52 protein-coding genes, 1 tRNA gene and 1 pseudogene are annotated in these 45,307 nt (G+C 66.2%); 39 read left to right on the top strand and 15 right to left on the bottom strand.

The window, feature by feature from the left end; all coding sequences use genetic code 11:
- The first annotated feature begins 30 nt into the window (after positions 1-30).
- A tRNA-Ser gene (locus FJ311_05040) sits at positions 31-120 on the top strand.
- Between the two features lie 440 nt (positions 121-560).
- Here FJ311_05040 and FJ311_05035 read toward each other — a convergent pair.
- From FJ311_05035 to FJ311_04980, 12 genes are all read right to left on the bottom strand, one after another.
- Positions 561-2,714 (bottom strand): hypothetical protein, encoded by a 2,154-nt coding sequence (locus tag FJ311_05035; GenBank protein ID MBM3950800.1) that lies wholly within the window; start codon positions 2,712-2,714, stop codon positions 561-563.
- A gap of 17 nt (positions 2,715-2,731) precedes the next feature.
- Positions 2,732-4,396 carry a hypothetical protein gene (locus tag FJ311_05030; GenBank protein MBM3950799.1) on the bottom strand — a complete coding sequence of 555 codons (1,665 nt, stop codon included), beginning with the start codon at positions 4,394-4,396 and terminating at the stop codon, positions 2,732-2,734.
- A complete protein-coding gene (locus tag FJ311_05025) occupies positions 4,393-4,983 on the bottom strand; it encodes a hypothetical protein (protein ID MBM3950798.1) in 591 nt (196 codons plus the stop codon). The genes FJ311_05030 and FJ311_05025 overlap by 4 nt, the downstream gene beginning before the upstream one ends.
- Positions 4,984-5,008: 25 nt before the next feature.
- Positions 5,009-5,611: a hypothetical protein gene (locus tag FJ311_05020; GenBank protein MBM3950797.1), complete on the bottom strand. Its 603-nt coding sequence runs from the start codon at positions 5,609-5,611 to the stop codon at positions 5,009-5,011.
- Between the two features lie 108 nt (positions 5,612-5,719).
- Complete coding sequence (locus FJ311_05015; GenBank protein MBM3950796.1) at positions 5,720-6,529, bottom strand: endonuclease; 810 nt, start codon at positions 6,527-6,529, stop codon at positions 5,720-5,722.
- Positions 6,510-7,763 (bottom strand): DNA cytosine methyltransferase, encoded by a 1,254-nt coding sequence (locus FJ311_05010; GenBank protein ID MBM3950795.1) that lies wholly within the window; start codon positions 7,761-7,763, stop codon positions 6,510-6,512. Before FJ311_05010 ends, FJ311_05015 begins: the two co-directional genes overlap by 20 nt.
- A gap of 57 nt (positions 7,764-7,820) precedes the next feature.
- Complete coding sequence (gene vsr / locus FJ311_05005) at positions 7,821-8,222, bottom strand: DNA mismatch endonuclease Vsr (protein ID MBM3950794.1); 402 nt, start codon at positions 8,220-8,222, stop codon at positions 7,821-7,823.
- Between the two features lie 143 nt (positions 8,223-8,365).
- The gene (locus FJ311_05000; protein ID MBM3950793.1) at positions 8,366-8,758 is read right to left on the bottom strand and encodes an Rrf2 family transcriptional regulator; all 393 of its coding nucleotides are present in this window, start codon (positions 8,756-8,758) and stop codon (positions 8,366-8,368) included.
- Positions 8,758-10,089, bottom strand: a complete 1,332-nt coding sequence (locus FJ311_04995; protein MBM3950792.1) for a recombinase family protein — start codon at positions 10,087-10,089, stop codon at positions 8,758-8,760. Before FJ311_04995 ends, FJ311_05000 begins: the two co-directional genes overlap by 1 nt.
- Complete coding sequence (locus FJ311_04990) at positions 10,086-10,532, bottom strand: DUF2924 domain-containing protein (GenBank protein ID MBM3950791.1); 447 nt, start codon at positions 10,530-10,532, stop codon at positions 10,086-10,088. The genes FJ311_04995 and FJ311_04990 overlap by 4 nt, the downstream gene beginning before the upstream one ends.
- A 396-nt stretch (positions 10,533-10,928) precedes the next feature.
- Positions 10,929-11,189, bottom strand: a complete 261-nt coding sequence (locus FJ311_04985; protein MBM3950790.1) for a hypothetical protein — start codon at positions 11,187-11,189, stop codon at positions 10,929-10,931.
- Between the two features lie 3 nt (positions 11,190-11,192).
- Entirely contained in the window at positions 11,193-11,867 is a 675-nt protein-coding gene (locus FJ311_04980; GenBank protein MBM3950789.1) for a helix-turn-helix transcriptional regulator, read from the bottom strand.
- Positions 11,868-11,988: 121 nt separating this feature from the next.
- Between FJ311_04980 and FJ311_04975 the strand changes: the two genes are divergently transcribed.
- The 10 genes from FJ311_04975 (at position 11,989) to FJ311_04930 (ending at position 19,274) form a co-directional block, all read left to right on the top strand.
- Positions 11,989-12,678 (top strand): hypothetical protein, encoded by a 690-nt coding sequence (locus FJ311_04975; protein MBM3950788.1) that lies wholly within the window; start codon positions 11,989-11,991, stop codon positions 12,676-12,678.
- A 191-nt stretch (positions 12,679-12,869) separates the two neighbouring features.
- On the top strand, positions 12,870-13,088 hold the full coding sequence (locus tag FJ311_04970) for a helix-turn-helix domain-containing protein (GenBank protein MBM3950787.1): 219 nt from the start codon (positions 12,870-12,872) through the stop codon (positions 13,086-13,088).
- Positions 13,085-13,450, top strand: coding sequence for a hypothetical protein (locus FJ311_04965; protein ID MBM3950786.1), 366 nt, complete (start codon positions 13,085-13,087; stop codon positions 13,448-13,450). The genes FJ311_04970 and FJ311_04965 overlap by 4 nt, the downstream gene beginning before the upstream one ends.
- The gene (locus tag FJ311_04960) at positions 13,450-14,244 is read left to right on the top strand and encodes a PD-(D/E)XK nuclease family protein (protein ID MBM3950785.1); all 795 of its coding nucleotides are present in this window, start codon (positions 13,450-13,452) and stop codon (positions 14,242-14,244) included. Before FJ311_04965 ends, FJ311_04960 begins: the two co-directional genes overlap by 1 nt.
- Before the next feature lie 45 nt (positions 14,245-14,289).
- Positions 14,290-14,928: a hypothetical protein gene (locus FJ311_04955; GenBank protein MBM3950784.1), complete on the top strand. Its 639-nt coding sequence runs from the start codon at positions 14,290-14,292 to the stop codon at positions 14,926-14,928.
- Entirely contained in the window at positions 14,822-17,275 is a 2,454-nt protein-coding gene (locus tag FJ311_04950; GenBank protein MBM3950783.1) for a hypothetical protein, read from the top strand. Before FJ311_04955 ends, FJ311_04950 begins: the two co-directional genes overlap by 107 nt.
- 235 nt (positions 17,276-17,510) lie before the next feature.
- Entirely contained in the window at positions 17,511-18,074 is a 564-nt protein-coding gene (locus FJ311_04945; GenBank protein MBM3950782.1) for a hypothetical protein, read from the top strand.
- A gap of 78 nt (positions 18,075-18,152) precedes the next feature.
- Entirely contained in the window at positions 18,153-18,644 is a 492-nt protein-coding gene (locus FJ311_04940) for a crossover junction endodeoxyribonuclease RuvC (protein ID MBM3950781.1), read from the top strand.
- Entirely contained in the window at positions 18,641-18,838 is a 198-nt protein-coding gene (locus FJ311_04935; GenBank protein ID MBM3950780.1) for a hypothetical protein, read from the top strand. Before FJ311_04940 ends, FJ311_04935 begins: the two co-directional genes overlap by 4 nt.
- Positions 18,831-19,274: a hypothetical protein gene (locus tag FJ311_04930; protein MBM3950779.1), complete on the top strand. Its 444-nt coding sequence runs from the start codon at positions 18,831-18,833 to the stop codon at positions 19,272-19,274. The genes FJ311_04935 and FJ311_04930 overlap by 8 nt, the downstream gene beginning before the upstream one ends.
- 113 nt (positions 19,275-19,387) lie before the next feature.
- Here the strand turns inward: FJ311_04930 and FJ311_04925 are convergent, their stop codons facing one another.
- The gene (locus FJ311_04925) at positions 19,388-20,449 is read right to left on the bottom strand and encodes a Fic family protein (protein ID MBM3950778.1); all 1,062 of its coding nucleotides are present in this window, start codon (positions 20,447-20,449) and stop codon (positions 19,388-19,390) included.
- Between the two features lie 327 nt (positions 20,450-20,776).
- Here FJ311_04925 and FJ311_04920 point away from each other — a divergent pair, with 327 nt between their 5' ends.
- The 20 genes and pseudogenes from FJ311_04920 (at position 20,777) to FJ311_04825 (ending at position 36,896) form a co-directional block, all read left to right on the top strand.
- Positions 20,777-22,021: a site-specific DNA-methyltransferase gene (locus FJ311_04920; protein ID MBM3950777.1), complete on the top strand. Its 1,245-nt coding sequence runs from the start codon at positions 20,777-20,779 to the stop codon at positions 22,019-22,021.
- Between the two features lie 5 nt (positions 22,022-22,026).
- Positions 22,027-22,285, top strand: a pseudogene (locus FJ311_04915) (DNA cytosine methyltransferase).
- 146 nt (positions 22,286-22,431) lie between these two features.
- Complete coding sequence (locus FJ311_04910; protein ID MBM3950776.1) at positions 22,432-22,668, top strand: hypothetical protein; 237 nt, start codon at positions 22,432-22,434, stop codon at positions 22,666-22,668.
- A 101-nt stretch (positions 22,669-22,769) separates the two neighbouring features.
- Positions 22,770-22,991 (top strand): hypothetical protein, encoded by a 222-nt coding sequence (locus tag FJ311_04905; protein MBM3950775.1) that lies wholly within the window; start codon positions 22,770-22,772, stop codon positions 22,989-22,991.
- A gap of 101 nt (positions 22,992-23,092) precedes the next feature.
- The gene (locus FJ311_04900; GenBank protein MBM3950774.1) at positions 23,093-23,581 is read left to right on the top strand and encodes a DUF3489 domain-containing protein; all 489 of its coding nucleotides are present in this window, start codon (positions 23,093-23,095) and stop codon (positions 23,579-23,581) included.
- Between the two features lie 7 nt (positions 23,582-23,588).
- Positions 23,589-23,825, top strand: coding sequence for a hypothetical protein (locus tag FJ311_04895; GenBank protein ID MBM3950773.1), 237 nt, complete (start codon positions 23,589-23,591; stop codon positions 23,823-23,825).
- 100 nt (positions 23,826-23,925) lie between these two features.
- A complete protein-coding gene (locus FJ311_04890; GenBank protein MBM3950772.1) occupies positions 23,926-24,483 on the top strand; it encodes an elements of external origin in 558 nt (185 codons plus the stop codon).
- Complete coding sequence (locus FJ311_04885; protein ID MBM3950771.1) at positions 24,431-26,458, top strand: phage terminase large subunit family protein; 2,028 nt, start codon at positions 24,431-24,433, stop codon at positions 26,456-26,458. Before FJ311_04890 ends, FJ311_04885 begins: the two co-directional genes overlap by 53 nt.
- A gap of 6 nt (positions 26,459-26,464) precedes the next feature.
- On the top strand, positions 26,465-26,674 hold the full coding sequence (locus FJ311_04880) for a hypothetical protein (protein ID MBM3950770.1): 210 nt from the start codon (positions 26,465-26,467) through the stop codon (positions 26,672-26,674).
- Positions 26,675-26,676: 2 nt separating this feature from the next.
- The gene (locus FJ311_04875) at positions 26,677-28,155 is read left to right on the top strand and encodes a phage portal protein (GenBank protein ID MBM3950769.1); all 1,479 of its coding nucleotides are present in this window, start codon (positions 26,677-26,679) and stop codon (positions 28,153-28,155) included.
- A 13-nt stretch (positions 28,156-28,168) separates the two neighbouring features.
- Positions 28,169-29,434 (top strand): S49 family peptidase, encoded by a 1,266-nt coding sequence (locus FJ311_04870; GenBank protein MBM3950768.1) that lies wholly within the window; start codon positions 28,169-28,171, stop codon positions 29,432-29,434.
- A 46-nt stretch (positions 29,435-29,480) separates the two neighbouring features.
- Positions 29,481-29,870: a head decoration protein gene (locus FJ311_04865; protein MBM3950767.1), complete on the top strand. Its 390-nt coding sequence runs from the start codon at positions 29,481-29,483 to the stop codon at positions 29,868-29,870.
- 124 nt (positions 29,871-29,994) lie between these two features.
- On the top strand, positions 29,995-31,017 hold the full coding sequence (locus FJ311_04860; protein MBM3950766.1) for a major capsid protein: 1,023 nt from the start codon (positions 29,995-29,997) through the stop codon (positions 31,015-31,017).
- Between the two features lie 20 nt (positions 31,018-31,037).
- Positions 31,038-31,364, top strand: coding sequence for a hypothetical protein (locus tag FJ311_04855; GenBank protein ID MBM3950765.1), 327 nt, complete (start codon positions 31,038-31,040; stop codon positions 31,362-31,364).
- The gene (locus FJ311_04850; GenBank protein ID MBM3950764.1) at positions 31,361-32,014 is read left to right on the top strand and encodes a hypothetical protein; all 654 of its coding nucleotides are present in this window, start codon (positions 31,361-31,363) and stop codon (positions 32,012-32,014) included. Before FJ311_04855 ends, FJ311_04850 begins: the two co-directional genes overlap by 4 nt.
- A 3-nt stretch (positions 32,015-32,017) precedes the next feature.
- Complete coding sequence (locus FJ311_04845; protein ID MBM3950763.1) at positions 32,018-32,449, top strand: acyl-CoA transferase; 432 nt, start codon at positions 32,018-32,020, stop codon at positions 32,447-32,449.
- Positions 32,450-32,553: 104 nt separating this feature from the next.
- Positions 32,554-33,501, top strand: a complete 948-nt coding sequence (locus tag FJ311_04840) for a hypothetical protein (protein MBM3950762.1) — start codon at positions 32,554-32,556, stop codon at positions 33,499-33,501.
- The gene (locus tag FJ311_04835) at positions 33,498-33,986 is read left to right on the top strand and encodes a hypothetical protein (protein ID MBM3950761.1); all 489 of its coding nucleotides are present in this window, start codon (positions 33,498-33,500) and stop codon (positions 33,984-33,986) included. The genes FJ311_04840 and FJ311_04835 overlap by 4 nt, the downstream gene beginning before the upstream one ends.
- Positions 33,987-34,012: 26 nt before the next feature.
- On the top strand, positions 34,013-34,204 hold the full coding sequence (locus tag FJ311_04830) for a hypothetical protein (GenBank protein ID MBM3950760.1): 192 nt from the start codon (positions 34,013-34,015) through the stop codon (positions 34,202-34,204).
- Positions 34,205-34,316: 112 nt separating this feature from the next.
- The gene (locus FJ311_04825) at positions 34,317-36,896 is read left to right on the top strand and encodes a hypothetical protein (GenBank protein MBM3950759.1); all 2,580 of its coding nucleotides are present in this window, start codon (positions 34,317-34,319) and stop codon (positions 36,894-36,896) included.
- A 13-nt stretch (positions 36,897-36,909) separates the two neighbouring features.
- Here FJ311_04825 and FJ311_04820 read toward each other — a convergent pair whose 3' ends face one another.
- Entirely contained in the window at positions 36,910-37,191 is a 282-nt protein-coding gene (locus FJ311_04820; protein ID MBM3950758.1) for a type II toxin-antitoxin system YafQ family toxin, read from the bottom strand.
- A complete protein-coding gene (locus FJ311_04815) occupies positions 37,178-37,435 on the bottom strand; it encodes a type II toxin-antitoxin system RelB/DinJ family antitoxin (GenBank protein ID MBM3950757.1) in 258 nt (85 codons plus the stop codon). The genes FJ311_04820 and FJ311_04815 overlap by 14 nt, the downstream gene beginning before the upstream one ends.
- Positions 37,436-37,522: 87 nt before the next feature.
- Between FJ311_04815 and FJ311_04810 the strand changes: the two genes are divergently transcribed.
- From FJ311_04810 to FJ311_04775, 8 genes are all read left to right on the top strand, one after another.
- Positions 37,523-38,008, top strand: a complete 486-nt coding sequence (locus FJ311_04810) for a hypothetical protein (protein MBM3950756.1) — start codon at positions 37,523-37,525, stop codon at positions 38,006-38,008.
- A 35-nt stretch (positions 38,009-38,043) separates the two neighbouring features.
- On the top strand, positions 38,044-39,117 hold the full coding sequence (locus FJ311_04805) for a hypothetical protein (GenBank protein MBM3950755.1): 1,074 nt from the start codon (positions 38,044-38,046) through the stop codon (positions 39,115-39,117).
- A gap of 14 nt (positions 39,118-39,131) precedes the next feature.
- Entirely contained in the window at positions 39,132-40,007 is an 876-nt protein-coding gene (locus FJ311_04800; GenBank protein MBM3950754.1) for a hypothetical protein, read from the top strand.
- The gene (locus FJ311_04795) at positions 40,004-41,041 is read left to right on the top strand and encodes an SPASM domain-containing protein (GenBank protein ID MBM3950753.1); all 1,038 of its coding nucleotides are present in this window, start codon (positions 40,004-40,006) and stop codon (positions 41,039-41,041) included. The genes FJ311_04800 and FJ311_04795 overlap by 4 nt, the downstream gene beginning before the upstream one ends.
- Positions 41,042-41,044: 3 nt before the next feature.
- Positions 41,045-42,421 (top strand): radical SAM protein, encoded by a 1,377-nt coding sequence (locus FJ311_04790; protein MBM3950752.1) that lies wholly within the window; start codon positions 41,045-41,047, stop codon positions 42,419-42,421.
- 6 nt (positions 42,422-42,427) lie between these two features.
- The gene (locus tag FJ311_04785; protein MBM3950751.1) at positions 42,428-43,051 is read left to right on the top strand and encodes a DUF1833 domain-containing protein; all 624 of its coding nucleotides are present in this window, start codon (positions 42,428-42,430) and stop codon (positions 43,049-43,051) included.
- On the top strand, positions 43,048-43,497 hold the full coding sequence (locus FJ311_04780) for a hypothetical protein (GenBank protein ID MBM3950750.1): 450 nt from the start codon (positions 43,048-43,050) through the stop codon (positions 43,495-43,497). The genes FJ311_04785 and FJ311_04780 overlap by 4 nt, the downstream gene beginning before the upstream one ends.
- Positions 43,494-45,307: phage tail protein (locus FJ311_04775; protein MBM3950749.1), on the top strand; the 1,814-nt coding region annotated here is incomplete at its 3' end. The genes FJ311_04780 and FJ311_04775, both read left to right, overlap by 4 nt.

Raw genomic sequence — 45,307 nt, 5'->3', positions numbered from 1 at the left:
CGGGGGGCCCTTGTCGCTCGACAAACGACCGGAGGGATGGCCGAGTGGCTTAAGGCGCACGCTTGGAAAGCGTGTATACGGGAAACCGTATCGTGGGTTCGAATCCCACTCCCTCCGCCAATTTCTATCACAACAACGCTCTCCGCCTCCGAGCGGCGCCGACGAAAACCCCAGTATCCGCGCGGTTCACGCATCAAAGCTATTGACCGAGTGAACCGCGCCGGAGCAGAAATTCGTCTCTCTCCGGCCCTTATTCTCCAAAGCTCCTGACTTCGCCAAAACAGTACGGATTTTTAAGCGTCTGATTTGCCAGCGTTATTCGGCATGGAAAATCCGTAGCTTTCGTATCCCTCTCGGGGCGCGAGAGGAACGGCGTCGAAACGCGGCACCGAAATCGCAGCGGATTTCGATTCTCTCGGTGTGTCGCCAGTTCTTCCCGCCACGCCACAGGGCGGATAGCCGGAGGTCCCCCAACGCGATTTCCCGACAAATTCGATTACTTCAATCCAACGGTTTCAGACTCTCGATCAATGGGTTTGGAATTCTTCACGGACGACCTCTCAAGTATTTGTAGTTTCGGATGGGTCGTCTTCGTATTCAGGGGCTTCGGAGTCGAGGACCGCAGAGGCTGCGGCGTCTATATCCCCGCTTTCCCAAAGATCGATCAATTCTTCCCCGCCCACCGTTATTCGGACTTTTCGGGTGGAGCGCTCGAATTCCAGAACGCAAACATCGCCCGGTTCGGCTCCCGCGTTCACCAGAGGACGCTTGAGACCCCACAAGAAGTTGTCGCGACACTTCACGGTGGCGTCGAGTTCGCGGCATGCGATTTCCGGTTGCCACTGGCCCTCGGCATAGTCGGCCACGAATCTTGGGATCGAAACCGAGCCTTGCGATAAGCAAACCCGGTTGAGATGGATTGCACACCAAAGTGCACCTTTTGTGCTCCATCCCCACTCCGCCGGCTTGCGCGAAGCGCTCAGCTGTTCGCCGATTTCCTCGACAACGCCCGGCGCCACATCTGCACCGACGAGTCCGTACACGCCACGGGCTAACCTCGAAACGACCGGAGAGTTCGAAGAGTAAATGCCGACGGTAACAGGATTCATGCCGGCCGAAACGCAAAGCTCCTGGAATTTTTCAATAGAAACCGCAGGTCCGTTCGCTTTCAAAACTTCGATAATGGTTTCTTCGGCGCCGCCCGGTTCGATAGCATTCGGGAAAGTCGAAAGGGCTATTACCTTGCTCCCCTCGACGCGCGCCAGACCTATCTTTTCTAGAAACCTCGCGAGAACGGAAAGCGGAGGCACGGAAGCGAGGCGATGCGATTTGGATACGGCGCGCCGGAGCTCCGATAGATTCACCTTAGGCGCAACGTGCAATACTTTCGCAGCCAGATTGGAAAGTCGATTTCTGCTCAATCCGGTGGCCATAAGCCAACTGCGGTTTTCGTCTAACCACACGCAAAAGTCGTTGATTTCGACGATGCGCCGATAGGTGTCGCGTTTCTCCTCCGGAATTCCCGCTTCCGAACAGACGGAGTCGAAGTTCGCGCACCCGTTGCTAGCAGTGAGGCGCTTGCAAAGACGTAAAAGTTCGCGCGCGTTCCCCTCGAGTTTCTTTTCTTCGTAAACGACCTCCTGTCCGATCATCGTCCGAACGAATCCGGGCTTCTTGTCGAACATCTCGCACGCGGTTAGAAGGCCCGTCGGGTCGAATTTCGCACGCGAGACGCCCTCCGCCCGCAGCTTCTTCGCGATATCTTTGGGCATCGCGGGACAAGCATTTCTCGCAACGTTCAAAGCTTTATCCAGCCAGGGCGTCTCGAAGCCGCCTCTGATTTTCGGGATCGCACGTGCGGCGATTTGGCGAATCCGTTCTCTCGTAACCCCGTATTCCTGACCCACCGATTCCAAGGTGCGCTGACCGGCACCGGTCCAGCCGAACAGATTCGCTGTGGCGTCGAAATTACGATCCTTAACCGCTGTCCCGAGAATTCCGAGTAGTTCGTCCTCCAGACATTCGGCCTTCGGCAACGTCGAGAAAACGTTTCTTGCCTCGACAAGCGCTGCCTTCTGCTGACGCTCCTCCGCTTCGCGTTCCGTTTCCGCGATTTGCGGATCCCAATCTGAGACGACGGTTCCGAGCGATAATCCAAGCTTTCCGAGTTTTTCAGATATCTCGGCTACTGTCGTCCGTCCGCAACCGTTCGTGCGCAATAGATCGATTTCTCTACGTTGAACGAGATCGCCCACGTATTGCATGTCCTGTCGACCGAATATGTTGGAAGCACGGCGCGAAAAGTCGAGTTCCGAAAGCCTAATCCGAAGACGCGCGCGAGTTTGCGGATCATAGTCCCCAAGACGCTTGGCGCTCAGCGCCGTTTTATCAAGGCTCGGTACGTCGGCGGGAGAAGGAATTTCCGGTGCCGTCCAGCCGACAACGTCGGTTCCGAACTTTAAGCCGAAGGCGTCGAGAATGTCCTGGAGCTCGGTCACGGTTTTCGCGCCGCAATTTTGCAACGATGCGACGGTCGCCTTGTTGAGAGGAACCAGCTCGCCCATGAATCGTATTCCCGCTAACTGAAGTACGTTTTTCGTTCTCGCCGACAAAAACAATTCATTTAAATCGATTCCGAGTACGGATCGCACCTCTGGCGATGCCGTGGCGAAATCAATTTTCTGCGTTGCGCAATCGCTCGATCCCTCCACCATATCGCCGCTCCCGGCTCCTATGCCTTCGAATACAATGCGGCACCCGAACGCGAGAGGCGATTAATGGTATCGCGGATTTCGACAATAGGTTCGGTTACGTCGATGTAGTAATTGCCGCTGGCAATCTCCGACGCCAGTCCGATCGCGTACTCCGAAAAGGCAACCTCGTAGGACAGTCGACGAAACGCCACATCGTTGATTCCTCCGATAGCGAGCGCGGCTGTAATTTGAGGATGCTCGAGATTGATATAGATCGTTCTCTCGTCGCGTTCGTATTTGGCGCGTGGGGCGTCCGCACCAATCTCGCGGAAATCGACGCGGAAGCCGCCCGAACTACCGGTCTTTTTACGGTTTTTTGGCTTGGCCTTCGTCTCGGAATTTTCGTGGCCGCGCTCCATCGCCGGTCCTGGCTCGTCGGGTATCGGCGACGGCTCTGGACCGGGCGGGTTGGGATCAGGGTTCGATTCGTATTCGGCGTCTTTGGTGCCGTCGTCGCCTACGATAATGGCGGGAAGATCGTCGCCGGAAACCAGCGTTTCGCCGATTTCGTCCACCGCTGCAGCCTTTTCCAACTTGTCGGAACCGCCCGCCACTTTTGCGAGCGTCTTCTGAACTTGACCGCGCCACGCGTCGAAGTCCTTATTGATGATCTTCGCGATGGCGTCGGCTTCTTCTTGCAGGCGCTGCGCGTCGCGTGCTTTCTTGCGCTCCCGCTCGTCCTTCTCCAACTCGCGCCGAACGCCCTCTATTTTGGAGCCCACGAACGCGTATATGTTGGCGACGACCTCGTTTTTCGGATTGAGCCGCATCGAACGGCTCATATCGAACGCGGAAATTGGGGATTTGTCCTCGGCCAAGCGGGCGACGTCGAACTCTCCGAAAATGTAGTTCGAGAAGGCCTTATTCTCGCAACCGGCGAGCGTGAGCGTGTGCCATACGCCCTTGGACATGATCGCAATACCCTGCCATTCTGGCGGGAGAGTCGCCTTCGCAATCTTCACGACGAGTTGGGCTTCTCCCAATACGGATTCGAAATTGGTACCCTTTGTCGAAAATGTGATCTCGCGGGAATAAGCCGGCTCCTCGACTTTGCACGCCTGCCGATTCACGAAAACTTCGGCATTGGGCCAGTGGGCGATGTGACGCTCGATGTGTCGAATAATCGAAGGTACGTCCATCTTCTTAAGATGAATGCCTTCGATTTCGACCAAGGTGCCGTTCTTCTCGTGCGTGGGTTTCTCGTGCTCCAGAACTTGGAGCGGAATTTCGTCGCCGTCCCCGGCGGCCTGGATGTCTTTGCGTTCGAGCAGAACTATCGAAAGCTTGCCGTTCTTAACCGTCGTAAGGCGGAGCAGATCGGCAATGCCGAAGGCCGCCGATTTGCCGGTTCCGAACATCCCGCGGCCGGCCTTCCCCCTTTTCCGGTCTATGTTCTCGCCGTGCATCTTGAAGTATTGCTTCAAGTCTTCGCCGTCCATTCCGCGTCCGTTATCGCGAACGGATATCTTGCGTCCGCGTGCATCGACCGTAACGTCGACAAAGGGCTGCGCTCCGGGATCGATATATTCGAGTCCGTTCGACACGTATTCCCAGACGACAGTCTGTTCGTGCTGAAAGAGAGCAGCGCTTTGCAGCAGGTCGCGGCCAACATGCGTCGTGACTTTAATTGCCGTAGCGCTCATTTCTTGCTCCTTACCAGTGCGGCCGCGATCACCAGAACTGGGCCGAGATCAGGATCATCGTTGAATGCGTTTTCGGCTTGTCGAACTTTTCGTTCGCGCGCCTCGCCCATGACGTAGTCGTCGAGACGGAAGAATTTCTCGGCATCGGCTAGCGTGATTTCGGCCTTGTGACCTTCGGCGAATTTCGCGTAAGCCAATTCGTTTACCATCCGAACGCGTTCGCGTCCCACCCAAGGTTCTTCTTTTTTCTTCTTAACCGCAGGCGAAACACCCTTGAGCTTGGCGACGGCTTTCCGCGCAAAATTCGTTCCGGCGAGGGTGAGCATCCAGCCGTCGTTTTTCGCTCCGACGACCAACTCTCCCTCTTTTTCGGCTTTGGTCATGTCCCAAAGATGCTTGTAGATCAGCTCGCGGTCGATTTGGGTTTTGTACTTTTTCCAAGTGAACGTCCCCGGCGCTAGCTCGTGCGCTTTTACGGCAATGTCTTCGGTATCGATGCGCTTGCTATCCGCGCCGAGTAGATACGCTGCGATCACGACGACGTCGCTCTGGGGGAGAGTGGGCACGCTTTTAGCGGATTTAGTCATTCGGCTCTCCCTCTGCGGTTTCCCGTCACCCTTCGAAGTTGATCGTAATTTTCACGGCTTCGACGGGCACGCCCGCCGCTTGTGCGATACGGCGACGCGCGTCTTCGACTTCAGATTTTATGTTCGTTCGACGGCCGGGTGCGGCGGGGGGCAATGCCTCGGAAGCATTGATCGTCACGGCGAGTCGATATCGAGACCATTTGGTCGCGTAGTCGTTGGCCTTCGCCGGCGCGTCCTTCTTGAACCAAAGATTCCAAGTCCTATTGTCGCCTTTGGTATTTGGATTTCCTTGCAACCATTCTTTGTGCGTGCGCCGCGCTTCTGCTTCGACCTCTTTGGCGGGGAGCAAATACGAAACGGTCTTGCCGGGCGTTCTTTCGATCTCCGGCATTACCAAAAGGAGCCAGTCAGTCCCCTCGACGTTCAGTTTGGCGTCCGGCGCGGGTGAATCTCCGACGACTATGAGTACATGGTCGTTGCACGTCCGAACCCTGACGGTTTCGCCGTCCGGCAACCCGTAAATCATCGAACGGCCCTTGCTCCGCAGACGCACGAGAGGCTTTCCCACGCCCTTCATTGCAGCCAAGCCGGCCTCTATCAGGACTTCGCTTTCGATGCGTTCAGCCATTACTCACCTAATTTCTATATAGGCGAGTATATAATAGTATATAATATAATTTCAAGCCATATATAGAACAGTATTTACCTAAAAAGATTCAATCACTTAGGTAGGAGGTTACGCGTTTCGATAGGCACGGACTGCTTTCTCGTCAAGCTCGTCGGCAGGGACCAGCTTGTAATGACGTTCCGCTACCACGCGCACTTCGTCGTCTTCGACCGTCAGCTCGAACAGTGCAACAACGGAGTCTTCCATGAACTGCACTGATATGGCGCGGCATTTAATGCCAGGAAATTTCTCGGCGCACATGGCGATGTCTTGTTCGGTTTGCACGATAGAAATTTGGTCGCTACCGCCTTTCGCCTGAACCGGAATGACGTAGTGGCAGCCGTTCGTGTCGATGCCGACATACAATTCGTCGATCTCGACTTGGCCGAAGCCTTGAGCGGTGGTTCGAAGGTGGTTCTGCAACGAATATGTCGTGAGGCCCAAGAATATGTCGATCAATCTGTTGTAGCGGACGATCGCAAGCAGCGCCTGCTCGTCGTCGAGCGCGTATGACGCGATCAGCTCGGGCGTCGCATCGGGGACCTTGATTGTGATCAACTCGGCACGGGGTGCGATTCTGTTCTCTTTAGCCAGCCGAAAGCGATAGCGCGACCTCCCGGCGAGGCGGATATGCCATTGCAGCCCCTTCGCTTCCGTTGCGCGTATGGAATCCGGAAGCGATTTACGCATGCGAAAACTGTAAAGAACGTCGCCCACGTTGTCGGGAACCGCGATCTTCAATTTGTCGGCCCAGGCTTTAATTTCCGTGCGTTCGAACTCGAACTCCTTCATCCCCGCCTTCCAATGCGCGAAGAAGATTTTTTCGATGATGTCGTTGTAGCGGCTGGAACGCTTTTTCTTAGGCGGCACGGCGTTCATCGGCCTCCTCTTTATCCGTCTGGCGGATGCGGCGAGCGATGACCGTGCTCGGAACACCGTAATATGCGGCCGCTTCCGCCAATGTCATCTTCAGAAGCTTTTCGTCGCCCAACTGGACGATTTCGCGCGGCGGCGACGGCCGAAGCCGCATAGCTTTGACAATCTCTCCTGCGACCGCCCGCGCGAGAAGCGGCGGCACGGAATTGCCGATTTGGCGAAACCCGTGCCATTTGGTGACGTGAAACCGGAACCAGTCGGGATACGAGTGCAAGCGAGCCGCTTCGCGTACGGTAATACACCTCGCGTACAAATAGTGAATTGGACGCGGCGAGGTAAACGCACCCCGGTCCGTATTCGTGCCTGCACGCAGCGTGTTGCAAACGCCATGAGGATCGAGCTTGTGAAATCGGCTGGTCGGCTCCGTTCCACCCTGTTCGGTCGCGGCAAATCGTTGTCGGGAAAGCTTCGTGTGGTTCGCGCGCATGCTGGACGTCAACACGTTAGGATCGTATCGGCGGCGATACCCGAAATGGCTCGACTTGTTACCGAGTTCGCGCAAGACGCGCGCATAGGCCGAAGGCGTCCGAAGGTCGGCCCGAACGTCGTCTTCGTAGATCAATTTCGGAAACTGTTCGGCATCGGGAATATCGGCGAGGGCCTCGGCCACGGTCACTCGTTTCGAAGGCTCCGGGTAGCCCGGAAGTCGAAGTCCCTTTCGAGCACCGACTAGAAAGAGGCGTCGGCGGTCTTGCGGGACGCCGTAATCGGCGGCGTTCAAGACGCGATAAGGTAACAGTACGCTGTAATCTTTCGAGAGGTGCTTTACCAACTCATCGAGAAATTGGCGGTGGCGACCGAGCGTGAGCCCCCTCACGTTCTCGAATACGAAATATTTTGGTTCGAGTTCGCGCACGATGCGCACATAGTGACGCACGAGCGAATTGCGCGGATCGTCGAACGCGCGCTGCCCGATCATCGAAAAGCCTTGACAGGGCGCTCCGCCGAACACGATATCGACCTCGCGTTTGCCGATGTCGGCACGCTTGAGGATTTCGCGGCCCGATAGCTTGCTAACGTCCCTACAAAGGGTGGCGCAGTTCGGGAAATTGAATGCGTGGGTCGCGCAATGAACCGGATCGATTTCGACGGCGGCGGCGATATCGAAGCCCGCCTGTTCGAAACCCAGGCTCAGACCTCCGGCTCCCGCAAATAGGTCTATGCCGATCGGACGCATTTAGAACGCCTCCCCTTGTAAGAACAAAATTAGAACGACCGATCGAGAATCGATCGGTTAGCGGAGAAAGTCAAGGGTTCGCCGACAGACCGCCGACGGGTCTTTCAGTTCGCATTGCCATATCACCAGAACTTTCCACCCGAAGGCATTGAGAGACCGGAGGTGTTTCCGGTCCCGTTTCCGGTTCGCAACGATTTTCGTTCGCCAGAATTCGTCGTTGGATTTTGGCAACCGTCCCTTCCGGCATCGGTGGCCGTGCCAGAAGCACCCGTGGACGAATATGACCTTCTTTCGGAGACCGAAGACGATATCGGGTTTTCCCGGCAAATCCCTTCGATGAAGCCGAAAACGATAGCCCATTTTGTGGATCATGCTGCGCACGATTAGTTCCGGCGTCGTATTGCGTCCCTTGACCCGCGACATCAGCCAGGAGCGACGTTCCGGAGTGAGCCTATCCATGAGCATCACTATTTCACGACAGATGTCGGTTCGTCCTCGCCAAAAATCACTTCGACCGCTCACGAATGCATATCCGGGTATTCCGTGAACGACTATCCCGCTTTACTCGGACCAGCGATAACATGGTCATCGGCGTTGAGCGGCTATGTCCGGCAGAATCCCGCCTCGACCTGCTCCCGCCACCCTACCGGGAACGGTTTCATCAACACCGCCAGCGTCATCTCCGCCGGCTGTCGCCCATCCAGAATCGACTCGACGATGGCCGGCGCTAACAGGGTCATCCGGAGCACTCGGCTGACATAGGACGGGTTGATCTTCTCGGCCTTGGCAATCTCCTCGACCGTGCCGTAGATCCCGGTCTCCAGCAGCTTGCGCCACCTGAACCCGCGCGCTATGGCCTTGATCATGGTGCTGTCGATCCGGGCGCGCGGGGAACCCCAGGGCGATGCGCCGTCAGGGGTGATGACCTGCTTGCGTCCGCCCCGTTTGCGGATGGTGAACGGGACATCGATAGTGACAGTCTGAACCGACTCCATTACGCCGCCCTCCGGGGAGCGGCCGCGATCCCCGCCAGGTCTCGGACCATGCGGGCGAGACCCTGCACCCTCAGGCGGACCTTGAGCCCGGCAACGCCGACCTCGACGCGCTCGACGAGAAGCTGGACGATGCGCGCCTGCTCGGCCGGGAACAGTTCATCCCAAAGCGAGTCGAGGCCTTCCAAGGCTTCCCTGACTTCGGCCTCGGACAGGCCGTCGATCTCGGGCCGCGCCGACCGCCATGTGCCGACGATCACCTCCGGCGCGCGAAGCAGGCCGCGCAGCTGGTCGACCACCGCGCCCTCGATCTCGGCGGCGGGCACGCGCCCGACCGGGCAAGTCTTAGGTCCACGCTTCAGAACTGACTGGCTGGCATAATAGCGATAGAGCTTGTCACCCTTGCGGGTGTGCGTCGGCGAGAACGCCGCGCCGCCCGGACCGAACAGCAGCCCCTTGAGCAGTGCAGGGGTTGAGGCCCGCGTACGCGCGGCGCGCGACCTCGGGCTCACACCGAGTATCTCATGGACCTTGTCCCATAGGGCGCGGCCGACGATGGCGTCGTGCTCGCCGGGATAGGCCGTGCCCTTGTGAACCGCCTCGCCGATGTAGACCGGGTTGCTAAGTAGCCTGTAGAGGAAGCCCTTGTCGATCGACAACCCCTTCCTCTTGGTGATGCCTTCTTCGGTAAGCGTGCGCGCCAGAATGGTAGCGGAACCAATCTTGACGAACCGTTCGAAAATCGCGCGCACGGTAGCTGCCTCGGTCTCATTTACGACAAGCTTACGATCTTTCACTTCGTACCCGAGCGGTGGGTGACCTCCCATCCACATGCCCTTCCTGCGGCTGGCCGCGAACTTGTCACGGATTCGTTCGCCGATCACCTCGCGCTCGAATTGGGCAAAGGAAAGCAGGATATTGAGCGTGAGCCGCCCCATGGACGTCGTCGTATTGAAGGACTGCGTGACGCTGACGAAGGTCACGCCCCGCCGGTCGAACACCTCGACCAGCTTGGAGAAATCCATGAGCGAGCGGCTGAGCCGGTCGATCTTGTAGACGACGACCACATCGACCAAGCCCTCCTCGATGTCGGCCAGTAGGCGTTTCAGCGCGGGACGCTCCAGCGTGCCGCCGGAGAACCCTCCGTCATCGTACCGATCCGCCAACCGCACCCAGCCTTCGGGCTTCTGGCTCGCGATATAGGCCTCGCAGGCCTCGCGCTGGGCGTCGAGACTGTTGAACTCCATCTCCAACCCTTCCTCGGTCGACTTCCGCGTATAGACCGCGCAACGAAGCTTCCGGACGGTTTTCGGTGGGTCGAGTGGCTTTTTCATGGACGTTTCCGAGTGTTTTTGAGGCCGAAGAACACCCAACCATTCCACCGCGTCCCAGTGATGGCCCGAGCGATGGATGAGATCGACTTATAGGGCCGCCCCTGCCATTCGTAGCCTTCCTGCATGACCGTGACGGTGTGCTCGACGCCTTGCCATTCCCGAATCAATCGCGTGCCAGCAATCGGCTTGTTGTCCGTGCGAATCCGACACTGCACGGTTTTGCCCTCGTTGAGCTGCTCGGCCAGCGCGTCGAGACGTTCGATTGTCTCGGGCTTCAGCCCACCGTAGGCGAGTTCCTGGATGCGGTAGGCGAGCCGGCTTTCAAGGAAACGGCGGTTGTAGGGCGGCGGCTCCGTCTCGAAAAGATCGCGCCACTGCTTCTTGAGATCCGTCGTCGGCGTCGTCTTCAGGGCCGCGATTCGGGCGATGATGGTTTCGGTCATGGCGTGGCTTCGTCCGTCGGATTGGCGACGGTTGCATGACTGCTCTGACGGGCGGGGAAGTCGAGACAACTCTCTCCGCAGTGGCCGGTTACTTGCCTTGACTGTCGGCGGGCTTTGAGCCGGACGAGGCCGCGCCCGAGAATTCCGCAGAGTTCCCCAATTCGCTCGGCGGATGACATCCGCGCCGGGGCAATGGCATTGGGTCCGAAGAGATGATGGGGCATGGCGGCCGTCCGGGATCGATGCGTTCGCACGGACGGTAGGCGCCGCGGCGGGGCAACGGAAGTAAAGGCCAGTCCTTGTCGCGATTGCGCGTAAACAAAAGTGCCAGAGCGAAATGCATCGCATCTTGTCGGAGACAGAGAGCGCCTGGCGGTGTTCTCCGCGAGCCGCTCCTCAGGTCCCCAACCACCTGTAGATGCCGAGCACGTTGATCGCCGTGAACGCGCCCTGCAGCACGACGAGGCTGGACTCCCGCTGCGCGAATCCGGCCGCGCACCACAGCAGCGACGAGACCAGGAACAGCATGAACCCGTATCCCGTGACGCCCATGTTGAGCGCGACCAGAACGGCGCCCGTGACGCCGGCACCGGTGCCGATCCATTTGGCCGGCTGCAGCCAGGGCATCTCCCGATGGAGCCGCGCCATGCTGCGCATGGTTCAGATTTCCCGGGCAAACCAGCGGATGCGGCCGACGATATTGATCTCGTCGGCCATCCGCTCGTAGGCGGTGTAGAGGGGATTGTCGGAGACGATCCGCACCCGTGGCGGATCGCCGACGGGGACGAACTCGAGCCTTTTGGCCACCAGTCCCATGCCGTCGAACAGCACGAACACTCCGGGCGGCGTCGGCGACGCGCGGGACAGGTCGACCAGGATGATGTCGCCATCCTGAAGGGTGGGCAGCATGCTGTCCCCCTCGACGTGCATGATGCGGAGCTGGGCAGGATCGGCCTTCAGCTCGTCGCGGATCCAGGCTCTCTGGAAGTGGTACGGCTTGCCGTTCTCGGGCGAGTCCTCGACCAGCCGACCGCCGCCCATGGCGGCGACGACGCGGACGGAGGGGATGGCGACGAACATCTCCTCGGGCGCGATGTTGTCGATGATCGGGGATTCGCCCTCGACGGAGCCCAGGCCGTGCAGCAGCCAGTCGCGATCCGCCTTGAGGGCGGCCGCGACCTTTTCCAGATTGCCCAGGTTCGGGCTCTCCGATTTGCCGCGCATCATGTCGTAGACGAAGGAGCGGTTGACGCCCGCGATCTCGGCCACCTGGCGGGCGTTGAGCCCGAGCTGCCGAGACCGGGCGCGGAGTCGGTCGGCGAGGGAGTGGCGCATGGCGGCAAGTCCTGCCTGTGGATTTAGTGGATAACGTGGAATATGTGGATTAAAAAGGATTGATTCGTCCACGTCAAGTCCGTAAGGATTAGGGGCTTTGCCTCGGGCGCGGAGCGGAACCATGGGCTTGACGGAGAAGGCTTATTTTGGGCTGGAGGAGATCGAGGAGCGCTGGGGCCTGCCCCGGCGCGATCTCGTTTATCTGATCGAAAACGGGATTCTCAAGGTTTCCGTCCGCGTCTGGAGCCTCCCGGTCGAGCGGGGCTGCTACGAGGATGCGGCCGAGGGGCCCTTCCCCATGCCGCTGGAGCGGCGGCCGATCTCCGGCCTTCTCGATCTGACCCCGGTCGTTGCCCATCGCCTGCTCCGGGACGGCCACGGAACGGTCGAGAACTTCGCTGCCCCCGAGGGGGAATATCTCTGGATCATGGAGCCGGTTAATACCATCCGCGTCCGCGTCGAGGATCTGGTGGTCCGGCGGGAGGAGCGGGACCGCGTGGAGCGGGAGCACCCCATCGGCACGCGCGCCGGGGCCGGGGGGAAGCCCGCCTTCGAGCATCGGGACGACTACTCGGAGGTTCACATCCAGGACCGTACGTTCCACCTCGGCGCCTGTCAGGCCAAGGTGGTTCGCGCGCTCCACGAGGCCGCCAAGAGCCGAATCCCCTGGCGGCACGGCAAGGAGGTGCTGGGCGAGGCCGGCTCCTCCTGCTCGCGCATGGCCGACCTGTTCAAGACCCAGAAGAACTGGCGATCGCTGATCCTCTCCGATCGCAAGGGACGCTATCGCCTCAATCTGCCGATGCCCTGAGACGGGTCCGCCGCTTCGATCCGCGGTCCCGCTTATTCATCGTCATCTTCTTCGTCCCCCTGGCGATCCCCCGCCTCGTCCCCCGATGAGCGGGTTCCATCCCCCGATCATCCCCTTGTGATCCCCACGACGTCCGAATCCGGCCTTGGCATCCTCTCCGGCGAAACATCGACCGCAGGGAACCGACCGTCATGCCGTCTCCTTTTCTCAACCAGTTCGAACTCGCCCAGCGCTGGCACCTCTCGCATCGGACGCTGGAGCGCTGGCGCTGGCAGGGCCGGGGGCCCCGCTATCTCAAGGTCGGCGGCCGGGTGCTCTACCGCGCCGAGGACATCGACGCCTACGAGGCCGGCCGGCTTCGTCTGAACGCGGGCGGCGAGCCTGTGCCCACCGCGGAGGCCGTCCGATGATCGCGGCCGGCTCTCTTCATTTCATTCCGCGCGGACGTTCCCGGTCGCCCGCGGACGAACCGGCGGCGCCGGAACTTCTCGCCGGCGAGTCCGCCCTTCTGACCTGGCTCGAAGTGGCCCGGCCGGGCGAGCGGCTCGCCTATCACGCGGGTCATCTCGCGCTCGACCGCGCTCGCGGCTGGTCTTCGCTCGGGCCGGCGGTCCGCGAGGAGCTCGGCCGGGTCGCCGACCGGGCGATGAAGCTCGCCGACCGGGGCCGGCTTCTGCTGGCCCAGCGCCGCCTCGACGACGGCCGCATCGCCTACCTGGCGATCAAGCCGGCGCCGCGATTCCGTTTTGCCGCCCTGTCCCCGAACCGCTGATGGAGCCCTTCATGTCTCACGATCCCTTCGAACGCCACGGCATCGAGCACCTCTCGCCGTCCTCCCTCAATCTCTGGGCCGCCGAACCGGCGCTGTGGGTCATGGAACGGCTCCTGGGCCGCCGTTCGCCCACCAGCGCCAACGCGGCCCGCGGCAAGGCCGTCGAGCACGGCATCCACTTAGGACTCCTGGAGCCGACCCTGCCGGTGGCCGAATGCGTCATGGCGGCCGAGGCCGCCTTCGATCGCGAGATGGCCCTCAATCCCGACGAGCGCCGCGAGTCCGAGCGCAAGAACCTTCCCGGCTATGTCGAGCACGGCCTCAAGGAGCTCCGCCAGTACGGCGTTCCCACCGCCTACCAGGAGAAGGTCTCGGTCGCCCTCGACGGCGTGCCCGTTCCCATCATCGGCTACATCGACTGGCGCTTCGACCAGCACGGGCTGGTGGTCGATCTCAAGACCGCCGAGCGCCTGCCGTCGGCCATCTCGGATTCCCACGGCCGCCAGGGCGCCGTCTACGCCAGCGCGCATGGCAACTACGGCATGCGCTTCGCCTACGTGAAGCCAACGGTGGGTAAAGCGGATGGCCGGGCGGTCGCCGTCTACGAGATGTCGGGCGACGACGTCCGCCGCCATCTCGACGCCCTCCGACAGATCGCCATCCGGCTCGGGCGTTTCCTCGCTTTGTCTTCCGATCCTCAAGAACTCGCCGGCCTGCTCGTCCCCAACTACGACGCCTTCTACTGGAGCAACGCCACCACGCGGGCCAATGGCGTCCAGGTCTTCGGTTTCTGATTTTCCAACCTTCGTCAACCACGGCAACAGCAAGGAGAAACGACCATGCCTCTTCACATCGGCGGCACCGGCACCGGCAAACCCTACGTCAAGTACAACGCCAAGGCGGACAAGTGGTTCGTCCGCGGCGAGGACGGCGAGGACCTGGAGATCGCGCGCCCCATTTTCGCCATCGACTTCGCCAACATCGCCACCGGCTGGCTCATGTTCCGCGAGGGCCAGGCGCCCGAACGCCGCATCGACCCCAGCCTGGAGCGGGCCGCGCCCTCGCCCGGCGAGGGCTTCAAGCGCGGCTTCGTGGTGATGGCCTTCAGCCCGAAGTTCTTCGGCGGCGCGGCGGAGTTCTCCAGCGCCTCGATCCACCTCTCCAACGCCATCAAGGATGTCTATGCCCAGTGGGAAAGCCAGAAGAGCCGGCATCCGGGCCTGCTGCCGGTGGTCGCCTGCACCGGCGCCGAGTCCATGAAGGACAAGTACGGCACCAACTACCGGCCGAAGTTCGAGATCGTGAAGTGGATCGAGCGCCCGGCGGCTTTGCCCGACGCAAGCCCAGCCGAGGCCGGGGACGTCTGGAAGGATGCCGCTCCCGCGACGGCCAAGCCCCAGGCCGGCCACGTGCCGCCGCCTCCGGCCGTCCCGGCTCCGGCCCCCGCCGGCGATCCCATGCTGGAGACGGAGTTCTGATCTCCGCCTCCCCGCTCGCGGCCCCGGACGATCTCCGGGGCCGCCCTTTTCCCGATCACCGCACTGGTTCCGGACCGTGTCCGCCGACGACCCTCGCCTCATGATCGAACCCGATCCGGAACAAATGCTCCGCCACCTGGAGCATCTGTACGGCGGATTCCTGGACGGCTGCCAGGAGGGCCGGATCGAACTCGCCTGGACCGACGGGAGAGACGGGAAGCTCCGGCATGCCGCCATATTCGGCACCGACGAGTTTGATCTCCTTGCCGAGCGCGCCGCCGCCGAGAACCGCAAATCCGGCCAGAACGTCTACATCGGCGCGGCGCTGAGGAAGCCCGACATCCCGCCCTTCGGCCGCTGCGGGGATGAGGATTTCCTGGCGCTCACCGCCTTCTACGCCGATCTCGACGACGAGGGCGCCGCCGCGAAGGCCAAGACCCTCTATCGGGGATGCCCGCCCACCGCCGTGGTGGTGACCGGCCGGCACCCTCACGTCCGCGCCCAGCTGCTGTGGCGACAAGAGACGCCCGAGCGCGATCCCGACGTCTGCCGCCGCCAGAACATTGCCATCGCCGAAGCGCTCGGCGGCGATCGCACCGTGGTCAACCCGAGCCGCGTTCTCCGCCTCGGCGGCTCCATCGCCTGGCCGGCAAAGCCCGGGCGCATCGTCGAGCGCACCGAGTTCATCGCCTTCGACGACGGCCGACCCCGGATGTATATGCCGGGACAGATCGCCAGGACGTTTCCGCCGGCGCAATCCTCGCTCGCGCCCGCGTCACCATCGCCGGGCCAATCGCCGACGCCGGCTTCCCCCGCGCCATCGACGGCCATCCTCAACATCGGCTCCGAATTCGATGGCGTCTCGGTCGAGGCCTGTCTCGCCCGCGTTCGCGCCGGCGACCACTGGCACGACAATCTGGTCCGCTTGACCGGCCACTGGATCGCGCGCGGCTGGTCCGACGCCGAGATCCTCGCCGCCGCCTCGTCCCTCACGCTGCCCGGCTGGACCGTCGAGCAGACCGTCCGCGAGGTAACGGCCATGATCGCCGGCGGACGGACGAAGTGGAACGTTCCCAGCCCAGCGCATCGGGTGGAAGACGTCTCCGCTGTTGTGCCCCTGCAGCCCGCCTTCCTCGACAGCCTCAACCTCGCCATGCTGCCGAGGCGCCGCTGGCTGCTCGGCCGCTCGCTGCTTCGCGGGCAGCTCACCTTGCTGGTGGCCCCGCCCGGCGTCGGCAAGTCCACCCACGGCATTGCCCGCGCGGTCGCCGTCGCCACGGGCCGCAACCTCACCGGCGAGACGGTCCACGAGCAGGTCCGGGCCTGGATCTACAACACCGAGGACGACGCCGACGAGCTGAAGCGCCGCCTGGGCGCGGTCCTGCTGCACGGGTCGATTCCCTTCGCGGAAGTCAAAGATCGCGTCGCGCTCAACTCCGGCGCGGACCGGCCGCTGCTGTTCGCCAGGGCCGACCGCAACGGCACGGTCGTCCGCCTGCCCGATGTCGACGCCTGCATCGCCCGGATCCGCGAACACGGCATCGGCCTCTTCGTCGTCGACCCCTTCATCGAGACCCACGAGCTCGACGAGAACTCCAACGAGCAGATCAAGGCCGTCGCGGTCATGTTCCGCGAGGTGGCGCGCGCCGCCGACTGTGCCGTGCTGCTGGTCCACCACACCGCCAAGCCGCCGCAGGGATCGAGCGACGGCCACGCCGGCAACATGAACACCGCGCGGGGCGCCAGCGCGCTGGTCGGCGTCGCCCGCGTGGTCCAGACCCTGTTCGCCATGAGCGAGAAGGATGCCGAGCGCCACGGCGTCGCCAAGGAGGACCGCCATCGCTACCTCCGCCTCGACGACGCCAAGGCCAACCTTGGCCTGACCAGCCCCGAGGCAAGGTGGTTCCGGAAAGCGGGCGTCGCGCTTCCCAACGGCGACGAGGTCGGCGTGCTGGTGCCCGAGGACCTCCAGCGGTCCGCCGGCGAAGACGGACCCGAGGCCTCGGACCTCCATCACACCATCGTCGCCGTGCTGCTGGCCCGCACCGCCGCGGCGGAAATCACCGTCAACGCCGCCGCCCGCCTGCTCGCCTGGTCCGACGACGAGCGCTTCCATCGCTACCGCTACACCGACGAGCAGGGGCACCAGCGCGTCAAACGCTTCCTGCGCGATGCCGTCAAGGCGGCCGCCCAGGCCGGCATCGCCGTGATCTCCGGCGGGAAGTCGCATGGCTTTACCTGCGACGCTTCCACTACCCCGCCGCTCCTGCGCCGCTTCGAAACCCCCGTCGCCCCGGCCGATCTGGCCGCCCAGAAACCCGACTTCACCGAGGAGGACGACCTATGAGCCCCAATCCGTGTGCCCCGTGTGCCCCTTTCGTGTGCCCCCAGGGAACACGTTGTTTTCATTGGATGTGTCCGTGTGCCCCTGGAACGCGGGGCACACGAAATTCTAAGTCATTGATTTCATTGCGTGTGTCCGTGTGCCCCGTGTGCCCCCCCTATAGGGGGGAGGCGCGGCGGGGCACAGCCGCCGCCACCTCCCTCCCTGGGGGCGCGATCGCCATCGCCGGGGGCACGCCATGAGCCCGTCGCCCGTTCGCCGGATCGGCGCGGTCGATCCCGCCAACGATCCGATGGCGCCCCCCGAGTACGTCGTCCAGGCCATCGTCGACGGCCTCGACCACGCGGCGCACGCCATGGAGCGGAAGTGGGGTGTCGGCCGCCTGCGCCTGCTGGTCTCGGATCTCCTGCGCGCCAAGTTCGACGCCCAGAAGGACAAGCTCGACGCCGCCATCGAGAGCGGCAGCGTCATCTACGTCCGCGCCCACGCCGAGGGCATGAAGCGGGCCTGGGCCGTCCTCGACGAGGCCGCGACGGAGGCCGGCCACAAACCGCTCTCGCCCGAGGTCTGGGAATGCGTCCTGCCCGAGAGCGGCGAGGTGGTGGCCATCGTCCGCGACATCCCCGAAGCCCATCGCGTCTGCCGCGAGGTCCGCGTGTTCACGCTGGCCGAGATCGCGCGGCTGATCGAGGCCCTCGGCCATGCCGCGCTCGAGGTCAAGCGCGTCTTCCCCGGCGCCGAGATCGCCCGCGTCGACAGGCCCGAGATCGACTGGGGCAAGGGCGACCCCATCCCCTTCTGAAACCATCCACCCGAGAGGAGACAACCCATGTCCACGATCCAGGCGGCCATCCAGGTCACGCCCCCGACCGCCGGGGCGATGCACGCAGTGGCGAACGACAGGCCGACGGCGATCCTCGCCCTCGATCTCGGCACCACCACCGGCTGGGCCATGCGCCTCGTCGACGGCGCTATCGTCTCCGGCACCATGGCGTTCCGCTCCGGCCGCTACGAAGGGGGCGGCATGCGATTCTTGCGCTTCCGCTCCTGGCTCGACGAGCTGCTGCGGAACAACCCGAGCCTCGGGCCGGTGCATTTCGAGGAGGTGCGCCGGCACGCCGGCACCGACGCCGCCCACATCTACGGCGGCTTCCTCGCCCACCTCGCCGCCTGGTGCGAGCAGAGGCGCATCCCCTACCAGGGCGTGCCGGTCGCCACCATCAAGCGCTTTGTGGCCGGCAAGGGCAACGCCGACAAGCAGGCCGTGATCGCGGCGGTCAAGGCGCGCGGTTTCGCCCCCGTCGACGACAACGAGGCCGACGCCATCGCCATCCTGCTCTGGGCCGTGGACACCGCGGGAGGGGTGCGATGAGGTGGCATCCGAAAGGCTACGGCGGCGAGCGCCGCGACCCCGAGCAGATCAAGCGCGAGGGCTGGAAGGAACAGGGCGTTCTGGTGATAGCCGAGGACGACCGGCGCCTCACCTGGCCCGAGCGCGAACTGATCAGGCAGCTGGGATCGAAGCTCTACGGGAAGCGATCCGGAAAGGAGGTGGGCCATGGCTGACATCCGCTGGACGGCGTCGTTGATCGAGGAGCGCATGGTGGAAGCGGCGGATACGCTGAAGCGCCTGCCCGAAGAGCGCATACGCGGCTACTTCAGCACCTGGCCGCCGGTGATCCGCGATTACTGGGAGGCGTTCGGTCGGGAAGACGTGCGTCTTCGGCGCGGCCCACCCTCGCCCGCCGCCATCGACCGCATGGACGAGGCGCTCGCCTGGCTGGCTTGGCTCGGGCCCGCGGAAGCGAAAATCGTTTGGCTGCGCGCATCGGGGGAACGGTGGAAGACCGTGTGCTGGAAAGTCGGCATGGCTCGTTCCGCCGCGCATGAGTACTGGCTCTACGCCCTTTGCGTGATCGCCTGGCGCCTCAACGGGCGGGTTGTCCGGTCCCGATGGTCGCGCCGGCAGCTCGTCGCGATGACGCGCGCCGCGCAATCCTGAGCAGGCGAGCGAAAAGTGTCCGCGAACACTTTTCGCGCGGACAGATCCGGGCCGGGAAGGCTATGTTTTCACCATCCTCGCGAGAGGCGCGCGCGGAGGCCATCTTCGATGGATCATGGCAACGAATACCACGTCGAGCGGCCGCCGCCATGTTTGACCAGATGACCCTTCTCGACCAGTTGCCGGAAATGCTCTTTCAGCGTATTGCGGCTGGCGCCCGTGAGCTTGATCATCTCGCCGATGCCGACCCTCCCGTGTTCGCGGGCATGGTCCACAATGCGCAGCGAAAGCTCCGGCAGGCTTGAAAGCACCAGCTTCTCGCGCTCGATCTTTTTTGCCAATCGCTTCATCTGCTGCTGCAAAGCGCGCAGGAAGAACAGCAGCCACGGCTGCCAATCCGGCGCGTCGGTGCGGATCGTCGCTTGCGTTTGCCTGAGCGCAAGGTAGTAACCCTCCTTGCTGTGTTCGATGACGCTTTCGAGCGAACTGTACGGCACATAGGCATACCCCGCCTGCAGGAGCAGCAGGGTGGTGAGGATGCGGCTCAGCCGCCCGTTGCCGTCCTGAAACGGATGAATCTCGAGGAACACGACGGTGAAAACGCCGATGATGAGCAGCGGGTGCAGCCGACTCTGCTCGCGGGCTTGGGCGAGCGAACTCATGAGTTCGGACATCAGGCGCGGCGTATCGAAGGGTGTCGCCGTCTCGAAGATGATCCCGATCTGCCGGCCGGTCGCATCGAAGGCGGCGACGCTGTTGGAGGAGGTCTTGTACTCGCCGCGATGGCGAGCGTCCTTCTCGCTGTGGACGAGGAGATCGCGGTGTAGCTGCTTGATGTGGTTCTCGGTGATGGCGATGTCTTCCCAGGACCGGAAGACCAGTTCCATCGCCTCGGCGTAGCCGGCCACTTCCTGCTCGTCGCGGGTGGCGAAGGATTTGATCTGCAGGTTGGCGAGCAGCCGCTCGACCTCGCGGTCGGTGAGTTTGCTCCCCTCGATGCGCGTCGAGGAGCCGATGCTTTCGATCGTCGCCACACGCCGAAGCGCCGACAGACGTTCGGGCGCCAACGTACCGAGCGCGCGCCATGCTCCCTTGAACTCGTCGATCTCGGCGATCAGCGTCAGAATCTCGGGCGTGATCCGGAGGGTGTTGATCTTAATCGCATGCTCTACCATGTCCAAATATACACCCAATTACACCCAAATAGGCAAGCCAAATATACACCCAAATACACCCGATTTCAGCCAATGCATTGATATAAAACGGGTCCTCCCTGGCGCAAATCGTATGCTGGCGGCAACGGCCCGGGACTTCGCCACCGACAGCCCTAAAATCTGAGTTACCAGTTACCGGTTACCACCCCGGCCGAGGCCCAAGAGAGCCCGGTAATCCGCCGCTTTCGACGCTGCCGGGAGTGGTAACCACCCCGGTAACCGGCCCGGTACGGTTACCACCCAGGTTACCACCCGGCGGCCGGTCAGCGCCCACAACACGAGAACAAGATGACGCTGTCGTTTCCCGACACGGTCGAGCGCTGGCCGCTCGCCCGGCTGATCCCCCATGCGCGCAACGCCCGGACCCATTCCGAGGACCAGGTGGCGCAGATCGCGGGGTCGATCGCCGAGTTCGGCTTCGTGAACCCGGTGCTGGTCGGCGACGACGGGGTGATCGTGGCGGGCCACGGCCGCGTCCTGGCCGCGCGCAAGCTCGGCCTTGCCGATGCGCCGGTGATCGTTCTCTCGCACCTCACGCCGACGCAGCGCCGCGCGCTGATGATCGCGGACAATCGCATCGCCGAAAACGCCGGCTGGGATGACGAGATGCTCGGCGCCGAACTCGCCGCGTTGCGCGACGAGGACGTCGATCTGGCATTGCTCGGCTTCGACGATACCGATATCGACCGGCTGCTCGCCGGCACACTGGACGAGGCCAACGACCCCGATGAAGCGCCGGAGCCTCCGGTCGATCCCGTCAGCCGCCCGGGCGACATCTGGATCTGCGGCGAGCACCGCGTGCTGTGCGGCGACGCCACCGTGCTGAGCGATGTCGAGACGCTGCTCGGCGGCGAGCTCGCCGACATGTGTTTCACCGACCCGCCTTACAACGTCAATTACGCCAACTCGGCCAAGGACAAGCTGCGCGGCAAGAACCGCGCGATCCTGAACGATGCGCTCGGCGAAAGCTTCGGTGCGTTCCTCCACGACGCCAGCGTCAACATCCTCACCGTCACCAAGGGGTCGATCTACATCTGCATGTCATCGTCGGAACTCGACACGCTGCAAAAGGCGTTCCGCGAGGCGGGCGGGAAGTGGTCGACCTTCGTGATCTGGGCCAAGAACACCTTCACCCTCGGCCGCGCCGACTACCAGCGCCAGTACGAGCCGATCCTCTACGGCTGGAAGGAAGGCGCCGACCATTATTGGTGCGGGGCGCGCGATCAGGGCGATGTCTGGTTCTTCGACAAGCCGCACAAGAGCGATCTGCACCCGACCATGAAGCCGGTGGCTCTGGTCGAGCGCGCGATCCGCAATTCGTCGAAGAGCCGGGACATCGTGCTCGACCCGTTCGGCGGATCCGGAACTACCCTCATTGCCGCCGAGCGCGCCGGCCGGCGCGCGCGGCTGATCGAACTCGATCCCAAGTATGTCGATGTGATCGTCGATCGCTGGCAGGCGCTCGCGGGCGGCGAAGCCGTGCACGCCGGCGACGGCCGCCGCTTTCGCGACATAGCGGCGCCTCCGCGCTGACCCTCGTGCATGGTCTGGCTCCACATCCCGCCACGGATCCTGGCGGCCGGGGAGGACGGCCCCTGTTCGGGCTCTCGCTCTGCGCCGGCGCCGGAGGACTCGACCTCGGCCGTCCTCGTGGCCCGGATGGAAGAAGCGGCCCTGGATCCGGCGCCTGTCTGGGACGACCTTGCGACCTTCGACGGCCGCCCGTGGCGTGGCGCGGTGGACATCGTCCTTGCGGGCTATCCGTGCCAGCCGTTCTCGGTCGCCGGACGGCGGCGCGCCCCGACGCTGAACCCGCTGTTCGTCGAGGCGCTGATGGGCTGGCCCATCGGGTGGACCGGCTTCGCCTCTGCGGCAACGGCGTGGTCCCCCTGGCTGCGGCGCATGCGTGGCGAACTCTCAAGGCTCGGCTGGGAGTGTGAAGGTTGAGACAATCGCGGCGCATGTCCATGGTCGAAGCCGTCGCCAACGTGGCGGTCGGCTACGGCATCGCGGTCGCCACCCAGGCAATGGTGTTCCCGATGTTCGGGCTGCGGGCGAGCCTGTCCGATAACCTGCTGATCGGGGCGATCTTCACGGCCGTGAGCGTCGCCCGCAGCTATACGCTCCGGCGGCTGTTCGAGGCCCTGCGGCAAGTGCCATCGCGCCGGATCATAAGATGATCTAAACGGCCCCAACAAAGCAATCCGATGATCGGCTTATCGGCTCGGATTATGCTCCGTATAGAGCGTTCATGTGCGCCATCGACAACGGAGATGCCGCCATGACCAAGCGCCGCGACAACCCCCAGGCCCTCGACGCCTTCATCGCCAAGAAGGCCGAGATCGACGCCATGCTCACCCGCCTCCGGGACTTGAGCGACGACCACTTCGACTGGAGCCCGGACGAGATCAATTGGGGCCACGTCGGGACGCTCGGCCACTACGCCGAGCTGCTCAAGCGGATCACCGACAGCGCCTTCAAGGAAGGCGAGTTCGCCGGATAGCTGGCCACGGCTCCGCTCGGCCCCGACCGGGTCCGCCCGGCGGGGCTTCGGGTGGTAGGGGCGCGGGATCGTCCGCGCTCCTTGACCCGAAGGAGACTTCCATGACGAACACGCTCACCGCCACCCAGCAATCGGTCCTGAAGATCGCCGCCAAGCATGACGACCGCGCCATCCGCTGGCCCGAGCGCCTGCGGGGCGGCGCCGTCAAGAAGGTCGCCGACGCCCTCGTCTCGGCCGGACTCGCCCGCCACGAGGGCGACGTTCTGGTCGCCACGGACGAAGGCCTGCGCGCCGTCGGCGTCCAGCCCGCGTCCGCCCCCAAGGCCAAACGCACCGGCCGCGCCAAGGACGCGTCCAAGAAGGGCGACGCCAAGGCACCGCGCGCGACACGGGCCGACAGCAAGCAGGCTCGTCTGATCGAGATGCTGAAGCGCAAGGAGGGCGCCAGCATCGAGGAGATCGCCAAGGCCTTCGGCTGGCAACCGCACACGGTGCGTGGCGCCATCGCCGGCGCGCTCAAGAAGAAGCTCGGCCTCGAGGTGACCTCGGAGAAGGTCGAGGGTCGCCGCGTCTACCGGATCGAGGCGTGAGGCGATCATGACCGACACCCAAGTCACCCTCGCGGGCCGCCGCATCGTCGAAGTGCGTTCGATGAGCGTGCGCGAGCTCGAGGCCGAAGGCTGGCCGCCCGACGAAACCGTGCCCGCCCTCGTCCTCGACAACGGCGCCATTCTCTTCCCGTCCCGCGACGAGGAGGGAAACGGCCCGGGCGCGCTGTTCGGCGCGACGGCGCTGAAGCAGGGGTTCCGCGTCCTCGCGCCGCGACATACCTGACGCGCCGCCCAAGCCGCCGACCGTGGCCAGTGCCGCCGGGACCAGTGTCCCGGCGGCATTCCGTTTCGGCGCGGCGCTTCCTTTCTTCCGGAGACTGCAGTTGGGACTGTCGATCCGCGCCTACGCCCGGCATCGCGGCGTGAGCCACGTCGCCGTGCAGAAGGCGATCAAGGCCGGTCGCATTCCGGTGGAGCCCGACGGCACCGTCGATCCGGCAAAGGCGGACGCCGCCTGGGAGCGCACGACCGAGCCCGGGCGATCCAAACCGAAGCCGCGGAAGCTAAAGCCGGTCGCGGACGTGGCGCTGGGCTCGGTGCGCGAGACGCTCAAGGAGCAAGGACTTCCCGTGGGCGGCCCAGAGGGAGGTGGCGTCACCTTCGTCCAGGCCCGCACCGCCCACGAGATCGCCAAGGCGCATCTCGCCCGCCTGCGGCTGCAACGCATGAAGGGCGAGATGGTGGACCGGGCGCGGGCAACCGCGCTGGTGTTCCGGCTGGCGCGCGAGGAGCGGGACGGCTGGGTCAACTGGCCGGCGCGCGTCGCGGCATTGATGGCGGCCGAACTCGGCGTGGAGGCGCATCCGATGCAGAAGGTTCTGGAGACCCATGTCCGAGCTCACCTCGCCGACCTCGCCGAGGTTCGACCCGAGTTTCGATGACCCGGCTGGTTTCGAGGGCGGCGAGGAATTCCGCCAATCGTGGCGCGATGGCCTAACGCCGGACCCGACGCTCAGCGTTTCCGAGTGGGCCGACCGGCATCGCGTGCTCAGCCCGCGCGCTTCGGCCGAGCCCGGGCGTTACCGAACCGGTCGCACCCCCTACATGCGGGCGATCATGGACGCGCTGTCGCCGTCGCATGCCGCGCGTCGCATCGTATTCATGAAGGCGGCGCAGGTCGGCGCCACGGAGGGTGGCAACTGCTGGATCGGCTACGTCATCCACCACGCGCCGGGACCGATGCTCGCCGTGCAGCCGACCGTCGAGCTCGCCAAGCGCTTCTCGCGCCAGCGCATCGACCCGCTGATCGAGGAGAGCCCCATTCTGCGCGAGCGTGTGAAGCCGGCGCGGTCCCGCGATGCCGGCAACACGGTGCTGTCGAAGGAGTTCCCGGCGGGGCTGCTGGTCATGACCGGCGCCAACAGCGCGGTCGGCCTGCGCTCGATGCCGGCGCGCTATCTGTTTCTGGACGAGGTGGACGCCTATCCGCCCTCGGCCGACGAGGAGGGCGATCCGGTGGCGCTCGCCGAGGCGCGCACGCGCACGTTCGCGTGGCGGAGCAAAATATTCTTGGCCTCGACGCCGACGATCCACGGGGTCTCGCGCATCGAGCGCGAGTACGAAGCCTCCGACCAGCGGCGCTACTTCGTGCCCTGTCCGCATTGCGAACACCGGCAGTGGCTCCGCTTCGAGCGGCTCCGGTGGGAGAAAAGCAAGCCGGAGACGGCACGCTATCTTTGCGAGGCATGCGACGGCGCGATCGAGGAACATCACAAGACCGCTATGCTGGCGGCCGGCGAGTGGCGAGCGACCGCGACATCGTCCGATCCGGGCACGATCGGCTTCCACCTCTCGGCGCTCTATTCGCCCGTGGGCTGGCTGTCATGGACGGAGATCGCCCGGGCCTGGGAGACGGCGCAGGCGACGGACGAGGCCAAGCGGAGCTTCAAGAACAGCATGCTTGGCGAGACCTGGATGGAAACCGGCGAGGCGCCGGACTGGCAGCGCATCTACGAGCGGCGCGAGACGTGGCCGAACGGCACGGTGCCGGCCGGCGCGCTGTTCCTGACGGCCGGCGCCGACGTCCAGAAGGACCGGATCGAGATCGACGTCTGGGCCTGGGGCCGGGGACTGGAAAGCTGGCTGATCGACCACATCGTCATCGAGGGCGGTCCCGAGAAAGCCGAGACCTGGGCCGAGCTGGACAAACTGCTCGGCCGCACCTGGATGCACGCCGGCGGCACCGCCATGGGGATCGCCCGCCTCGCCATCGACACCGGCTACGAGACCCCCGCCGTGTACGCGTGGGCGCGCCGGTCTGGGTTCGGCCAGGTGGCGCCGGTCAAGGGCGTCGAGGGCTTCAATCGCGCGAGCCCGGTCTCGGGGCCGACCTACGTCGACTCGACCGAAGGCGGCAAGAAGGTCCGGCGCGGCGCGCGCCTCTGGACCGTCGCCGTCTCCACCTTCAAGTCGGAGACCTACCGATACCTGCGCCTCGACCGCCCGACCGACGAGGAGCGGGCGGCGGGTGCCTGCTTCCCGGCCGGAACGGTGCATCTGCCGTCGTGGGCCGATGCCGAGTGGGTGAAGCAGCTGGTGGCCGAGCAGCTGGTCACGGTGAAGACCCGGCGCGGCTTCGCCCGGCTCGAATGGCAGAAGCTGCGCGAGCGCAACGAGGCGCTCGACTGCCGTACTTACGCCCGCGCCGCCGCCTGGATTCTCGGCGCCGACCGCTGGGCGGAGAGCAAGTGGCGGGACCTGGAAGCACAGGCCTGCCCCCGCGAACCGGCGGGGGTCGGTGTCCCCGCCGTCGGTTCCGAGAGCGCAAGCGATACCGACGCGGCCCCCAACGCCGGCCTCGTGCGCCGCCCGATCCGCAGGGGCCGCAAGGTGTTCCGTTCCTCCTACATGTCGTGACCGTCCATGACCCTCGACGAACTCAAGGCCGAGCGCGAGCGCGTGCTGGCGCGGCGCAATTCGCTGGTCAGCCGCGTCTCGGTCGGCGACCGCAGCGTCCAGTACGACCTGGCCCAGGCCGACAAGGTCCTGGCCGACCTGGAGCGGCGCATCGCCCAGATGGAGAAGAGAGGCCCGCGCCGCCGAATTCTCGTCTACGCGAGCAAGGGACTCTGATTATGCTCGGCAGCCTGCGCCGCCGCATCGGTGCCTTCATCGGCGGGTTCAATGGGGGCTTCGAGGCGGGGATGGGCAATCGCCGGCTCAGGGCCTTCCAGCCCTCGCGCGCCCATCTCAACACGCTGATCGCCGCCGCCGGTCCGGACATCACGGCGCGCGCCCGGCACCTGATCCGCAACAACGGCTACGCGGCGAATGCCATCGAGAGCTGGGCCGGCAACGTGGTCGGCGCCGGCATCAAGCCGTCGTCGCTGATCGGCGATGCGGAACTGAAGGCACGCGTGCAGACGCTGTGGCTGGCCTGGACCGACGAGAGCGACGCCGAGGGATTCACCGACTTCTATGGCCTGCAGCGCCGGGCGGTCCGCGAGGTGTTCATCGCCGGCGAGGTGTTCTTCCGCTTCCGCCCGCGCCGCCTCGAGGACGGCCTGGCGGTGCCGCTGCAACTGCAGATGATCCCCTCCGAGATGCTGCCGCTGTCGCGGACCGAAACGCTCCCCAACGGCAACGTCGTCCGTCAGGGCATCGAGTTCGACCGCATCGGCCGGCGCGTCGCCTATCACTTCCTGCGCCGCCATCCCGGCGACGTGACCGATCCGGGGCTGGCAGGCGAGACGGCGCGCATCCCGGCCTCGGAGATCGTGCATGTTATCGATCCGGTCGATGCCGGGCAGTTGCGCGGCGTCTCCCGTTTCGCGCCCGCCATCGTCAAGCTGTTCCTCTTGGATCAGTACGACGACGCCGAGCTCGACCGCAAGAAGGTGGCGGCCATGTACGCCCTCTTCGTCACCACGCCCGCTCCTGGCGAGCCCTTCGATCTCGCCGAGGAGACGGAGCCGGACGGCGAGCGGACCATGGACGTGCAGCCCGGACAGGTGGTGATGCTGGAGCCGGGCGAGCAGATCCAGACCTCCACTCCGGCCGACGTCGGCGGCTCCTACGAGCCGTTCCAGTACCGCACTCTGCTGCAGGTCTCCGCCGCCCTCGGCGTGCCCTATGCCTACCTCTCGAACGACATGCTGAAGGCCAACTACTCGAACTCGCGCCTGGCGTTGCTGGAGTTCCGCCGCCGGGTCGAGGCTTGGCAGCACTCGGTGCTGGTCTTCCAGCTCTGCCGCGCCGTCTGGCGGCGCTGGATGGACGCGGCCGTGCTCTCGGGCGCGCTCGACATCCCCGGCTACGACCGGCGCCGGGCCGAGTATCTCGCCTGCTCGTGGCTGCCGCCGCGCTGGGAGTGGGTCGACCCCCTGAAGGACGCCCGCGCCGAGATCGAGCAGATCGATGCGGGGCTCAAGAGCCGGACCCAGGCCATCGCCGAGCGCGGCTTCGACGCCGAGCAGGTCGACGCCGAGATCGCCGCCGACAAGGCGCGGGAACGGTCGCTCGGACTCGTCTTCGGCCAGACGGCGGCCAAACTCGTCGAACCTGCACAAGACATCGCCGGCGATTCCGCCGAAGCGCCACCTTCTGTTCCCTGATCTCTGGAATCCGATGACCGATCTTCCTCACATCGCGTCCCGCCTGTTCGGGACGCCCTTGATGATCGCGCGGCCCAAGCTCGACGCGATCCTCGGCGTGCTCGGGCCCCGGCTTGCCGGCCAGGCGCTGGAGCCGTTGGACATTGGCGCCGCGCCCGCGCGAGCGACCGCCATCACGCCGGACGGCATCGCCGTCATTCCGGTCGCCGGCACGCTGGTATCGCGCTCCGGGTATCTGGCGGCGGCCAGCGGGCTCACGTCCTATGGTGACATCGGCGACGCCGTCGAGGCGGCGGTCGCCGACGCCTTGGTGCGGGGCATCGTGTTCGACATCGACTCCCCAGGAGGCGAGGTCGGCGGGCTGTTCGATCTGGTCGAGCGCATCGCCGCGCTCGCCAGGGAAAGCGGCAAGCCGATCTGGGCGGTCGCCGGCGAGGCAGCGCTCTCCGCCGCCTATGCCATCGCCTCCGCCGCCGATCGCCTCGTCATCACCCAGACCGGAGAGGTCGGCTCCGTCGGCGTGGTGGCGGTGCATGTGGACGAGAGCGGCGCTGATCGCATGGCCGGTCTTTCCTGGACCTTCGTCCATGCCGGCGAGCGCAAGATCGACGGCAACCCCCACGAGCCGCTCAGTCCCCGAGCCCGGGCCGACGTCCAGACCGACGTGGACCGACTCTACGACCGCTTCGTGGCGCTCGTCGCCCGCAACCGCAACCTTCCGCCCGAAGCCGTCCGCGCCACCGAGGCCGCCGTCTATCGCGGCGATCTGGCGGTGAAGGCCGGACTCGCCGACCGGGTCGGCACGCTCCGCGACGCAGTTGCCGATCTTGTCGCCACGCTCGCCCCCAAACCCACCACGCGCGGCCGCGCCGCGCGTCCCACCGAAAGCCGAAAGGAGGCTTCCATGCAGACCGCCGATCCGACCATCAATCCCGGGGCCGAAGGGCCCGTGCCCCCCGCGCCCGACGCCGCGCCCGTACAAGGGCCTGCCGTCAATGTCTCCGACGTGACGCAGGTCGAACAGCGGCTGCGCGGCGAATACGCCGAGCTCGCCGCCGTCGCCGCCCAGGCCGCGCGCTTAGGGCTAAAGGTCGACGCCGCCGAGGCCATGGCCAAGGGCGTCCGAGCTGACGCGCTCCGCCGCTCGGTGCTCGACGAACTGGCCACCCGTTCCGATGCCGCGGACATCGTCGCCACCGCGCCGGCGGCCGCCCGGCCGGCCGAAAGCCCCATCGTCAAGCGCGCCAAGCAAGCCGCCGGCAAGGGCGCACCGGCCTGAACCGCCACTTCCTATCCCCCATCCCTGAAATCCGGAGGCTCCCATCATGCCCGTCCTCGTCGCTACGCCCACCCTGGGCGATCTCTTGAAGTACGAACTCAACGCCGGCTACTGCCGCGAGACCGTCATCCTCAAGGGCGGCGCCAGCTACCCGCTGGGCGCCGTGCTCGGAAAGATCACGGCAACGGCCAAGTACCGCCTCTCGCCGGCCGCCGCCGTCGTCGGCGACGAAGGCGCCGAGACCGCCGTCGCGGTGCTGACGCAAGCCGTCGACGCCGGCGCCGGCGATGCCATCGGCGTCGCGGTGGCGCGCGGTCCCGTCATCCTCTCCGAGGCCGCGCTCGCTTTCGACGCCTCCGTCGACCAGGCGGCCGAGAAGGACGCCAAGAAGGCGCAGCTCAGCCAGGCCGGCCTCGTCGTCCGCGCCGCCGCGTAACGGTTCGGCGGATTAAAGCCGCCGGACACTCCGACTTCCCCTCACGCCCACGCCTGCCGAACCGGAGCCCTCCTCGGCTCCGGGCGGACTTGTTCGTCCATTTCAATCCACGGAGATCCCGACCATGACCGTCATGACCAACCCCTTCGACGCCGGCGGCTACTCGCTGGCGGAAATGACCCAGGCCATCAATATCCTGCCCAACGTCTACACGCGCCTCGGGCAGATGGGCCTGTTCCGCTTCGAGGGCGTGACCCAGCGTTCCGTCGTCATCGAGCAGGCCGAAGGCGTGCTCAACCTGCTGCCCACCGTGCCGCTCGGCGGCCCGGCCACCGTCGCCAACCGCGACGCCAAGTCCATGCGTTCCTTCACCATCCCCTGGATTCCGCACGACGACGCCGTCACCCCTCAGGACATCCAGGGCGTGCGCGGCTTCGGCGTGGCCGACGCCGCCGATCCGCTGGCGACCGTCATGGAGCGGAAACTGACCCGCATGCGGGCCAAGCACGCCCAGACCCGCGAGTACATGGAGATCAATGCGCTGCGCGGCATCGTCAAGGACGGCGCCGGCACCACCCTCTACGACTACTTCGGCGAGTTCGGACTGCAGCAGCAATCGGTGGACTTCGTGCTCGGCACCGCCGGCACCGGCGTCCAGGCCAAGGTGCGCGACGTGCTGCGGAAGGTCGAGACCGGGCTCAAGGGCGAGACCATGACCGGGGCGCTGGCCCTCGTCAGCCCGGAGTTCTTCGACAAGCTGATCGGCCACGGCAAGGTCGAGGAGGCCTACAAGTATTACTCCTCGACCGGGGCCCAGCCGCTCCGCGACGACGTCCGCCGGCGCTTCCCCTTCGCCGGCATCATGTTCGAGGAATACAACGCCACGGTCACTCTCTCGACCGGCGCCACCGAGACCCTGATCCCGGCCGGCGAGGGCATTGCCTTCCCGCTCGGCACCATGGACACCTTCGTCACCTACGGCGCGCCCGCCAACCTGATCGAGACGGTCAACACGGTCGGCCTGCCCATGTACGCCCGGCAGATCGCGCGCAACGATGGCAGCGCCATCGACGTCAAGACCGAGGCCTCGATCCTGCCGATCAACAAGCGGCCCCGCCTCGCGGTGCGCATCCATACCAGCAACTGATCGGCCACCGACGCCTTCCAATGAATGCGTTCATGGGCGCCATCGACGACCTGTTCGCCAATCCCGACATCACCAGGACGGTCATCTACCGTCCGGGCGGAACCGGCGACGGCATCCCGGTCCGGGCGATCGCCCGCCGTCCGGACCGGGAGGTCGAGTTCGGCGACGTCGCCGTGCACACGGCGACGGCGGTGTTCGAGGTGCGGGTCTCCGAGGTTCCGACCCCGTCCGAGGGCGACACCATCACTTTGATTGGCACCCTCGGCGGCGGGACCTTCGTCGTCCAGGGCGAGCCGGTGCGCGACGCCGAGCGGCTGGTCTGGACGTTGGATACGAGGCCGGCGTGAGACTCCAGGCTGCCATCGAGGGCGACCTCAAGCGCTTCCTGGCCGAGGAGGTGAAGGCGGCCGAGGAGGCGGTGACGGCGGGCGTCCGCGAGGCGACAGATGGTCTCAAGCAGGACCTGCGCCGGCAGATCGCCGGCGCCGGTCTGGGGCAGCGTCTCGCCAACACCTGGCGGAGCGAAGTGTACCCGAAGGGTGCCAGGAGCATCCGCGCCGCCGGGCTGGTCTTCAGCAAGGCCCCGAACATCGTGCGCGTCTACGAGGAAGGCGCCGTCATCCGCTCGAAGCACGGCTTCTTCCTCGCCATCCCGACCCCGGCTGCCGGCAGGTTCGGCGACGGCCGGCGGAAGATGACTCCCGGCCTGTGGGAGCGAATGCATGGAGCCCGGCTGCGGTTCGTCTACCGGCGGCGCGGACCGTCGCTGCTGGTGGCCGACAACCGGCGCGCCCGCACCGGCAGGCGCGGCGGTTTCGCCCGAGCAAGCGAGAGGGCGCTCCGAACCGGACGCGGCCTAGTCACCGTGCCGATGTTCCTGCTGGTGCCGCAAGTGACGCTCCGGAAGCGCCTCGACGTGACCGGCGCGGCGGAGAAGTGGCTCGCTCTGCTGCCGCAACTGGTGGTCCGCAACTGGCGGGATGCCGGACGGGAGTGAACCATGCCCACCCGTCGCGAAGAGGTGCTGGCGGCGCTGTTCGCGCGCCTCCAGGCGGTGCCCGGCGCCACGGTCAAGCGCGAGGAGCCGCTGCCCGAGAAGGTGCCGGCCGGCGGCTTGGCGATCCTTCGCGACGGCGATCCGGGCGAGCCGGAGGTTCTGCTCTCGCCGCTCACGTATCTCTGGCAGCACCAGGCCGAAATCGAACTCATCGTCCAGCAGGCCCCGGCCGATGCCGCCACCGGCACTCTCGACGATCAGCTCGCCGAAGTCGGTTCGGTCCTCGCCGCCGACCGCACCCTGGGCGGCCTGGTCGACTGGGTCGAGTGGGGCGCGCCCCGGATCCGCGATCTCGCCATCGATGGCGCTGCCGGCCTCAAGGCCGCCGCCGTGACCGTGACGCTTCATTACGCCTCCAGCGACCCGCTGGCGTAACAGAGGCCAGAAACCAGGCATCGGGGATCAGAAAAGACGATTCCCGGCATCCGATTTCTGATCCCTGACCTCTGATCCCTGTCATCTGAAAACCGGAGGTTCCCATGGCCCGTGCCTATGGCGCGAACGCGATCCTTCTGGCCGCGTTCGAGACCGACTACGGCGTTCCCCCGCTCGCGGGGTTCGTCCGCTTCCCCTTCGTCTCTTCCTCGCTCGGCTCCGAGCAGGGGCTGATCGAGAGCGACATCCTGGGCCAGGGACGCGACCCGGCCGCGCCGTCGCGCGACGTCGTCAAGGCCGAGGGCGATCTCGTTGTGCCGGTCGATCTCCGCCACTTCGGCCATTGGCTGAAGGCGCTCCTGGGCGCGCCCGCCACCACCGGTGCAGCCCCCGGTCCCTTCGCCCACGAGTTCGGCTCGGGCGCCCTGGCGCTGCCGAGCCTCACGGTCGAGATCGGCATGCCCGAGGTGCCCGCCTTCTTCCTGATCGGCGGCGTGCGCCTCAACTCCATGCAGCTCAACTTCCAGCGATCGGGACATACCAACGCCACCTTCAACGCCGTCGGCCAGGGCGAAACCCGCAATGCCGCCTCCCAGGGCGGGGTTCCGGCGACGCTGCCGTTCAAGCGCTTCGGCCAGTTCCAGGGGCAGGTGAAGCTGGACGGCGCCCCGCTCGCCAACCTGACCGGCGCCAATCTCGCCTATTCGAACAACCTGGAGCGCATCGAGACCATCCGTTCGGACGGCAAGATCGACGGCGCCGATCCCACCATCGCCGCGCTCACCGGCTCAATCGAGGTCCGCTTTGCCGATACCGCGCTGCTCGACAAGGCCACCTCGGGCGACCCGGTAGCCCTCGAGTTCGCCTACGTCATCTCCGGCACCGAAAAACTCATGATCGAGGCCCACGAAGTCTACCTGCCGAAACCGAAGCGGGCGATCGGCGGCCCGGGCGGCGTGCAGGCGAGCTTCGAATGGCGGGCGGCGAACAACGCCACGGCCGGCCGCATGATGACCGCCACTCTCACCAACGACGTGGAGACCTACGCATGATCAAATTGGGAATGCGCGAGCCGGTCTGGCTCGATCTCGCCGACGGCGCGAGGCTCAAGGTGCGCCCGATCACCACGCCGGCCTACGCCATGATCCAGGCCCAGGCCGAGAAGGTCTACGAGGACTGGGCCCGGCACAAAGCCGGATCCGAGGACCTCGATCCGGAAGACCCGTCCGTGCGACGGGGGCTGATGCGCGCGCTGATGATCAAGGGCCTCGCCCTCTACGCCGTCGTCGAATGGGAGGGCATCGAGGGCCCGGTCACGGACGAGTCCGTGGCCGCCTTCGTCGACGAGAATCCCCTGCTGGCGGCGCTGTTCTATCACCGCTATCTGGCGCCGCTCGAAGACCGGGCCGCCGAGGGAAACGCATCCGGGCCCGCGCCGCATGGCACTTCGGCGGCGGGCCCGGATACTGCCGCGGCTGCCGGGACAGCGGCCTCTCCTGCGGTTGCGCCTGCCCCTACCGACAGCATAAACCCCTGACCGAGTCCGGCTGGCAGACCTGGGACGTGCTGCTGCGGGTTGCCGGGCAGCTTCGTTTTGCTCCGAATGGCGCCGTGACCGGCATCGACTTAGGCCTCGCCCTACATATGGCTGAGGCCCTCGGCTACGACGTCGCCGTCGCCGATCTGCTGCCCGACGCCGAGGCCGGGCTGCTGGAAGGCCTCGCCCGCCTGCGCGCCGGGAACGATCTGTCGTGAGCGAAGCGAGCGCAGGCGCGTTGAGCGCCCCGAAGCGACGAGGCGAAAGCCGAGGGAAGCGGAGGAGCCAAGCGCGCGGAGGCACGCGCCCGGCGCTTGAGGGCGAACGCAGATGAGCGAACGGCACTTATATATACGTCTCGCGGTCAAGGACGGCGAAACCGTCCGCCGCGCGCTCAACTCTCTGGGCGAAGACGGCAGCCGGGCGCTGGCCCGCATCGAGCAGGCATCGAAGCCGGCCTCCAAGGGACTGCTGGCGCTGAACGAGGTCACCTCGGCGGCGCGCGTGCGCCTCGAGGGCTTCGCCGGCAACCTTGGCGGCGTCGGCTCCGCCTTGCTGCGCCTGGGTCCGGCCGGTCTCGCAGCCGGGGCGGCGCTGGGCGGCCTCGCCGTGGCGCTGGGCAAGGGCCTCCACGAGATGGAGACGGCCCAGCAGTCGCTGCTGCGGCTTGAGGCCGTGCTCAAGGCCACCGGTCATGCCTCGGGACTCACCGGGCGGGAGCTGAACGATCTCGCCGACGCCATGGAGGCCAGCACCATGGCCACCGCCGAGGGCGTGATGGATGCCGCCTCGGTGCTCGCCACCTTCCGCTCGGTCTCGGGCGACACCTTCGTGCGCGCCATCAAGGCGGCGCAGGATCTCTCGGCCGTTTTCGGCCAGGATTTGCGTTCTTCCGCCGTGCAGCTCGGCAAGGCGCTGGAGGACCCGGTCGAGGGCATCACGGCGCTGAAGCGCGTCGGCGTCACTTTCACCGCCGGGCAGCGCGAGATGATCGCCGCCATGGTCGAGGCCGGCGACGTGGCCGGCGCGCAAACACTCATACTGGAGACCCTGGAGCGCCAGGTCGGCGGCGCGGGCGAGGCGGAGGCCGGCGGGCTCACCGGCGCCACCCATCATCTGAAGGCCGCCTGGGGCAACCTGCTCGAAGAGATGGCCAAGACCCCCATGGTGGGGGGCGTGGTCGAAACGACGCTGCGCGGCCTCGCCTCCTTCTTCAACGACATCAAGGACTGGTTCAAGGGGCCGGACATCGGCTCCCAGGTCGCGGCCAAGGTTCGCGAGCTGGTGGAGGCCGAACGGCGCTTGGCCTCCCTGCAATCGGGCAAGGTCGTCTGGGATCCCTCCTACGGTTTCCGGATCGAGATGGCGACCCGGGCCGCCCAGGCCACCGTGGACCGCCTCGAGTCCGAAATCGACACCCTGATCGCCAAGGGTCGCGCCGAGGTCGAGACGTTCGAGGCGGACAAGGACCGGGCCGAGGCCGGGCGCCGCCGGGCCGAGGAGGAGCGGAACGCCGAGACCATCGCGGCGCGCCTCAAGGCGCTCGAGGCCGAGAAGGTCAAGGTGGCGGTGGATGCGGCCGAGAAGATCGCCGCCGTCAACGACCAGCTCGCCCGCGACATCGCCACCGCCGAGAAGAAGCGCGGCCGGCCGGGCATCCTGGACGCCGACGTCGAGCGCGAGATCGCGCTCTTGCGCGACATCGCGGCGCGCAAGATCGAGGCGGTCGAGAAGCCGCTCCGCGAGGCCGCCGAGCGCACCGATGCCCAGGCTCGGAAAGTGATTGCCGATCTGGAGCGCCAGTTGAAGGCGCCCTTCGATCCCCGTGGCGCCGCGATCGAGCAGGCGCTCGGGCGCCTGCCGGAAGGCGCGTCGGAGGATCAGCGGGCCGAGGCCGAGCGCCTTGCCGGGGCGCTTTACGACCAGAAGCAGGCCATCGAGGACCTGAACAAGGAGCTCGAGGCGGAAGCCAGGCTTCGCGAGAAGGGCGCCGAGATCACCCGGCGCCACCGCACTGCCGAGGAGGAATACCGGGACGTCCTGGCCGAACTGGACAATCTGCTCGCCAATGCCGCCATCGACCAGCAGACCTACGCGCGGGCGGTGGAGGAAGCCGAGCGCCGCAAGCTCGATGCCTCCCGCGAGTGGCGGGATGGCGCGGTGCGGGCCATTCGCGACTACGTGGACGAATCCACCGATGCCGCCCGCGTCGCCGAGCGGGGCATGACCCGGGCGCTCGAAGCCAGCGAAGATGCCTTCGTCAAATGGGCCTCGACCGGCAAGCTGGCGGCGCGCGATCTGTTCAACGCCGTGGCCGAGGAGGCGCTGCGGGCCGCCTGGCGCCTCTCGGTCGCCAAGCCGCTCGGCGGCTTCCTGGAGGGGCTGTTCTCCTCCATCGGAGAGGGCATCGCCGGCTGGTTCACTGGCGGAAGCGGCGGCGGTTCGCCGGCGCCGGCCGACCCCAACCTTATCCTGGAGGCCCATTCCGGCGGCGTGGTCGGGCATGATGGGTTGCGCCGCCGCGACGTCGACCCGGTCCTGTTCCGGGAGGCCGAGCGGCTCCACGGCGGCGGCGTCGCGGGGCTCCGTTCCGGCGAGGTGCCCATCGTGGCGCTTCACGGCGAGGAGGTGCTGACCCGCGACGATCCTCGGCACCGCTTCAACCTGATGCGCCTTTCCTCAGCCGAAGGCACCCCCACCGTGGTGGTGCAGCCGACCGTCTACAACACCGTGCAGGGCACCCAGGCCCGCACCGAGACCCGGCGCGGCCCGGCGGGCGAGGTGCTGATCGACATCTTCGTCGAGCAGATGGAGAGCCTGATGTCGCGCCGGATCGGCCGCGGCGAAGGGCTGGCGCCCACGCTTGAGCGCCGCTATGGGCTCAACCCGGCGGCGGGAGTTTACAGGTAGGGGGGCTCGGAGGTCACAGTCCGAGTTCGCTGTGCGAGCCGAGGCGCACCAGATCGAGCGTCGCCCCATCCGGTTTTCGGTAGATCAGCACCAAGTCGGGCTTGATGTGGCAGTCCCGGTGATCCTTCCATTCCCCGGCCAGCGGATGGTCGCGGTTGCGTTCCGGAAGCGGCACATCCGATGCCAGCAACGTGACGATCTTCAATAGTTCGTCATCGAGCGTCTGGCGATGCCGGCCCTTCTTCTCGCGCTTGTAGTCGCGCTTGAAGGCGTTGGTGCGCCTAATCGTCCGCATTCAGATCCGCCAGCAGGTCCTTCACGCCGCCGACAGTCACCAGTTCGCCGCGCCGGGCGGCTTGCATGGCCTTGACGGTTTCGGCGTTGGGCACCAGCGGCTCGAAAGGCAGCCGCTTTTCGGCGGCGATGCGCACCATCATGAGGCGGAAGGCATCGGACACGGTGAGCCCGATCGACGCCAGCACGGCGGCGGCGTCCTTCTTAACCCGCTCGTCGATGCGCGCACGGACAACGGTGGTCATGGATCGGAACTCCCTTTATTGGGCTACATTGTAGCTCAGTCCATAAGACCGTGTCCACAGTTCTAACCATTTGCCAGAAAAGAATAAATCCCGATGCCCGTCTCCTGGCCCGCTACCCTGCCCCTGCCGACGGTGGAGGGCTACGGCATCCGCCCGGGCGAGGCGATCCTGCGCACCGAGATGGAGGCGGGGCCGGCGCGGCAGCGCAAGCGCTTCACCCAGGTGCCGACCCGCATCGCCGTGCGTTGGCTGATGCGCCGCGAGCAGTTCGCGCTGTTCGAGGCCTGGTATCGCTGGCACGCCAAGGAAGGCGGCGAGTGGTTCCTGATCGACCTCCTGGGCGGCATCGGACTCGGGGTGCATGAGGCCCGCTTCACGCGCCAGTTCGAGGCGCGGCTCAAGGGCGGCGTCCTCTGGGAGATCGCCTCCGAGCTCGAGATCCGCGAGCGGCCGGTGCTCTCCGAGGACGCGCTCGCCATCGCTCTCGACAGCGATCTCGCGGCGCTGTTCCGCGACGCGGACGCGCTGCACGCGCTCGTCCATTCCGGGCTGACGGGTCCCTACGCCTGGTGAGTCCGATCCGCCTTCGATTCCGGAGCTAGAACATCATGACGCTGCAAACCGACCTCCAGGCGGCGGTCGCAAAGACGACCGCCGCCGCCGACAAGCTCCACCAGGTGGTGCATGGCGATGCGACCTCGACCGTCGAGACCGAGAGCGGCCCGGTCAAGACGGTCGCGAAAACCGTCGCCGACAACGAGGCGGCCATCGCGGCGAGCCGCGCCGAGCTCGACCAGAAGGTGGCTGACGCCGCCGGCAGCGCGATCGCCGCGGCCGGTTCCGCCATTGCTGCATCGGCAAGCGCCGGCGAGGCCGCGATCCATGCGGCCAAGATCCCCGATCCCGCGCCGGCGGATTCGCTGAAGAGCATCCGGGTCAATCCTGCCGGCACGGCCTACGAGCTGGCCCCGGGCGGGGGCGACGTCGTCGGGCCCGCGGGCGTGGCGGACGGCGCGCTCGCACGCTTTGACGGCGTTACCGGCAAGCTCTTGAAGGCCGGCGGACCGGCCCAGACCAGCGAGATCGCGGACGGCGCCGTCACCGCGGCGAAGCTCGCCGACGGGGCGGTGACGGCGGAGAAGATCGCGCCCGGCGCGGTCGACCTCGCGACAAGGGTGGCCAAGGCCGGCGACGCGATGACCGGCGATCTTTCGCTTCCCAACCTGATCGCGAGCGGCACCGTGCGCTCGGGCGCCACAGGCGACGACGCCCGCGCCACCGGCTTCAAGATCGCCGACGGCACCGACATCGGCGAGCTCAACCGCTCGAACCAGTACTACGACGACCGGGTCAACAACTGCGCGGGCTATCTCCCGAACGGCAACTGCCTCGGCGACCCGCGGTGGACGCCGCCCAACGGCGACTGGTGGACCTGGGGACTCGGCTTCTCGCCCGGCAACCCCAGCGGCTACGACTTCGCCGGCGGCCAGCAAGTCGCCTACCAGCCGGTGTCGGTCGGCTTTGTCCATGGCTCCTATGCGCTCGCCGCCGACGAGATCGGCGGGGCCGAATACCGGCGCAACTACAACAACTGCAACTGCGGCGGCTTCAACTGCTACTCCAACTGCAATTGCAACTGCAATTGCGCTTGCGACTGCAACTGCGCTTGCTGCGACGGCTGACGACGAGGTCGCCGATGAGCCTTCTTCCCAATCTGTTTATTACCCGCTTCGACGGCCTGCGACACCCCGCCCCCGTCCTGGTGCAAGTCGTGGATTCGCCCCGCCGCGTCACCGTCCGCACCTGGGCGGAGAGCCCGCTCGTGGACCAGGCGCGCCCGGACATCGACCTCGATGTCCACGGAGACCTTGTCCCCGGCCGCACGTTCGGTGACGGTGTGGTTGACGGCAGTCTGCTGGCACCGCGTCTGGCGGGATTGGCGTTCAAGGAGTTGGGTGCCGTGGCGCTCGACATCGGCGTTGCCGCTGGCCTCCACGAGTGGTCGGACATGGCACGCTGGATGTTCCCGCTCGACCTCGCGGGGGCGCCGTCGACCCCCTACAACGCCCGCGCGCTCACCGTGAACAGCAAGGCGACCGGGACACGCCATCTGCTGGTCGAGCAGGCCAACTGCGCCCTGGTGGCATTCGTCTACTTCCGCCAGCTCGATTTTACGGAAGCGAGCTTCCTCGTCATCGGTCATCCCAGGCACGGCGCCATTGGCCGTCTGGCCGAGCGGGCCAAGCGCATCGCGCCGGAGAAACAAGCCGATTACACGCGGCGCTCGGAACCGCGCATCGCCATCGGCGGCCCCGAGACCATACCCGTCGGCGGCGAGGCGGAGCTGGCCTGCCGGCTCGTCGATGCCAAGGGCCGGCCGGCCGGGATCGACACCGAGTTCTTCCTTGAGGCGACGGGGGGTCATTTGCCCCTGCGGCGGGTGCCGGCGCCGGCCGGCGAGGCGGCCGTGCGCATCATAGCCCTCGGCAACCGGCCGGGGGATTCGATCCGCGTCAAGGCCGGGTTCCGTCATGTGAGCGGCCTCGCCGAACACATGCTGACCGTCGCATGAAACTCAACATCTTCCTCGGTTACGCCTGCAACTTCGCTTGCGCCTACTGCCTGCAGGAGAGGGACGCGCCCGATGCGGTCAGGCGCGGCCACCCCGTGGAGCCGTTCATCGAGCGGGTGGTCCCGTTCGTCCGGGCGCACGGCATCCGGCGCGTCGACTACTGGGGCGGCGAGCCGCTTCTCTATTGGGACAGGATCGCCGCCATCCATTCGGCGTTCGTCGAGGCTGGCATTTCCTTCGACTTCGTCCGCATCACCACCAACGGCAGCCTGCTTGAACCTAAGCACGTCGACCGGCTCAACGAATGGGGCATGCACGTGGTGGTGAGCGACCACGGCGCCTCCGGCCAGCCCCACCGGGATATAGCGTGGGACATGGTGCGGCGGCTGCGCCGCTCCAGCGTGTCGTTCCTGTTCACCGCCGAAACGCCCCATATCTGGCCCCTGTTCGAGAAGCTGGAACGGCTGGAGCGGGAATACCGCCGCCCGTTCTGGCCCTACGCCCATTGGGTCCGCGCCACGCAGGGCTGCGATCCGCGCTATCGGTTCACGCCCGAGACGCTGGAGCGGCACGTCGAGCATCTGTGGGAGCTGGCCCGGCTGCGGCACGCCGGCCATCGCCACGCGTGCCTCTTCTTCGACGGCCACCTCGAGGAATGGCGCGCCGGCCTCGCCCGGGCGGATAAGGATGTCGAGCCGCTGTGCCACGGCCGCGACCATCTTTCCGTAGACCTCGCCGGCAACCGCTACGCCTGCCACCACGGGGTGAAGACCGGCTACCGCACCGGCAATCTGTTCGACGAATCAGGTCCCCGCGACGAGGCCGAGCGAACGGCGCTCGACCGTGCCTGGCGCTGGGTGCGGAGCGAGGACTGCCGCGCCTGCCCGATCCGGAGCTGGTGCCGGGGCAACTGCCATCTCTCCCGGACCCACGAGATCGACTGCCGGCTCTCGCGCGAGAAGCACCGCCTGTTCGCGTGGATCGACGCGCAGGAGAACGGCCCCTCCGACCGCAATCATATCGAGGTTCCCTGATCCATGTCGGAAACGCTGGAGTACCGGCTCGTCCTGGCGGGCCGGAACGGATACGTGCGCCATCTCCTCTACCGCCCGCACGTCTCGGAACTGGTGTGGGAGGACTCGGGCGAACGCGTGAGCCTCGCCGCCGTCGGCATGGACTACGCGAATGCCTCGCGCGACTGGAAGCCGGCGTTCCCGGTCTCGCCCGCGAACCCCGCCCGCAAAGGCCGGAACGTCCGCGTCCTCAAGATTCAGATGGGCCTCAAGTGCAACTACGCCTGCGCGTATTGCAACCAGGCGAGCCAGCCGCACGAGGTCCAGGGCGGAATCGAGGACGTGCAGGCGTTCTTGAGAAAGCTCCCCGAGTGGTTCAACGGCGGCAAGGGCGGCCAAGGCAAGGACCTGCGCATCGAGTTCTGGGGCGGCGAGCCGTTCGTCTACTGGAAGGCGCTCAGGATACTCGGGAGCGCGCTCCGGAGCGCCTATCCCAAGGCCGAGTTCAACATCGTCACCAACGGCTCGCTCATCGACGACGAGAAGATCGACTGGCTGGACGCGCTCGGCTTCGGGGTCGGCGTCAGCCACGACGGCCCCGGCCACGCCGCCGCCCGCGGGCCCGATCCGCTCGAAGACCCGGTCCGTTGTGCAGTGATCCGCAGGCTCTACGACCGGCTGTTTCCGAAGGGACGCATCGGCTTCAACTGCGTGCTCACGCGCGACAACCGCTCCCTGGTCGCGATCCGCGAGCACATCGGCGCCAGGCTCGGCATCGATCCCGCCAACGTGCCGTTGACCTCCGAGGAACTGCTGCTCCCCTACGACGCGGGCGGCATGGCGCTTTCGCCCAAGACGCCCGAGGAGCACGACCGGGTCCTGCAGGAGGTCTGGTGGGAGGCGGTGACGGGGCGCTCCATGCCGGTCGGCGCCGTGCGCCGCAAGTGCGAGGACTTCTTCCGCTCGCTGGCCGAATCCCGGCCCGCGTCCTCTCTCGGCCAGAAATGCGGCATGGACCGGCCCGAGCACCTGGCGGTCGATCTCAAGGGCAACGCGCTCACCTGCCAGAACACCAGCGCGGCGACTAAGCACCGTATCGGTAGCATCGAAGCCTTCGACGACATCCGGCTTAAGACCGCGCATCACTGGTCGACGCGCGAGGAATGCGTCCGCTGCCCCGTCGTGCAGCTCTGCAAGGGCGCGTGCCTCTTCCTCGAAGGCGATCTCTGGCGGCAGGCCTGCGACAACAGCTTCACCTGGAACCTCGCCCTGCTCGCGATCTCGCTCTACTGGCTCACGCGCCTGGTGCTGATCGAGATCGAAGGGCCGGTACTGCGCCGTCCCGATCTTCCGAACCGCATCCGCGTCATCCGCCAGTCGGCCGAAGAGGCCCCTGTCTGACCTCCCATGCCCGATCCCGCTCTCTCGGCGGCCATCCGCGAGGCCTACGCCTCCGCGCCGGCCGACGTCGTCGTCCTGCACACGCTGGAGATCTGGCACCCGGCCTTCGTCGAGGACGGCGTGGCCAGGCCGATCCGGGTGGTGCGCAATTTCGAGGACACCGCCACCTGGCTCGCGCTCGGCGGCGCCGAGGTGCAGGCGGTGCTGGACGGCCTCGATGCGGAGGCGCGCCGCAAGGTCGGGCTGGTGGCGCGGCTGGAGGCGGGCGCGCCACGGGATGCCGGGCTGCTGGTTCCCTTCGTGGCGCTCGGCTTCGAGCTGGAACTGCCGCCCGTCGACACCATTCCCGTCCCGGAGATCGTCGTCGTGCTCGACAACGTCGGGCGCGAGATCGCCAGGCACCTCGACGCCGCCGCCATCAGCCAGGAGCGCATCGAGGTCACGTACAGGCCATATCTCTCGACCGATATCGAGGGGCCGCAGATGGACCCGCCCATGACCATGACGCTCTCCGAGGTCGAGGTGGACGTCTTCCGCGTCACCGGCCGGGCGCGCGTGCTCGACATCGGCAACAAGGCATTTCCGAGCGAGATCTACACCATTAGGAAGTATCCGGGGCTGCGGCGGTGACGACAGTTCATTGGGCTTCAACCTACATCGGCCTGCCCTGGGCGGCCGATGGGGAAGGGCCGCCGCCGGGAGCGGCTTGCCGCGATCCGGGGAAAACATGGTCGTTCCACTGCTGGGCGCTGGTGCGGCACGTGCAGCGCGAGCGGTTCGGGCGCTTTCTCCCGGCGATCCCCAATCCCGACGATCTGCTGACGATCGCGCGCAATTTCCGCGACCACCCGGAGCGCCGGCGCTGGAACCTAGTCGAGGCCCCCGAGGAAGGCGACTGCGTGCTGATGCGCCAAGCCCGCTACCCGGTCCACGTGGGCGTCTGGCTGGAGGTGGACGGAGGCAGGGTACTGCATGTTGTGCGCGACAAGGGCGTGGTCGCCCAGTCGCGCGAAAGCCTCGCCGCCCATGGCTGGCGGATCGAAGGCTATTACCGATTCGTGGGAGACGACGGATGAACCGCCCCGGCGTTGTCGTGATGGTCCGCAATGCGTTCCGGCCCGAGCGCGACCGCGAAGTGGTGCCGGTGCCCAAGCCTGTCACCATCCGGGATTGGCTGGATGGGCGCGGTATCGCCGAATTTGCCCAGCCCACTGTCTGTCTGGTCAACGGCCGGGCCGTGCTGCGCGCCGAGTGGCCGCTGCTGGTCATCCGTTCCGGCAACGTTGTCTGTTTCGTCGCGCTTCCCCACGGTGGCGGCGGAGGCGGGGGCGGCGGCAAGAACCCGCTTCGCACCGTGCTCATGGTCGCCGTCATGGTGGCGGGCGTGGTCGCCGGAGCTGCCCTGGGCGGGGCGCTCGCGGGCGCGCTCGGCTTCGAGGCCGGCGCGGCGGCCTTCGGCTCCGTCACCTGGGGCCAGATCTTCGGCGGCGTCATCTCGGGCGCCGTCAACATCGCGGGCGGCGCCCTGATCAACGCGCTGGTCCCGGCGCCGAACCCGGCACGGCCCTCGGCCGATTGGGGATTGGGGAGCATCGGCAGTCCGCCGAGCCCGAGCCCGACCTATTCGCTGCAGGCCCAGGGCAACCAGGCCCGCCTGGGACAGCCGATCCCGGTGGTCTACGGCCGGCACCTGATCTATCCCGACCTCGCCGCCGAGCCTTGGCAGGAGTACCAGGGCAACGAGCAGTACCTGCACCAGCTCCACGTCATCGGCCAGGGCCACTACCAGGTCGAGGCGATCCGCATCGAGGACACGGACATCGGCAACTTCGCCGAGGTCCAATATCAAATAGTGGAACCGGGCGGCGCCGTCGCCCTGTTCGATCCTTCCGTCACCACCGCCCCCGAGGTGGCCGGGCAGGAGCTGCAGGGCCCGAACCAGCTTGGCGCCGGCGAGACGGGCTGGGTGGGGCCGTTCGTCTCGGCCTCCGCCGAGACCAAGGCCAACCATCTCGGCATCGACATCGTCTTCGCCCGCGGCCTCTACTACGCCAACGATTCCGGCGGCCTTGACGGCCGAACGGCCAGCTGGGCGGTCGAGGCCCGCGCCATCGACGACGATGGCTTGCCTCTGAGCGACTGGCTCCAACTGGCGGCCGAGACACACTCGGCCGCCACCAACACGCCGATCCGCCTGAGCTACAGGTACGCGGTCGCGCCGGGACGCTACGAGGTGCGGCTCAAGCGCACCGACGATAAGGACCTCTCGTCCCGCGCCGGCCACGAAATCCGCTGGGCGGGTCTGAAGGCTTGGCTCCAGGACGAGCCCGACTACGGGCAGGTGACGCTGCTCGCGATCCGCATGCGGGCGACCGACAATCTCTCCCAGCGCACCTCGCGGATGGTCAACTGCATCGTGACGCGCAAGCTGCCGGCGTGGTCGCCGAGCGGCTGGTCGCAGCCGGTGCCGACCCGCTCCGTCGCCTGGGTCCTCGCCGACGTGGCCCGAGCCGGCTACGGCGCGGGGCTCGCCGATTCGCGCATCGACCTTGCCGGCCTCGCGGCCCTGGATGTCCTGTGGGAGCAGCGGGGCGACCGCTTCGACGGCGTCTTCGACACCTCCATGACGGTGTGGGAGGCGCTGACCCGCATCGCCCGCTGCGGCCGGGCCGTGCCCATCCAGCAGGGCGGCGTGGTGCGAGTGATCCGCGACAGCCCGCAGAGCCTGCCGGTGGCCCTGTTCGGGCCGCGCAACATCGCGCGCGGCTCCTTCCGCATCCGCTACGTCATGCCGGGCGAGGAGACGGCGGATGCGGTGACCGTCGAGTTCTTCTCGGCCGTCACCTGGCGGCCGGACGAGGTGACCGCCAAGCTCCCGGACTCCGC

Source organism: Rhodospirillales bacterium (assembly GCA_016872535.1).
Taxonomy (GTDB): domain Bacteria; phylum Pseudomonadota; class Alphaproteobacteria; order Rhodospirillales; family 2-12-FULL-67-15; genus 2-12-FULL-67-15.
The sequence above is the reverse complement of the archived record's forward strand: the minus strand, read 5'-3'. Positions and strand labels throughout refer to the sequence as shown.

What these genes read in the sequence shown, in the direction of transcription:
- FJ311_05010 (MBM3950795.1), bottom strand. Translation starts at nt 7,763, where the DNA reads ATGCGTCCGATCGGCATAGACCTATTTGCGGGAGCCGGAGGTCTGAGC.
- FJ311_04820 (MBM3950758.1), bottom strand. Translation starts at nt 37,191, where the DNA reads ATGCGGACGATTAGGCGCACCAACGCCTTCAAGCGCGACTACAAGCGC.
- FJ311_04945 (MBM3950782.1), top strand. Translation starts at nt 17,511, where the DNA reads ATGAGCCCGTCGCCCGTTCGCCGGATCGGCGCGGTCGATCCCGCCAAC.
- FJ311_04990 (MBM3950791.1), bottom strand. Translation starts at nt 10,532, where the DNA reads ATGACCGAAACCATCATCGCCCGAATCGCGGCCCTGAAGACGACGCCG.
- FJ311_04860 (MBM3950766.1), top strand. Translation starts at nt 29,995, where the DNA reads ATGACCGTCATGACCAACCCCTTCGACGCCGGCGGCTACTCGCTGGCG.
- FJ311_04885 (MBM3950771.1), top strand. Translation starts at nt 24,431, where the DNA reads ATGTCCGAGCTCACCTCGCCGACCTCGCCGAGGTTCGACCCGAGTTTC.
- FJ311_04930 (MBM3950779.1), top strand. Translation starts at nt 18,831, where the DNA reads ATGGCTGACATCCGCTGGACGGCGTCGTTGATCGAGGAGCGCATGGTG.
- FJ311_05030 (MBM3950799.1), bottom strand. Translation starts at nt 4,396, where the DNA reads ATGAGCGCTACGGCAATTAAAGTCACGACGCATGTTGGCCGCGACCTG.
- FJ311_04905 (MBM3950775.1), top strand. Translation starts at nt 22,770, where the DNA reads ATGACCAAGCGCCGCGACAACCCCCAGGCCCTCGACGCCTTCATCGCC.
- FJ311_05020 (MBM3950797.1), bottom strand. Translation starts at nt 5,611, where the DNA reads ATGGCTGAACGCATCGAAAGCGAAGTCCTGATAGAGGCCGGCTTGGCT.
- FJ311_04925 (MBM3950778.1), bottom strand. Translation starts at nt 20,449, where the DNA reads ATGGTAGAGCATGCGATTAAGATCAACACCCTCCGGATCACGCCCGAG.
- FJ311_04940 (MBM3950781.1), top strand. Translation starts at nt 18,153, where the DNA reads ATGCACGCAGTGGCGAACGACAGGCCGACGGCGATCCTCGCCCTCGAT.
- FJ311_04955 (MBM3950784.1), top strand. Translation starts at nt 14,290, where the DNA reads ATGCCTCTTCACATCGGCGGCACCGGCACCGGCAAACCCTACGTCAAG.
- FJ311_04975 (MBM3950788.1), top strand. Translation starts at nt 11,989, where the DNA reads ATGGGCTTGACGGAGAAGGCTTATTTTGGGCTGGAGGAGATCGAGGAG.
- FJ311_04815 (MBM3950757.1), bottom strand. Translation starts at nt 37,435, where the DNA reads ATGACCACCGTTGTCCGTGCGCGCATCGACGAGCGGGTTAAGAAGGAC.
- FJ311_04800 (MBM3950754.1), top strand. Translation starts at nt 39,132, where the DNA reads ATGAGCCTTCTTCCCAATCTGTTTATTACCCGCTTCGACGGCCTGCGA.
- FJ311_04970 (MBM3950787.1), top strand. Translation starts at nt 12,870, where the DNA reads ATGCCGTCTCCTTTTCTCAACCAGTTCGAACTCGCCCAGCGCTGGCAC.
- FJ311_04790 (MBM3950752.1), top strand. Translation starts at nt 41,045, where the DNA reads ATGTCGGAAACGCTGGAGTACCGGCTCGTCCTGGCGGGCCGGAACGGA.
- FJ311_04900 (MBM3950774.1), top strand. Translation starts at nt 23,093, where the DNA reads ATGACGAACACGCTCACCGCCACCCAGCAATCGGTCCTGAAGATCGCC.
- FJ311_04875 (MBM3950769.1), top strand. Translation starts at nt 26,677, where the DNA reads ATGCTCGGCAGCCTGCGCCGCCGCATCGGTGCCTTCATCGGCGGGTTC.
- FJ311_04965 (MBM3950786.1), top strand. Translation starts at nt 13,085, where the DNA reads ATGATCGCGGCCGGCTCTCTTCATTTCATTCCGCGCGGACGTTCCCGG.
- FJ311_04880 (MBM3950770.1), top strand. Translation starts at nt 26,465, where the DNA reads ATGACCCTCGACGAACTCAAGGCCGAGCGCGAGCGCGTGCTGGCGCGG.
- FJ311_04840 (MBM3950762.1), top strand. Translation starts at nt 32,554, where the DNA reads ATGGCCCGTGCCTATGGCGCGAACGCGATCCTTCTGGCCGCGTTCGAG.
- FJ311_04920 (MBM3950777.1), top strand. Translation starts at nt 20,777, where the DNA reads ATGACGCTGTCGTTTCCCGACACGGTCGAGCGCTGGCCGCTCGCCCGG.
- FJ311_04865 (MBM3950767.1), top strand. Translation starts at nt 29,481, where the DNA reads ATGCCCGTCCTCGTCGCTACGCCCACCCTGGGCGATCTCTTGAAGTAC.
- FJ311_05025 (MBM3950798.1), bottom strand. Translation starts at nt 4,983, where the DNA reads ATGACTAAATCCGCTAAAAGCGTGCCCACTCTCCCCCAGAGCGACGTC.
- FJ311_04995 (MBM3950792.1), bottom strand. Translation starts at nt 10,089, where the DNA reads ATGAAAAAGCCACTCGACCCACCGAAAACCGTCCGGAAGCTTCGTTGC.
- FJ311_04825 (MBM3950759.1), top strand. Translation starts at nt 34,317, where the DNA reads ATGAGCGAACGGCACTTATATATACGTCTCGCGGTCAAGGACGGCGAA.
- FJ311_04985 (MBM3950790.1), bottom strand. Translation starts at nt 11,189, where the DNA reads ATGCGCAGCATGGCGCGGCTCCATCGGGAGATGCCCTGGCTGCAGCCG.
- vsr (MBM3950794.1), bottom strand. Translation starts at nt 8,222, where the DNA reads ATGGATAGGCTCACTCCGGAACGTCGCTCCTGGCTGATGTCGCGGGTC.
- FJ311_04795 (MBM3950753.1), top strand. Translation starts at nt 40,004, where the DNA reads ATGAAACTCAACATCTTCCTCGGTTACGCCTGCAACTTCGCTTGCGCC.
- FJ311_04805 (MBM3950755.1), top strand. Translation starts at nt 38,044, where the DNA reads ATGACGCTGCAAACCGACCTCCAGGCGGCGGTCGCAAAGACGACCGCC.
- FJ311_04895 (MBM3950773.1), top strand. Translation starts at nt 23,589, where the DNA reads ATGACCGACACCCAAGTCACCCTCGCGGGCCGCCGCATCGTCGAAGTG.
- FJ311_05015 (MBM3950796.1), bottom strand. Translation starts at nt 6,529, where the DNA reads ATGAACGCCGTGCCGCCTAAGAAAAAGCGTTCCAGCCGCTACAACGAC.
- FJ311_04935 (MBM3950780.1), top strand. Translation starts at nt 18,641, where the DNA reads ATGAGGTGGCATCCGAAAGGCTACGGCGGCGAGCGCCGCGACCCCGAG.
- FJ311_04980 (MBM3950789.1), bottom strand. Translation starts at nt 11,867, where the DNA reads ATGCGCCACTCCCTCGCCGACCGACTCCGCGCCCGGTCTCGGCAGCTC.
- FJ311_04870 (MBM3950768.1), top strand. Translation starts at nt 28,169, where the DNA reads ATGACCGATCTTCCTCACATCGCGTCCCGCCTGTTCGGGACGCCCTTG.
- FJ311_05035 (MBM3950800.1), bottom strand. Translation starts at nt 2,714, where the DNA reads ATGGTGGAGGGATCGAGCGATTGCGCAACGCAGAAAATTGATTTCGCC.
- FJ311_04950 (MBM3950783.1), top strand. Translation starts at nt 14,822, where the DNA reads ATGCCGCTCCCGCGACGGCCAAGCCCCAGGCCGGCCACGTGCCGCCGC.
- FJ311_04960 (MBM3950785.1), top strand. Translation starts at nt 13,450, where the DNA reads ATGGAGCCCTTCATGTCTCACGATCCCTTCGAACGCCACGGCATCGAG.
- FJ311_05000 (MBM3950793.1), bottom strand. Translation starts at nt 8,758, where the DNA reads ATGGAGTCGGTTCAGACTGTCACTATCGATGTCCCGTTCACCATCCGC.
- FJ311_04785 (MBM3950751.1), top strand. Translation starts at nt 42,428, where the DNA reads ATGCCCGATCCCGCTCTCTCGGCGGCCATCCGCGAGGCCTACGCCTCC.
- FJ311_04855 (MBM3950765.1), top strand. Translation starts at nt 31,038, where the DNA reads ATGAATGCGTTCATGGGCGCCATCGACGACCTGTTCGCCAATCCCGAC.
- FJ311_04845 (MBM3950763.1), top strand. Translation starts at nt 32,018, where the DNA reads ATGCCCACCCGTCGCGAAGAGGTGCTGGCGGCGCTGTTCGCGCGCCTC.
- FJ311_04835 (MBM3950761.1), top strand. Translation starts at nt 33,498, where the DNA reads ATGATCAAATTGGGAATGCGCGAGCCGGTCTGGCTCGATCTCGCCGAC.